The organism is Pseudomonas sp. BF-R-01, assembly GCF_019946615.1.
Taxonomy (GTDB): domain Bacteria; phylum Pseudomonadota; class Gammaproteobacteria; order Pseudomonadales; family Pseudomonadaceae; genus Aquipseudomonas; species Aquipseudomonas migulae.
Genome location: NZ_JAGYFX010000045.1, coordinates 1 through 50626, shown reverse-complemented (window position 1 = coordinate 50626; position 50626 = coordinate 1). Strand labels below are relative to the sequence as shown.

Sequence of the window (50626 nt, the reverse complement as noted above, 5' to 3'; positions counted from 1 at the left end):
GCAGAACCTGCGCTCGGCCTCTCGAGGGGGCGTGTACCTCAAGATCAAAAGCTGAAGGCGAGCTAACGCTCGGCCTGATGAGTGGTGAAAATCAAAAGCGTATGGGATTCCCTGTAGGAGCCGGCTTGCCGGCGAAAAACGTCTGGGCGACGCGTTCATTCAGACAGTACGCGTTATCGTTGACGTCCATCTCCAGCAAGCTGGCTCCTACAGGGTAAATGCAGATGTGTCTGGATAAATACGATCAACCGTAGGAGCCGGCTTGCTGGCGATAGCGTCCGTCCAGTCAATAAATGCGCCGACTGACCCACCGCCATCGCCAGCAAGCCGGCTCCTACACGGGATCGGTGTACATATCCGGAATGAGTGACCGCAGCAGTGAAGGCGAGCGCGTACGGTTATAGAGACAGGTCGGCTGGCAGGCCGCCTCGCTTTGGCTTTTGCTTGGTTTTTGATTTTGATCTGCCCCGTCGGAAGGCCGAGTGGAGGTTCTGCGTAGTGGGCAACCCGGCATGGATGCCGGGTTAGCCGCCCCCGGCCAGGGATGGCCGATGGCGGCGGGCCCACGGAGCAGGACCGGAGCGAGGGCATGGCGAGCCTTAGCGAGCCACCGTACGTCAGGGGCGCGGGCGCTTGGTTACTTGGCGCTTCTCCAAGTGACCCGCCGTAAGGGCGGAACCAATAGCCGCCGTTACCGCAGGAATGGATATACACCCAGTCAAAGACCTCCGGTCTGTACCACTCCAAGAGAATGCCCATGGATCGCCTGTCTACGTTGTTTTCGCAGTTCGGCGTACGCGCACACCTGTTTTACAACGGCAGGCTGTGCGGTATGGCGGCGTACGATGGCGCCGACCAGCGTGGTCATATTCACCTGCTGCAGGCCGGTACCATCACTTTGCGGGGCGGCGACCGTAAGGACGTGCTGCTGACGCAACCCAGTCTGATTTTTCTGCCACGCCCAAGCCGGCATCAACTGTTCGCCGGTGAGCCCGAGGGCGCTCAACTCCTGTGTGCGTCAATGGAGTTTGAGGGTGGGGTCGATAACCCATTGTCTGCCTCGCTACCCGATTGCCTGGTGCTGCCCCTGGAAGAGTTGCCGCAGCTGGCCGATACGCTGCGATGGATGTTCGTTGAGGCGGCAGCCGGACATTGCGGCAGGGAAGCGGCGCTGGATCGCTTGTTCGAATTACTGATCATCCTGCTGTTTCGACATCTGCTCGATCATCACCAACTGCGGACCGGCATGATGGCCGGGCTCGCGGATTCGCGACTGGCGCGCTCGCTGGTGCAAATGCACAACGCACCTCACCGTGCCTGGTCGGTGGCGGAACTGGCGAGCGAGTCGAACATGTCGCGCGCGGCCTATGCCGTGCACTTCCGGGCCGTTATAGGGCAGACACCGGCGGACTATCTGTTGAGCTGGCGTATCAGCCTGGCGCAGAAGCGTTTGCGTGAAGGGCGGCCGATTACGCTGATCGCCGCAGAAGTCGGTTATGAAAGTCCTTCGGCACTTGCTCGTGCGTTTCGTCGCAAGACGGGCTACAGCCCTCGGGACTGGCTGAAAGATTTGGCGGGAGAGGGGGACGGACTTTCTTGATGGGGCATGGCCTGAAAACATCGGATTGCTTCAGGCCATCCCAAGAGAAGGATCATCGATTCAGCGGTTTTCCAGCGCGGTTAATGAATGGCCGGCCACGAAGATGGACGCGGCAAGCAACCCGATGTCTTTCAGGAGAAACTGGCCCGGTGCAACCGAAATGGCCGGGAAACCGAGGCTGGGTTCGATCACTCCAGGTGTCGACAACATAAAGCTCAACGTCGTGAAAAACAGCCCGGCTGACAAGGCGCCACCGATCAATGAAAGCTTGGGTGACAGCAGTCGACCTGCAATAAGAGCGCCGATCGAGACTTCCAGGACGCCGAGTAAACTGGAGAAGGTATCGACGCTGAAAATGTTGTAGACCCAACCCAGGAAAGGGCTATTGCTCACCAGCGGAACCAGGCCTTGCGCTTCGTAGTGAGTGAATTTCATGCCACCGAACCAGAAGTAGATCACGGCGAGGGCAAAGTACGCTCCGTAAGTCCCAATCGCTGTGGTTTTGCTCCCGAGCGATGATTGTCCAGAGGCGGTATTGGTTTTGTAGTTCTCGATGCTTAAGGTTTTCATGAGTCAGGCTTCCAATAGTGGGGTGGCGATACCTTTCACACCCCAACGCGGTGTGCGTTGGGAGTGGAGACAGTGTTGCCTTTGATGCCGCGCTATTGGGTTCTGAACGTATTGAGTCCGATGCAGATCGTCTTGACTCATTGTTGGTGCTGAATGAGAAGGGCCTCGACGCTCATCCTCTCGCGGTGGAGGCCGGGCTTGTTTTACCATTCGGGCCCACCTGCTCAAGTGGCACGCGACCCGATGGTTGCGCGTCGTATTCAAATGGAAGGATCCCAGCGTCATGTCCGGTTCGTTGTTTCGCAAGCTCGCCTTGTCCAGCCTTCTCTTGCTCGCCGGTTGCGCTGCATCAACCCCGAATGCTCCGATTCCCGTCAAGTCCAAGGCCATTGAAGCTTTCACCGACATCTGCCTGAAGACTGCGCCATCGTTCGCTGGTTCGGCCGAAGCCGCCAAGCGTTACGGTATCGATGATCTGCAGGATATGGGTTTTACCCGTATCGGCTTCACGGCTGACAAAAACCTTGCGGTGCAGTTGTCTGCGAAAGAGTGCGTGGTCACGACTCCGAGCCAGTCCGACGATAGCCTGACCCGACAATTGCTGAGCGCTGTGCAGCCATATTCGCAGACAGCGGTGGCGGATCGTGTGCCGTCGAAGGTTAGCCTGCAGGGCGCAAACTTCATTCTTCAGCATGACCGTAATGGTGGTGAGGCTTACGTGCTGTTGCGCAATAACTGAGCTGCGGTTTTTTAGCCTGCGGCGGATTTGGGAATGGTGTACATATCCGTTGCTGCGGTAACGGCCGCTTATGGTTTCGCTTTTACAGCGAGTCACTTTGGAAAAGCCCCAAAGTAACCAAAGGGCTCTTGCCCCTTTCGTTCGGTGCCTCGCTAATGCTCGGCATGCCCTCGCTCCGGTCCTGCTCCGTGGGCCCGCCGCCATCGGCCATCCATGGCCGGGGGCGGCTACCGCGGCATCCTTGCCGCGGTGCCCACTGCGCAGAACCTCCACTCGGCCTCTCGAGGGGGCGACTACCGCCACAGCCGCCGAGGCGGCCTGAAAGCCGACCTGGCTCATTTGCGTACGCGTTCTGCTTCACTGCTGCGTTCACTCATTCCGGACATGAACACCGATCCCCTGTAGGAGCCGGCTTGCTGGCGATAGCGTCCGTCCAGTCAATACATACGTTGACTGACTCACCGCTATCGCCAGCAAGCCGGCTCCTACAGGGGATCGAGGACATACCGAAAACCAATGCATTTCCCTTGTAGGAGCCAGCTTGCTGGCGATGGACTTCAACGATAACGCGGGCTGTCTGAATCAACGCGGTGTCTGGGCGTTTTTCGCCGGCAAGCCGGCTCCTACAGGGAATCCCATACGCTTTTGATTTCCACCACTCATCAGGCCGAGCGTTAGCTCGCCTTCCGCTTTTGATCTTGAGGTACACGCCCCCTCGAGAGGCCGAGCGCAGGTTCTGCGCAGTGGGCAACCCGGCATGGATGCCGGGTTAGCCGCCCCCGGCCATGGATGGCCGATGGCGGCGGGCCCACGGAGCAGGACCGGAGCGAGGGCATGCCGAGCCTAGGCGAGGCACCGAACGAAAGGGGCAAGAGCCTTTTGGTTACTTTGGGGCTTTTCCAAAGTGACTCGCCGTAAGGGCGAAACCATAAGTGGCCGTTACCGCAGAAACGGATATACCCCCAAGCAAAGTGATCAGCACCACACTCACTCAGGCAACCCAGCCATCCGCAGCCCCTGCGCAAAACGAGCAAGATCCTCTGGCCGCTGAATAGGCAGCCATTCTTTCAAATTGGAAACACGCAATGCAGGATCCAGCTCGCGCAAGCGCTGCATCGCCTGCTTCGCCTTATTCATTTGTCCCCTCAGCGCATGACTGGCCGCCAGCAGCGCGACCGGAGGCAGCAGGGTGGGCAGGTTGCGCAATGCCTTATCCGCCCAGTCCGTCGCACAGTCATAGCGCCCGGCAACGAAGTGCGCGAGCGACATCCCCACCTGCATCCTGAACATCTCCGGGTCCAGCGGGCTCAAGCGCACGGCATGGGTCAAAAACTCGATGGCGGCGTCTGTTTCACCGCGCAGTGCACGCAAAATACCACCCAAAAACCAGGCAGGAGCGAGGTTCGGATTGAGCAAGCGCGCCCTGTCGAGCAGGGCAATGCCGCCATCGACATCGCCGGTGAGATGGGCCAGCGCATGCCCGCTTCGCGTCAACGCCACCGCATCGTCCCGACCGAGCGCCATGGCCAGTCGCGCCAGCCGCGCACCTTCGGCGATCTCTTGAGGTCGATCGGTCATCCAGCCATTCAACTTGCGCCAGAAATGACACCACGCCGCCATGCCATAGGCCGATGCAAACTCCGGGTCGAGTTCGATGGCCTTGTAGAACATCACCAGCGCCTCCTCGATGGCTTCCCGTGTACCGTTGTGCAGTTTCGCCATTCCCCGCAGGTAATAGTCGTAGGCACAAAGGCTTTCCGTCGGCTTGCGCTTGGCCCGTTCGATTTCTGCCCGTTCGAGCTGCGGCGCGATGGCACCGACGACGCTTTCAGTGATTTGATCCTGCAACTCGAAGATGTCGTCGAGCGTGCCTTCGAAGCGCTCCGCCCAGAGGTGCGTTCCGGTCGTCGCATCGATCAGTTGCCCGGTGATGCGCACCCTGTCACCGGACCTGCGCACGCTGCCTTCCAGCACGTAACGCACGCCGAGCTCCTGGCTGACACCCTTGACGTCCACGGAGCGGCCTTTGTACGTGAAGCTGGAATTGCGCGCGATCACGAACAGCCAACGGATCCGCGACAGGGCAGCGATGATGTCCTCAACCACGCCGTCGGCGAAATAATCCTGCTCCGGGTCGCCGCTCAGGTTCTGGAAGGGCAGGACAGTGATCGAGGGTTTGTCCGGCAGCACGAGGGGTTCATTCCGGTCGGTGGGCACGCCTGCGTCGATATCGTGTCCGTCAGGTTGCCGGGCCTCGGCGGTCTCGCCTGCCTCGACCTGGCCAATGAAGCGGTAACCCTTGCGCGGCACCGTGCGAACCAGGCGCTGTTCCTCACCGGTATCGCCGATGGCCTTGCGCACCGCATTGATGTGGCTGGTGATCGTCGATTCCGAAACCACCCGGCCGCTCCACACTGCCCTGAGCAAGTCATCCTTGCTGACGACGCGATCGCGCTGGCTGACGAGCTGCAGCAGTAAATCGAAGACCTGTGGCCCGATGCGCACGACTTGCCCGCGCAAGGTGAGTTCCCGACGCTCTTGATCGAGCACGTAGTCTTCAAACACGAATGGCAAGGTGAATATCCCCTGGTCGAGCGGGTAATGAGTACGAGCAGTCGATAATACGGCAGCGCGTAACCGGCTGCACCGCCGAGTCAGGATGACATTCAAACGGCGGTTTTTTTGGACGAAAAAACAAGCATGAGCGAAGGTAAATCCAAGGCCTGCGCAAGGACTTCACTTACGCACGGGGGCACTCTTTGCTCACACCGACAGCAATGGTTGCCGTCGTGAAGCGGAGAGAACCCATGAAGATCGTCGTCATTGGAGGCACTGGCCTCATCGGATCGAAACTTGTGAACAACCTCCGCGAGCGCGGCCATGACGTGCTCGCTGCCGCCCCTAGTACGGGCATAAACAGCATCACCCGCGAAGGCCTGGCCGAAGCGATGGATGGCGCTGATATCGTCGTCGACGTGGCGAACGCGCCGTCGTGGGAAGACCAGGCTGTCCTCGACTTCTTTGAAACCTCGAGCCGCAACCTGCTGGCGGCTGAAGCGGCCGCCGGCGTTCGTCATCACGTGGCCCTGTCAATCGTCGGTAGCGAACGGCTTCCCGAGAATGGCTATTTCCGGGCCAAGGTCGCCCAGGAAAACCTGATCAAGGCGTCCAGCATTCCTTACACCATTCTGCGGGCTACGCAGTTCTTCGAATTTGTCGGCGGTATCGCGCAATCGGCCGCCGTCGGTGAGGAGATTTGCCTTTCGCCCGCGCTGATCCAGCCACTGGCGTCCGACGACGTAGTGGCGGCGCTGACGGAGGTCACGCTGCAAACACCGGTCAACGGCACGCTCGAAGTCGCGGGGCCCGAGGCCATGCCGCTGGACGAACTGGTCAGGCGCTTTCTGCGGGCAACCGGGGACACCCGCAAAGTCGTACCGGACGTGCACGCACGCTACTTCGGCGCGGTGCTCGACGATCAATCGCTGACCCCCGGCAAGCACCCGCGCCTGGGCGCGATTCGTTTCGAGGACTGGCTCGCCCGGTCCTGACGCCGGGATTCGCCCTCATCAAACAGACGCATAAGGAGATTTGCCATGTTCACCCGATATCTTCTGGCCGCTGCTTTCGCAGCGCTCTCGATCACCGCGTCGGCCGACGACAAGCCCGCGGGCAAGGTGACGGTCGTGTTCGACCGGCCCATTCCCAATATCCCCGGCAAGAGCATGAAGGGCGTGGTTGTCGAGTATGGGCCGGGCGCCGCATCGCCGGCCCACACCCATCCGAAAACGGCCTTCATTTATGCGACGGTCCTGGAAGGCTCGTTTCGCATAAAAGTCAAAGGCGAGCCGGAAAAGATCTACAACGTCGGCGAAAACTTCGTAGAGGAGCCTGGCTCCGTGCACGAAGTCAGCGCCAACGCCAGCGATACCCAACCTGCGCGTTTGCTGGCGGTGTTCGTCCTCGATTCCGGGGAAAAGGAGCTCGTCACGCCCATCGGCAAGTGACTTCACACACGCGCTGATCGACGCGCGATAGCCGGGCGGCAGGCCACTGCCGCCCTTTGGCTGCTGTAGGTTTATTGGCATTGAACAGGTAATGAGAACAATGAACTCGCTCCAGGACAAGGCCGCCATAGCCGCCGGCGCAAACGCTGAAATCCCTGTCGCCGCGCCGCGTCGCAGCAAGAAAAAAACCATCGGCCGATTGCTGTGCGTCGCCGCCGTTCTGGTCCTGGCTACCGGAGGGGCCGTGGCTGTTTTCAGCGGCACGACCTCCACCGATAATGCTTATGTGCGCGGCGACGTGACCTCGCTCGCCGCCAAAGTGGCCGGGTACATCACGTCGGTAGAGGTCGAGGATAACCAGACCGTCCGGGCGGGTGATGTCCTGTTTCGCATTGATGATCGAGACTACCGCGCTCGGCTGGCGCAGGCCGTGGCGAATGTCAGTGCGGCCCAGGCTCGCCTGAGCCATGTCGATGCCCAGACCCAGCTTCAACGGGCCCTGATCCGCCAGGCCGAAGCCCAGAGGCGTTCAGCTTCCGCCGAGATGAATCTGGCGGCCAAGACCCATGATCGCAACCGCAAACTGATCGTCAGCAACGCGGTCAGCCATGCCCTTGTCGATGAAACCGCCGCCGCACAATCCAGAGCCGAGGCGACGGTATCGGCCGCCTCGGCATCGGTCGAGGCGCAACAGCAACACATCGCCGTGCTCGTTACCGAGCGCGAAGCAGCCGTTGCGGCGGTGAATCAGGCGCAGGCGGCGCGGGATCTCGCCCAGATCGATTTCGACAGCACCGTGGTCCGCGCGCCTGTCGATGGCGTTATCGGTAACCGCCAGGTCCGCGTCGGTCGGTATGTGACGACGGGCGTGTCGTTGCTCGATATCGTGCCGGTCCATGATGTGTGGGTCGTGGCGAACTTCAAGGAAACCCAACTCGAGCACATTCGCCCCGGTCAACGGGTGCGCATCACAGTTGACGGCTATCCGAACGAGGCACTTGAAGGCGTGGTCGACAGCTTTGCACCGGGCAGTGGTTCGGCGTTCAGTCTGCTGCCCACGGATAACGCGACCGGCAACTTTGTTCGTGTCGTCCAGCGGGTGCCGGTGAAAATCCTGTTGGCCCACAACCCGTTGCCGGGCCGCATCGTGCCGGGCCTGTCTGCGCGGGTCGAGGTTGCGCAAGGAAGTGGCTCATGAGCCCGGTGGCCACCGCCACGCCGGGCAATGCCAGCGTGACGAATGGCCTCCTGATCATGGCGGGCATCCTGCTTGCCGCGCTGACGGAAGCGCTCGCCGGCACCGTCCTGTCGCTTGGCCGCAGCGACATCATCGGCGATACCTATGCAACACCCGATGAGTTCGCCTGGCTGGACATTGGCTACACCGCGTTCAAGCTGATCGGATTCATGACCGCTCCTTGGTTGGTGAACCGCTTCGGGCCGCGTCAGGTCCTCATCAGCGCCACTTTGGTCATGGGCCTGGCGTGCGCCGTTGCCGCCATGACGGCTCGGCTGGATCTGCTGGTAGCGCTTCGAGTTATCCAGGGCTTCGCCGGCGGCACGCTGCTGGTCGGTGGGCAGGTGATCATCTTTCGCGCCTGGCCGCGATCACATCAACCCATCCTTCAGGCGCTGTTCGCCATGGGCGCGGTTGTCGCGCCCGCCACCCTCGCACCGGCCCTTCAAGGATGGTTGATCGATAGCCAGTCCTGGGCCTGGATTTTCTTCAGCGTTGTTCCGCTCGCCCTGGCGGCCAGTGGACTTTTGCTGACCGCCGACGCCCCGATGCCGACCAAGACACGGCATCGTCCGTTTGACGGGGTCGGCTTCTGCCTGATCTGCGTCACCTTGTTGTGTTTTACCTATGTGCTCAGCCAGGGCAGCCGATGGGACTGGTTCGAGGAACCGCGCATCCTGTGGCTGACCGTGATGGGGGCAGCCGCGTTGCTGGCTTTTCTTGGCCAGCAAGTGTTGACCCAAGGCCAGGGTGTGCTCGATTTCACCCTGTTCAAATCGAGCGATTTTACCTTCGCCTTTATCGTCAGTTTTGTCGCCGGTGCGGCCTTGTTCGGCAGTGCGTTCCTGATTCCGGCGTTTGCACTGTCAGTCCTCGCGTTCACACCCACCGATGCCGGCCAGCTGCTGTTGCCCAGTGGCGCCTTTTTTATCGGGGCGTTGCTGATTTCGGCCTGGCTCATGCAGGCCCGCCGCGTTCCGCCGTTCGCCACCGTGCCCTTCGGCATCCTGATGATCATGGTTGCGATGTGGATGCTGTCCGGTTCCACCCGTGAAAGCGGCGCCGACGACATGATGGCGGCCATCCTGTTGCGCGGGTTGGGTCTTGGTTTTCTGTTTCTGTCGATCACCCTGATCGCGTTCAGTGACCTCAACAGGCGCAACCTCGCCAGCGGCATAGGGCTTTTCAATACGGGGCGCCAGTTGGGTGGCCTGATGGGCGTCGCAGGGCTCCAGACGCTGATTGAGCATAACGTTGTCGCCAACTCGGTGGTCCTTGGCGCCAGCGTCACTCCGGGAGGGGGCGCGGTCATCGAGCGGCTGACCGCCACGACAGCGATGTTGTCGGCCAAGGGAATGGATGCAGTGGCTGCGGGTCGGGCGGCGATGAACCTTCTGGGTCGTACCGTCACAGGTCAGTCCACCGTGATTGCGTTCGACAGCGCATTTGTTGCAGTGACGCTGCTTTTCGCAGTCGCCGCGCCCATGCTGGTCGGCATCAAAATCGGGTTGGGGCGATACGCGAAGCGGCGTGCTGCGGCGTCACCTCAATGAAGGCCACTCATTTGTTTGACGCAAGAAAAAGCCCGACTGATTAGGCCGGGCTTCTCGTTGAGTACCGCGATAGAGCCATTCATTCATACAGCGCGGCTTTCGATCAGGCGGTCGGAACCACCTTCGGCAACGCGGTTTTCGATCAGACGGTCAGAACCACCTTCGGCCACGCGGTTTTCGATCAGACGGTCGGAACCACCTTCGGCGACGCGGTTTTCGATCAGGCGGTCGGAGCCACCTTCGGCAACGCGGTTTTCGATCAGACGGTCGGAGCCACCTTCGGCAACGCGGTTTTCGATCAGACGGTCGGAACCACCTTCGGCAACGCGGTTTTCGATCAGGCGATCAGAACCACCTTCGGCCACACGATTTTCGATCAAACGATCCGAACCACCCTCAGCCACACGGCTTTCAATCAACCGATCCGAGCCGCCTTCAGCGACAACCGGGTGAGCGGACGAAGCGGCAAAAGCGTTAACTGCAAAAACCGAGAAAGCGATGCTGAGGAAGAGTTGGCGTTTCATGGTGGTGTGCTCCGGGGTGTAGTTGTTTGGTATGGAGGCGATGTTACGCCGCACAATTTTTAAGAGAACTTCATTGAATTAATGGTGACCATTGACGAAACCAATACATGGAAGAAGGTCCATGTTGTCCCAGTGATGGCATCTGGCTACGCGTTGCTTGATTGGATCCACAGTGGCACCCTCAGCGCCCGTCGCACCAAGGAGCCAGGTGATCAAGGAATGAGTGGATACGTACCCAACCCCCCGAAAAACTTCCGATACGACGAAGCCAAACCCGTCGACATCCACGCCAGACGCTGGGCCGAGTACGAGAAATACGGCAAGGCACCGGCGGCAGCGAAGGAGAAAGTCCGCGTCGCATTGCGCATTGGCGTGTTCTTCGACGGGACGCTGAACAATGCGAGCAACTCGGCTTCAGGATTGCTGTGTGGCGCCCATCATCCGATTTTGCCTGCGGATGTAGATGCGAGCTGCAAGCCGTATATGGCGGATCCGGAGGGGAGTTATGGGAATGATGTGAGTAATGTTTCGAAACTGTTTGACCTCTATCCGGAATCGAAAGACGTACAGGGCGCAGGCTCGGTCAAACTAGCGCTGCGAAGCCTCTACGTTGATGGGATAGGCACAAGTGCCGGCACCGAAGACAGCCTCCTGAATGCAGCCAGTGGGCGGGGCGCAACGGGTGTAGCGAGTAAGGTGCAGCAAGCGTTCGCGGACCTGAAAACATTGGTCAAGCGAGTAATCGAGAGTAATCCTGACAGCGAAATCACCTCGCTCACCTTTGACACGTTTGGTTTCAGTAGAGGCGCCGCTGCGGCACGGCATTTTGCAAACGAAATCGTCCGTTGCAAACAAGGGCCATTGGGAGAAGTGCTTCGAAGTAACCCCAAGGGTTTCAGCTCCAGCTTTGGCAGCCGATACAACAGCGAAATCATCATGGGTTTTGTCGGCCTGTTTGATACTGTTCCCTCTGTCGCGGGCTTTACAAATATGGGCGATATCAAAAGCCCGGTGGCTCCTGGCATTAACCTGTACCTGGACCGAAAATACTTCACCGATGTCGTGCAACTGACGGCTCGTGATGAACATCGTGCGAATTTTGCGTTGAGTAGTGTCGTTCCTGCGCATCCGGAAATTCCCCTGCCCGGTGTGCATTCCGACATTGGTGGTGGTTATCGCGAGGAAGTGGAAGAGTGTGTATTGGTGAGCCCAATGCAGGCCCTCACAATCAGTAAAGGTGAAGACATCCGTACCACCTCCATTTATCGAGACGCCCTTCAAGAGAAAGCCAAGTGGATTGCCAGCGGCTGGCCAGATGCAATGCTGGAGGTTGTTACTCCCGCGCCATCTGAGTTACCGGTGGCGGAGCAGGATCGTTTGGGGGGCAAAAAAGTCCGAGCCTATGCGGGCTTGCAACTAAAAAGATCGGTGAGTGGAAAGTTGTCGGTGGTATCTCTGCGCTTGATGCACAAGTTGGCGAAGGAGAAAGGCGTCCAGTTTGATGATGTTCCGCAAACTCCTGAGTACGCTGTCCCGGCAGAGCTTCAATCGTTCTGTGACAACGTCCTCGCAGGTCAGTACAAACCATCACCTGAAGAAGAAAGGTTGCTTAGGCTTAAGTACATCCACATGTCTGCTAACTGGAACAACCCGATTGGCGGCAGCCGTGAACGTGGGATGAAAATCCGCTACACCAATGCTCCAACGGATGACGGAGTCCGTGTTCGCCACCCACATATTGCTGACCCAAGCTGGAGATTATTTTGATGCGAGCAATCGTCATTTTGTTGTGCGCATTGCTGGCGACAGGTTGTCAGGCAACCGAGCCATTGTCGGGCAAGGACGATCCGAAAAATCCTTGGTGGAGTCTCAGTTTCAACGAGCCGTTCTACATGAAGGTTTGGGTAGAGGACAGCGCTGTTGAAGACATCAATGGCAAGCTGTTCAACCGCACGGGCGGAGGTCGTGCATCGGGGGGAGAACCCGAGAATGGAACCGAAGCGGCGCGTGGATGGGGTGAGCATATCGGCGGCAGTATTCGGGGAGTGGTCGGCGCTGACTTGCCAAAGCGCATATACGTACGTTGGCAGTCCATCGTCGAGCCACAAACCTATCATGCGTGGGTGGATATCCCCGAAGAGGCGCGTCAAATCATGCACGCCTCTGTGAACGAGCGTTGCGCGACAAGACCGCAGGAGGCTGCCAATTACCGGGCGGCGATGTATGTCGGATTGGCTCCCGGCGGCATTGTGCAAGTGTGGGTAGAGGATAAATGCCTGAAAACGATCAAGGTCGCACGGGCCCAGGCTGAGATAGAACCGTTAGGACCGAGTCAGGGAAAGAGTGAAGGAAAGTATGCCTATCCAGTCAGTGAAAAGGCGAAGCGCTACATCGAACAATTCGGCATCCCGTACGGCAGTTGGTAACCCCCCCCACACAAACAAAAACGGGCGCCTATCAAGGCGCCCGTTTTCATTTCGGCATAACGCATTCAAGCCTCACTAATCTGACTGACACTCGTCACCTGCCCATTCCAGACCATCTCGTAATGCGCCGCCTGAATCACCGATAAAACCGGTTTTGGCGTCATCAGCGCCCAGCAATCACTGCCGTGCATTCGCACCGAGTGGTAACGAAGCCCGGGACAACCTGCCTCTTTGACTGACTTCCCCAAACGACGGGAGTGCGTGTAATCGTCTGGATCATAAACAGGGTCCGTCATCGAAAGGGATGTCGCATCTTTCATCCCGGCCTCCACAAAAGAGCAGGACAACCCGCGGAAGACGAACCGCTCGTAGTTGAGGCTCGGGACGTTCGACCAGTACAGGCTCTGATGATGCTTCACTTCAGCCAGTGCCGTTTCCAGGGTGTCCGCCAGATACAACACTCCAAAACTGCCATCGCTGAACCGCGAGCCTGCCGGGTTGACGTGGGTAAAGGGGGCCGTCGCATAAGAGCAGCCCGGAATGCCGAACGGGATTTCACTGCGGCGAATCAGCTCAAGGCGACCCACTTCATTTTTCAGCCTCGGGTTGGTGAGTTCCTGGATCTGATACAGCACCTCAAACTCGTCCGCGTCCGCCACGTCATCAAACAAGGCCACCGGGGGGAACTTGGAATTGACCAGTCGATAGGCCTGCAATGGCTCGCCGGCAAGTGCTGCCAGTTCGCTCAGCCTCACCATTGCGCGCCCCGCAGCACGTCGATGCGCCGGAAGGTCTCATACAAGGAAATCATATCGCCCTGAGCCATGATCTCGAGCGGGGAGCGGCCGTTGAAGAATTCGTTGTCGTTGGCCATCGACGGGAAGCCGTAGACGTTTTCCGGGTTGTCGAACACCAGGCGCAGCGCCGCGTGGATGTTGAGCACGAAACTGATGCGCTGCATCTGGTCCGCGTCCAGCGCCACCGCCCACTCGGGATCGCGTTGGCGGGCGCGGGTGTAGGTGCTGCGGGAGATGCGCAGGATTCGGCAGGCCTGATCGCTGGAGGCGCGCCATTTATCGAGAATGCCGACAGCGGCGCGCAGGCCGGTTACGCACTGGCTTTTGGTGAAGGCTTGTTGCTGGAGGGCAACGGCCATGTTCATGACCTCAAATTGAATCTATAGATTCAAAATTAGGTAAAAAGCATCTGTGGAGCAAGTTCGTTGCGACCAGTGGTGGCTGCTATCGTAATAAGCCTTCCGGTTGCACGAATTCAGAGGAGGCGCACCATGGACTCTTTTACCGGCGGTTGCCTGTGCGGCAACGTGCGAATTGTGGCATCCGGGCGGCCATACCGGGTCGGCCTCTGTCACTGTCTCGACTGCCGCAAGCATCATGGCGCGCTGTTTCACGCCTCCGCGATATTCCCCGAGCGTGCGGTGACGATCACCGGCGAAACCCGCGACTATGCCGGGCGTTTTTTTTGTCCGCGCTGTGGCTCCTCGGTTTTCGCCCGCACCGACGACGAAGTCGAAGTGAACCTGGGATCGCTGGATGCCCCTGACCAACTGACGCCCACCTATGAAAGCTGGATCATTCGCCGCGAGCAGTGGTTGCCGCCGTTTCCATTGACCCGCCGATACAAGCACGACCGCGAAGGCACGGGACGTTTTGAAGGGTAGCCCCCAAACCTGTAGGAGCCGGCTTGCTGGCGATGGCGGCCTCAAGGGCTGCGCAAAAGTCCGGATTGCTTCGCCAGCAAGCCGGCTCCTACAGGGGGTGTGTTCTTCCAGCGGCATCAGCGTTGTGAATGCCACCGACCAGGCACCCCGGAACCTGTAGGAGCTGGCTTGCCAGCGATGAGGCCCACGCAATCAACGCAATGTTCAAGGCCCAATCGCCAGCAAGCCGGCTCCTACAGGGGTTGTGTTCTACCAGCGGCATCAGCGTTGTGAATGCCACCGACCAGGCACCCCGGAACCTGTAGGAGCTGGCTTGCCAGCGATGAGGCCCTCGCAATCAACGCAATATTCAAGGCCTAATCGCCGGCAAGCTGGCTCCTACAGGATCGGCGGTGTCACGAAACCAGGGATTGCAGCTTTTTCATGATCCCGACGCTCGGATCTGTGTTTTTGGCTGAGCTGGATTTTTCGCTGTCAGATCCGTCCGTCACGATACCCGCGAGGATTTCAGCCAGGTTGTGGAAATGCCCGGTCTTCTTCTCGGCGGGGTCCAGGCTCGAGCTCTGATTAAGCGCCGCTTCCAGCGACAAATGCTGGGACAGCCACTCAGGCTTGGCTTTCTCTTCGGGGCTCATGTTGTCCATGAAATCCAGGGCGGCGCGGGCCCGGCCGTAAGGGTCGTTGATAAACGGGTCTTTCCAGTTTTTTTGCTGGTCCGCCGGGCCACTGTAGTAACCGGTGGCGAGGCGCGCCTGTTGGCGCATCAAGGCTTGTGCCGAGGCTTGTTCCTCTGCGGTGAAGGTCCCGCCCTGATTGGTGGCGACGGCGTTCAGCGAGCGTCGATCCAGATCGCCCATCAGTGCATTCCGGTCTTCATCGCTGCTGGTGTACGGTTTGCCGCTGGCTTTCATCAGCGCGTATTTTTCATCCATGCGCTTGCGGGCATCGGTGGCCACTTCGGCAAACGTCTTGTCCTTGGAACTGGAGACCGCGCCAGGCTTGGAGGCACCGAGGACGAGGGCGTCGGCGTTCATGCCCGAACGCACCGGGAAGAACGGCGCGTTGCCGGTGATCGAATTGCTGTAGGCGGTGGAGGTGCTGGACAGGCTCACCGAATCGTCGTTCGGTGTCTTGGCCGGATCATCCTGAGTCACGCGTTGCTGTTGCGCAGCCGCCGCAGCCTTCGCCTCGGCGGCAGAGGTGTAGGCCGACATCGCCGCATTCGTTGAAGTCGAAGTTGAAGCAGTGATCATTGTTCTTCCTTGACGAGAGAGGCTCGCAAATGGCCGCGTTGGATCGCTTTGTATCGGACAAGATACGCAGTATTTGTGAACCTATCACTCATGCATGCGTATCAACACAACTGGCGAGTCAGCGGGTAGGTGACAGCTCGTCGCTGGCCAGGGTCCGATCCACCAGGCGCAGGCTGTTGCGTCCGCCGCGCTTGGATTCGTAAAGCGCGGCGTCGCCTTGCTCGATCAGGGCGGCCAGGCTCGACGGCGGCTGGTCGAACAGGTTGGCGCCGATGCTCAAGGTGACCGGTTCAGGCGTGGTGAATGCCTGTGCGGCGGCCTGGTGAAACCGGTCCCGCAGCGCGTTGCCCAACCCGACGACTCGCTCACTCGATGCGTCATTCAGCAGGATGACAAATTCGTCACCGCCCAGCCGGGCCGCCAGTGCACCGCCGGGCAAAACCGCGCGAATCATCTCGCTCAGCGAAACCAGCAATCGATCGCCGGCCGTGTGGCCGTAGAGGTCGTTGACCAGTTTGAAGTTGTCGATGTCGATCAGCAGCAGCGCGCCCGGTCGCGTGCCCGAGACGTTCTCCAGCAGGCGCGGTGCCCGTACTTCGAGGGCGCGGCGGTTGTACAGGGCGGTCAACGGATCGCGTGCCGCCAGTCGTTCAATCTGTTTCTCCCGCCGGTAGCGCTCGGTGCCGGTCATCGAGAGTGCGATCAGCATGATCGCCATCGCGCCCTCAGCCAGCGAAATCTGGATGATCTCGCCACGAAAGGCCGCCAGATCGATCAGCGTGCCTGGCACGACCACCGATATCGCCTTGGCCAGATAGAACAGCCCGTGGGTCAGCAGCACATAACGCAGTTGCACCGCGCCCACGCTCAAAGACTTGCCATGAGGACGCAGGAGGAAGCTGGCCCTGAGCGTCGGCAGGGCGACCAGCAGCGAATTGGCCACCAGCATGAGCTTCGACCACGACGCTTCGTCCGGCAGCAACAGCATGGCAAACCAGGCTGCAAAAATCAGGTACCAGGCGCGAGACAGGCGCACCTGCGTAAAACGCGCGACGCCCAACAGGAACAGGAAGTGCGCCGTCACCAACAGGCCGTTGGCGAACCAGATACCGATCAGCAACAGGCCGCTGATGCGCAGCAAGGCGAGGGTCGAACCCACGGTGATCGTGGCAAATCCTGCGCTCCAGAACAGCAGCGAGGGTTCGCGAATGCTGCGCCACTCGATCGCCAGATACAGCGCGGCGGCTGCTGCGAGGGCGATAGAGAGTGTCAACATCGTTGGAGGGTCGAGCGCCATAGCCGGACGGGTCTGCCTGATCTGCGGGAGAGGGCTGTGATTGTAGCGTTCAAGACTGTTTTTCGCAGGGCTCGTCATCCGTATATCGCACTGTCGATTTCCCGGCGTCTCGTTCGACTACGGTTAAGGAATGCGCCTGATCGTCGGTGTTTCCTGCAAGAGCGCTGTCACGAAGACCAACCGGGAGAAGACCATGCGCACGCTCACCGTTGCCGCTTTCATCAGTCTTGATGGCGTTATTCAAGCACCCGGCGGGCCCGAAGAGGATCCCGACGGCGATTTCCGTTTCGGTGGCTGGATCGTGCCTTACGCCGACGAAGCCTCCGGCCAGGCCATCAACGAACTGTTCTCGCAGCCGTTCGAGTTACTGCTGGGGCGCCGCACCTACGACATTTTTGCGGCGTATTGGCCCGACAAAAACGACCATCCCATCGGCGACCTGTTCAACCGCGTGGCCAAGCACGTCGCCACGCATCGACCCGATACGCTCGGCTGGCAGAACAGCCATGCACTGAAAGGCAACCTTGCCGACGCGATACGCGTGCTCAAACAGCAGGACGGCCCCCGTTTGTTGACCCAGGGCAGCAGTGATCTGGTGCGCCAATTGCTGGCCGCCGGGTTGGTCGACGAGCTGCGGCTGATGACGTTTCCCGTGGTCCTGGGGCGCGGCAAGCGCCTGTTCGGCGACGATGCTCTGGCGTCGGCGTTCACCCTGGCGCACTCGATCACCACGCCAGCGGGTGTATTGATCAGCCGCTACGAACGCAGCGGCGAAGTACGTACGGGAACGTTCGAAGACGTTGACTAGGAAAAACCGCCACATTCTTTTGGAGAACAAAAATGGTCAGCAAAAACACGATTTGCCTGTGGTATGACGGCGCCGCGCTGGACGCCGCGACGTTCTACGCCGAAACATTTCCGGACAGTGCGGTGAACGCTGTCCACCGCGCCCCCGGCGACTATCCGGCGGGCAAGAAGGGCGACGTCCTGACGGTGGAGTTCACGGTGATGGGCATCCCGTGTCTCGGGCTCAATGGCGGGCCGTCGATCAAGCACAACGAGGCCTTCTCGTTTCAGGTGGCGACCGACGATCAGGCCGAGACGGACCGCTTGTGGAACGCGATAGTAGGGAACGGCGGCGAAGAAAACGTCTGCGGCTGGTGCCGGGACAAGTGGGGTTTGTTCTGGCAGATCACCCCTCGGGTGCTGACGGCGGCGATCACTGATCCCGATCCCGCCGCGGCCAAGCGTGCATTTGAGGCGATGATGCAGATGGGCAAGATCGACGTCGCGGCGATTGAAGCGGCGCTCAGGGGTTAGCCGGGTTAAACAAACCACGAGGGTGAGTTTCACCCTCGTGCCACCGCTGGCACCTCTGTTGGCTTCTCACCTGATGAAACATCGTGCAGGGAGATCTTCGAAGTCTCCGGCAACGCCAGGCCGCCAACCAACGCCAACACTGCAATGGCAATCAAGTAGAACGCTGGCGAGAGATTGCTGCCGGTGGTACTGATCAGCCAGGTCGCCATCAGCGGCGCGGTGCCGCCGAACAGGGTGTAGGCCATGTTGTAGGTGATCGCCGATGCGGTGTAGCGAGTGCGCGTCGGGAAGGTTTCCGAGAGCAGGGCGGCGGTCACCACGTTACACAACACGGCGCCAATCGCCAGGAGCATGACGCCAACGATGGAGGCTGCGAACGAGCCGGAACTGGCCATCATGAACGATGGATACACCGCCACGATTAACAGCGCGCAGGCCGTCATCACCGTCATGCGCCGCCCGACCCGGTCCGAAAACAAACCGGCCAACGGGCACATCAGTGCGGCGAAGATCAGTGCAATCAGCGACACCAGTAACGCCGTTGCGCGACTCAGGCCGCCCGCGACCTGCAAGTAAGTCGCGAAGTAGGTGGTGAACATGTAGAACGACAGGGCCGTCAACGAGATGAACGCACCCAGGCAGCAGATGGCCGAGCCATGGTTGCGCAGGGTCTCCTTGAGCGGGGAGTGCGCGACGGCATGTTGTTGGGTGACGGCCTGGAACGCCGGGGTTTCATCCATCTTCCAGCGCAGGTAAAGACCGACCAGGCCCAGTGGCGCCGCAATCAGGAACGGCAGGCGCCAGCCCCAGTTGCCCATGGCTTCGGCCGACAGTGACGCCTCGAGTGCGTAAGCCACCACGGCTGCCGATGCAAAGGCTGCAAAGGTCGACACCGGAATGAAACTGCCATACCAGGCCCTTTTATCGCTGGGGGCATGTTCCATCAGATAGGCGCAGGCACCGGCATATTCGCCCCCGGCGGAAAAACCCTGGGCGCAGCGGATCAAGCTCAGAAGCACCGGTGCCGTGACACCGATCGCGGCGTAGGTCGGCAACAAACCGATCAGGGTCGTCGCGCCCGCCATCAGCAGGATGGTCATCGCCAGGGTACGCTTGCGACCGATCCGGTCACCGAGCATGCCGAAGAAAATCCCGCCCAGGGGCCGAAACGCAAAGGCCACGGCGAATACCGCAAAGGTTTTCAGCAGCGCAGCGCTGGCATCGCCGCTGGGGAAAAACTGCTGAGCGATGGTCGTCGCCAGAAAGCCGTAGACGGCAAAGTCAAACCACTCGACGAAATTGCCGATGCCGGCGGCGACAATCACTTTTCTCAGGGTTTGCGGGCTGACCTGCTCTGTCGCGGCGCTTGTCATGCTGAACCTCGATGTCTCATGGGTTTAGCGTTCGATTATCGCGGCAGCCGCTGAAACGTCTCAGCTCAAAAGTGTCGTCGGCATAGTCAGGACCGACTCAAAAGCATGCCCAGGCCTCAGCGCAAACTCCACGACACCCCGACATACGCCGCCATACCTTCGCCCGGCGTCGACCGTGCTGCGTCCAGACCTTTGTCGTCGTAGCCCGGCGTGACGGTGGCGGCGTAGTGCTTGTTGGTCAAGTTGCGCAGGTCCAGCCAGGTCTGCCAGTCGCCCTTGGGCGCGTTGTAGCCCACAGTCGCGCCGAACAGTGCGTAAGGATCGGCGTAATAGCTGTTGGCGTAATCGACCGCAGTTTTCGACACCCACTGCGTATTGAGCCCGGCGAAGAAACCCTGGGGCCAGTCGTAGCGCAGTTCGCCCTGGTAGTAGTGCATCGGCAAGCCCGGCAGGCGGTTGTCGCCGAAGCGGTCGTCGTCGCGGTAGTGGAAGTCGCTGAAGGTGTAGCTCTGGCGCAAGCTCAGTTGGCCGCCATCGCCGGACGACCACAGGTTGCTTTGCAGGCTGGCTTCCACACCTTGGTGCACGGTCGGGCTGGCGTTGAGTTCGTAAGGCGTCACGGCATTGGCATCCGGCAACACCGAAAGCAATTCGTGCTGCACCTGAGCGTAGTACCAGGCCAGGCTCCATTGCCCCATCGTGCTGTCGCCGCGGCCGCCGAGTTCGAGGGTGGTCGCGGTCTGGTTCTGCAGTTTGATCGGGTCGCGCTGGGCGCCTGTGGCGACACCGCTGCCTGCCGGGAAGCGAATGTTGGAGCTGTAGATCAGCGACCACGGGTGCGGCGCTTCGACCGAGCGGCTGAGATTGCCGAACAGCTGCAAGTCCGGTGTGAGTTGATAGCGCAGGCCCACGCGTGGTGCGTAGTCCCAGTCGTTGAGGCTGGTTTTGCCGCCACCTTCCGGGAAGGTCACGGCGCTTTCGCGGCGGGTGTAAATGGCTGCGAGGCCGGTGGTCAGCCACAGGTCGTCGGCGATCTCCAGGTCATTGCCCATATGCAAGACCGTGTCTGAACCCTGGTAGGTGAAGTTGCGAATGGGCGTGCCCGGCGCATAGCCGGCGGTGTTGCCGGTGGGGATGCGCACTGATTCGCTGGCGCCGGCATTGGGCAGGTGCTTCGTCACGCGCAGGCCCAGCGTGCTATGGCTTTCCAGGCCCCAGAGGGTGTCGCGACGCTTATAGTCGAAGGTGCCGCTGACGTCCGTGTACGCCACCTTCAAGCGGTTGGGACCCTCACGCAAATCCATCGGGTAGTCGTGGTAGACAAGGCCGGTCTGGATACTCGAATCGTCATCGATGTAGTAGGTGGTCTTGTTGCCGAAGAAGGTGCTGCCCGGTTGTTCGCGACGGTCGTCCCGCGCCACGTAAGCGGGGTTGGCCGCCCGTGGGTCGTGCTCGATGGAGTGCTTGGTCACCCGGCCGGCGAGGTCGTTATCGGTCTGGCGATAGCGTAGGTAGAAACGCGTTTCCAGCTTCGGGTTGAAGCGATAGCCGAAGTTGGCGATGACGCCCTGGCTCTCGCTGGCCGTGTGATCCTGATAGCCGTCGGCGCGCGCATCGGTCGTGGACACGTAGTAGTCGAAATCCCCCAGCACCTGCCCGGAACTGACCTGACGCTGCTGATAACCGTGGCTGCCCATGGCGTAGCGCACCTGCAACAGCGGTGCGTCGTAGCCGGTGTGGCTGATGTAATCGATGGCTCCGCCCAAGGCCAGGGCGCCCTTGTCGAAACCGTTGGCGCCGCGCAGCACTTCCACATGATCGAGCCACAGCGGCTCCAGCAACTCGTAGGGCGTGCCGCCCGGGCCGGTCAGCGGCAGACCATCGAGCATGGCGTACAGCCCCGAGGCATGGGCGCCCGGTGCACGGTTGATCCCCGAGCCACGGATCGAAATCTTCACCCCTTCATTGCCCGCAGACTGGGCATAGACCCCCGGCTGATAGGCCAGCACATCCTGGTTGCTGGCCACGCGGCCCTGAAGGGGGCGGCGCATATCGACCACATTGGTGCCGCCGGGCACCTGGGCAAGCCGGGCCTCGGCGTCCTCGATTGTCTGGTCTTCGCCGCGCTGCTCCTCAGCCTGAATCAGCACCTGTCCCAGCTCCAGGCCTTGGGCTTCCTCGGCCATGGCCGGACAGGCAAGCGCCAGCCCCAGCAGCGTAGCGGGCAGGGATTTGGGCGAGGGCATGAGAGAACTCCAGACAGATAGAAACGGGCAGTGAGAACTGCGACGTATGAACTAACGAGTGGAACACATGGCAATTTTGCTTTTTTGCCAGCTCAACGTTCATCCGCTTCGGTGCAGCCATCCTGACCCTGCGCCGACAGGCTGCCGCACAAGAGACGTGCGCCTATCCACGAATGCCCGCTGCGGTGGCTTTCCTGTTCGTGATCACGTCACTTTTGCTCGGCGATCAATCCTGAAAGAACTTCAGCTGAGGTGGTGGTGTGCCGAAAATGGTGGGTCCAGAGGCTGATACCCAGTTGCCCGGAGCGGTCCAGGGATGAACCCACCGTGAGGTCGGTGACAAGCGTTGGATAAAGGCCGGCGTCAAACAGTGCAAAGCCTGCGGCCAGGACACAGGTGTCCGTCTGGATACCGCAAACCAGGACACGGTCCGGCTTCAGGCGCTTCAAATAGTCCATGGTCTCAGGCGAAGGTGCATAGCCGTGCTTGACGAAAACCTGCTCTGTTTTTACCGCGCTGCTGTCGAGCGCCGCAGGGTGCCAGCCGAGCTGTTGATGGAACGGCGTGCGCTGCTCGTCATGCAGCTCGACGGTCGCCACCGCCGGGACAACGTCCGCGATTTTTTGAATACCCTTCACGAGCCATTCAGGCGGCGAGAAGGTGGATTGAACATCCACAACGAGAAGAACTTGGCGCATGGTCTGGATTCTCCATTCGGCGCGCTACATTATCACCCCGTGCACTCAGCGCCAGTGCACAGCAGGTGTCTGATTGACAGGACTGCTACTCATATCAAGGAGACACCAAGATGGTCGAAGAGATTTTGAAATCGAAGCTGGTCAATTTTCTGGTGCCCGACGCCCGAGTGGACTACGACACCGTGAGCGATCTGTACGACGAGGCGGGGAGTGTTGGCGCGGGGCAAAAGCGCTGTGCAATGCTGGCCTTGTCACTGGCTTAACCCAACAGCTGCTCGCCGAGCAAAACGACCGCGATGATGATCATGGCCGTTCCGGAGAAACGACTGACACACCGGGCCGCGGCGGGGCGTGCTTGCAGTACGGCCTGTGAGCCGAATCCCACGAGCAAATAAATCACGCCACAACTGACCGTGTGGATGAGCCCCAGCGCAATCATTTGCATCGGCACAGGCCAGGCCGCTGCCGCGTCGGTGAATTGCGGCAACAGCGCCAAAAACAGCAAAAACACTTTCGGATTCAGCCCGCTCACACAAAGCCCCTTGATCGCCCAACGCTGCCAGGAGCCCGGCGCCTGAGCATCATCTGAGTGCGGCGTAGCGGGGCGGGCGAGCATGTTGATGCCCAACCACAGCAGATAACCGGCCCCGGCAACGGTCAGCACCGACAAGACAACGGGGTGGTTGGCCACCAGCGTGCCGACGCCCGCGGCAACGATCATCGTGGCAATCAAATGACCGGACAACAGCCCACCCACGGCGGGTATCACGACCCGGCCCTTCAACCCCGCCGAAATCGCGTAGGCCCAATCCGCCCCCGGCGTGATGACGAACAGAATCGACACCGCCCAAAAAGCCACGAAAACACTCAAGGTCATGGCGCTAACCACTTCTGCTGCTGATACACCGTGCTCTGCATCGTCCCGCTCCGAAAAATATGGATGCGAGGAAGAATAAGGAAATCTTGTTAGAATTTACTTTCAAAGATGATCATCAGAATGCGCAGAGTTGGGAGAAAATTCGAAATGGACAGGATTGATCGCAAGATTCTTTCTGAGCTGCAAAAGGACGGTCGCCTGTCGGTCACCGAACTCGCCGAGCGCGTGGGCCTGAGCCTTTCCCCTTGCCATCGACGCGTCCGGGCATTGGAGGAGTCGGGTGTGTTGCTCGGCTACAGAGCCCAATTGGACCCAAGCGCCTTGGGCCTTAACTTTTCCGCGATGGTGTTTGCCACGTTGCGTGAGGGCGACCGCAAAGCGGTCGAGGCATTCGAGACGGCGCTTGTCGACATCCCGCAGGTGGTCGATGCCCAGCGGTTGTTCGGCGAACCGGATTATCTGCTGCACGTCATCACTCAGGATTTGCCGGCCTTTCAACGGCTTTACGATGAAAGCCTTTCGACCTTGCCCAACGTGCAGCGGCTGACGTCGACGCTGGTCATGAAACGGGTGGTGCAGGACAGGCCTTTGCCCCTGTGATGTGAGAGGCGGGCAATGGAAAGCACACGATCCCGCGTGGATTTCAGGATGGTCGATTAACACGTAATGCTGGCTTAATTCATGTCCGGTGTTATCGCCTGCGTCGAAACCTGATGACGGGTTGCTGACGACTCAAGCCCATCGTAAGAGCCATTTGCAGCGACTACACTCCACCCCATGAAACGCTATCTGCGGTTTTGCATCATTTTCATGATCAGCCTGGCGCTTCCCCTCAGCGGGATGGCGGGCGTTCAGGCACCGACAGAACCGTGCCCCATGAAGACGATGGGCATGGCGATGATGGACGGCATGGGAATGGACTGCTGCAACGACATGAAAAGCCCCACCGAGCATGGCAAGCCTTGCAAACCAGGCCAGGAATGCAAGACGGGCGGCATGCTGCAAGTCTCGATTATCAAGCCTCCCATAACCGCATTCAGCCCCGTAGCGCTTTCCTTCTTTAGCGATTCCCTGCCCGTGAAAACCCCGTCCGGGGTATGGCGACCGCCCCGCGTTTGATTCCTGTCCCACATCGAACCTCATTCCGCATTAGCGGGATGACCTGGCTGTGCGCATGTCTTTTGACGCGCGCAGTTGATGATCACAGGAATCGTAGACATGAACTCCAAGTGCTATTGCACAGGCTGGCCCCTCGTGGTCGGCCTGGCGGCAAGCGTACTGGCATTGCCGAGCTTCGCTGCCGCACTGACACTCGATGAAGCGTTGCGGCTGGCCGAAAACAATGCGCCGTCACTGACCGCACAAGACGCCAGGATTCAGGCTGCCAGCAGCGCAGCCATCCCGGCGGGTGAACTACCTGATCCCAAGTTGCTTCTGGGAGTGCAGAACTACCCCATAGGCGGTCCGGATCGCTGGAGCCTCGACCAGGATTTCATGACCATGCAAATGGTCGGGGTCCGGCAGGAGATGCCGAACAGCGACAAGCGCAAAGCCCGTATCGAGGTCGCCGATGCGGCTGTTGATCGCGCCGCCGCCGAGCGTCGGGTCGAACGTCTGAAGGTCCGCCAGTCCACCGCACTGGCCTGGATCAGCAGCTATTCCATCGAGCGTAAAGATGCGTTGTTCCAGGACTTCTACAAAGAAAACCGCCTGCTGAGCGATACCGTCCGGGCCCGGATTGCTGGCGGCCGCGCCCAGCCCGCCGATGCGGTGACACCCAAGCAGGAAGCCGCTCAGTTGGCAGAGCAGCAGGACGATCTGATTCTGCAGCGAGCCCAGGCCCGAGCCGCCCTCAAACGCTGGATTGGCTCAGCCGCCAACGACAAGCCTGTGGGCAGCCTGCCTGAATGGCCCGTCGATACCTCAAGCTACTCCCATCAACTGCAACACCATCCGGAGCTGGCAGCGTTTGCGCCGATGACCCGCGAAGCGCAAGCCAGGGTTCGTGAAGCCGAGTCGGAGAAGCAATCGGATTGGAGTTGGGAGCTTGACTATCAGCATCGTGGCCGACAGTTCGGCGACATGGTCAGCGTGCAGTTTTCCTGGGATCTGCCGTTGTTTCCTGACACTCGCCAAAACCCGAAAATCGCCGCCAGACACGCTGAACTCAACCAGCTTGAGGCCGAGCGCGAAGCCTTGTCACGCGAGCACACCCAGCAACTGGAAAACCAACTGGCTGACTACGAGCGCCTGAATCGTGCCGTGCACCGAAACCAGGAAAGCCTGTTGCCGCTGGCCAAGGAAAAGGTCGAACTCAGCATGGCCAGCTACCGGGCCGGCAAAGGCGATTTAGACACCGTTGTGACCGCCCGACGTGAACTCATCGAAGCCCGGCTCAAACAGATCGACGTGGAAGAGCAGCGCGCGCTGACCAGTGCGCGTTTGTATTTTGCTTATGGGGAGGCCAGCCAATGAAACTTGAAAAATGGAACGGGGCATTGCTGGTTAGCCTTTCGCTGGCATTAGGTGTTGCCGGTGGTTATGGGGTCGCGCACCAGCGTATGAGCGCAGCGCCAAATGCGGTGGCGGAGCAAGACATCAATGCTGTGCCCGAACGCAAAGCCCTGTATTGGTACGACCCGATGTACCCGCAGCAAAAGTTCGACAAACCGGGCAAGTCCCCCTTCATGGACATGCAACTGGTTCCCCAATACGCCAGCGGCGCAGGAGACCGGGCGACTGTCAGTATCGACCCGGGGCTGACCCAGAATCTCGGGCTGCGTTTTGCGACTGTCACCCGTGGAACCTTTCATTCCAGTCTCGACGTGACAGGTGTCCTGGCGCTCAACGAACGTGATGTTGCGGTGATTCAGGCACGCACCGCTGGCTTTGTGGAGCGAGTCTATGCCCATGCTCCCGGAGATGTGCTGAACGCCAACGCAGCGTTGGCGGATATTCTGGTGCCGGAATGGGCTGCGGCTCAGACAGAGTTCCTTGCCCTGAAGCGTAGCGGCGACGCTGAGCTGTTGGCTGCAGCCCGCCAGCGACTGCAGCTCACCGGAATACCGGCAGCGCTGATCACTCAGATCGAGCGTAGCGGTAAGGTTCAGCCATACCTGACGCTGACCAGTCCCATCGCCGGTGTGCTGCAAGCCTTGAACGTACGCACGGGCATGACCGTGGCGACGGGCGACACGCTGGCACGCGTCAATGGCTTGAGCAGTGTCTGGCTGGCCGTGGCCGTTCCAGAGTCGCAGACCGGATCGATCACAGTGGGGCAGACGGTCGAAGCACGGCTGCCAGCCTTCCCGGGGACCGTGCTCAACGGCGAGGTCAGCGCTATTTTGCCCGAGACCAGTGCGGACAGTCGCACCCTGCGTGTGCGGGTGGAACTGCCCAATCCGGACGGCCGCCTCAGGCCGGGTTTGACGGCGCAGGTGCGCCTGAACCGTTCGAGCGAACACAGTGTGTTGTGGGTGCCGAGCGAGGCGGTTATTCGCACGGGGCGACGGGCCTTGGTGATGCTCGCCGAAGACACTGGCCACTACCGCCCGGTAGAGGTGCAACCCGGACAGGAAAGTGATGGCAGGACGGCCATTTTGAAAGGACTGGAAGAAGGCTGGAAGGTGGTTACGTCTGGCCAGTTCCTGCTGGACTCGGAGGCCAGTCTCAAGGGCATTGTCGCCAGCACTGAGGACGAGTCGCCACCCAGCGCAGCAGCCTCCGGTATTCATGAGGCGGATGGGGACAAATCGGGGAGCCAGCCATGATTGCGGCCCTGATTCGTTGGTCAGTCGCCAACCGGTTCCTGGTGTTACTGGCGACACTGTTCGTCACGGCGTGGGGCATATGGTCAGTGCAGAGCACACCCATCGATGCGCTGCCGGATCTCTCGGATGTTCAGGTGATTATCCGCACTCCCTTTGCGGGGCAAGCGCAGCAGATTGTCGAGAACCAGGTGACCTATCCGTTGGCCACCACCATGCTCTCAGTGCCAGGAGCGAAGACGGTGCGTGGTTATTCCTTCTTCGGTGACAGCTTCGTTTACGTGCTGTTCGAAGACGGCACTGACGTGTACTGGGCCCGTTCGCGGGTGCTGGAATATCTGAGTCAGATACAAAGCCGGTTGCCGGCCAGCGCCAAACCGGCGTTGGGACCCGATGCGACGGGGGTGGGCTGGATCTATCAGTACGCACTGGTGGATCGCAGCGGTGGACACGACCTGGCGCAACTGCGCGCGCTTCAAGACTGGTTCCTCAAGTTCGAACTCAAGACCCTGCCCAACGTCGCGGAAGTGGCCACGGTGGGGGGCATGGTCAAGCAATACCAGGTGCAACTCGATCCGCTGAAACTGGCCAGCCTCGGCATCACTCAGACAGAGGTGACCGAGGCTATCGGCAAGGCCAATCAGGAAACGGGTGGCGCGGTACTGGAGATGGCGGAGACCGAGTTCATCGTGCGCGCTTCCGGTTATCTGAAAACGCTCAACGACTTCCGGGCGATCCCGCTCAAGTTGGGGGCGGATGGTGTGCCGGTGACCCTTGGCGATGTCGCCACTATTCAGTTGGGGCCGGAAATGCGGCGGGGCATTACCGAACTCGACGGCGAGGGCGAAACCGTCGGTGGCGTGGTGATTTTGCGCAGCGGCAAGAACGCTCGCGAGACCATTGCGGCGGTCAAGACCAAGCTCGACGAACTGAAAAGCAGTTTGCCGGCCGGAGTGGAAATCGTCACCACCTACGACCGCAGCAAACTGATCGACCGCGCGGTGGAAAACCTCAGCCATAAGTTGATCGAAGAGTTCATTGTCGTCGCGCTGGTTTGCGGGATCTTCCTTTGGCACTTGCGCTCATCACTGGTGGCGATCATCTCCCTGCCGGTGGGCGTGCTGATGGCCTTCATCATCATGCGTTACCAAGGGATCAACGCCAACATCATGTCCTTGGGCGGGATTGCCATCGCCATCGGCGCCATGGTCGATGCTGCCGTGGTGATGATCGAGAATGCCCACAAGAAGATTGAGGCCTGGCACGCGGCCAATCCGGGGGAGGAACTGAAGGGCGAGCGTCATTGGCACGTCATGACCGAAGCAGCGGCAGAGGTCGGCCCGGCGCTGTTCTTCTGTTTGTTGATCATCACGTTATCGTTCATTCCGGTGTTCACCCTGGAAGCTCAGGAGGGGCGACTGTTCGGCCCGTTGGCGTTCACCAAAACCTATGCGATGGCCGCGGCGGCGGGGTTGTCGGTGACCTTGGTGCCCGTGCTGATGGGGTACTGGATTCGCGGGCGAATTCCCGGTGAGCAACAAAACCCGTTGAACCGCTGGTTGATCAGGATCTACCAGCCGGCCCTGGAGGCGGTGCTGCGCCGTCCCAAAGTCACCCTGCTGGTGGCACTGGTGGTGTTTGTCAGTGCGCTATGGCCAATGTCGCGCCTGGGCGGTGAGTTTCTCCCGCCTTTGGACGAAGGTGATCTGCTCTATATGCCTTCCGCTCTCCCGGGGTTGTCGGCACAGAAAGCTGCGCAGCTGCTGCAACAGACCGACCGCCTGATCAAGACGGTGCCCGAAGTCGAGCACGTGTTCGGCAAAGCGGGGCGTGCCGAAACTGCCACCGACCCGGCACCGCTGGAAATGTTCGAGACCACCATTCAATTCAAGCCACACGAGCAATGGCGGCCAGGCATGACTCAGGAAAAACTGGTGGAAGAACTGGATCGCGTGGTTCGGGTTCCAGGGCTGACCAATATCTGGATACCGCCGATTCGCAACCGTATCGACATGCTTGCCACCGGCATCAAAAGTCCGATCGGAGTGAAAGTCGCCGGCACCCAATTGACGGACATCGATGCTGTCACCCAGGCGGTCGAGCGGGTGGCCAAAGGCGTACCCGGTGTCAGTTCAGCGCTGGCCGAACGCTTGACCGGCGGCCGCTATATCGACGTGGATATCGACCGCAAGGCCGCCGCTCGCTACGGGCTGAATATCGCTGATGTGCAGTCCATCGTGGCCGGCGCTATCGGTGGTGAAAATGTCGGGGAGACTATTGAAGGGCTCGCACGTTTTCCGATCAACGTACGTTACCCGCGGGAGTGGCGTGACTCGCTCGGTGCCCTGGAGCAATTGCCGATCTACACGCCGTCAGGCATCCAGATCACCCTGGGGACAGTGGCCAACGTCAAAATCAGCGACGGCCCGGCGATGCTCAAAAGTGAAAACGCCAGGCCTTCAGGCTGGGTCTATATCGATGTGCGTGGCCGGGACATTGCCTCGGTGGTCGCTGATTTGCGCCATGCCGTAAACGAGCAGGTCAAGTTGCAGCCTGGCATGAGCCTGAGCTACTCAGGGCAGTTCGAGTTTCTCGACAGAGCCAATGCACGACTCAAACTGGTGGTGCCAGCCACGCTGTTGATCATCTTCGTGCTGCTCTACCTGACGTTTGCGCGCTTCGATGAGGCGTTGCTGATCATGGCCACGCTGCCATTCGCGCTGACTGGCGGGGCATGGTTCATCTATCTGTTGGGATTCAATCTGTCGGTCGCCACTGGTGTCGGCTTTATCGCCCTGGCCGGTGTTTCCGCCGAGTTTGGCGTGATCATGCTGCTCTATCTGAAAAACGCCTGGGCAGAACGTGAAGACCTCGGCGACAGCACTGAGCGCGGGCTGGTTGCGGCGATTCGTGAAGGCGCTGTGCAGCGTGTTCGCCCCAAGGCCATGACCGTGGCCGTGATCATTGCCGGCCTGTTACCCATCCTGTTGGGCAGCGGAACCGGCAGTGAAGTGATGAGCCGCATTGCCGCGCCCATGGTCGGCGGCATGATCACGGCTCCCTTGCTTTCCCTTTTTGTCATTCCGGCAACCTATCGCCTGATGCGCCGCCGACATCTCGTCATTGAATCCACTCACCTTAAAGGAAACGTCGTATGAAACTGACCCATATTGCAGTGGCAGGAACCTTGGTTGCGTTGTCTTTCCTGGCTCGTGCAGAGGACATGCCGGGTATGAAAATGGACGGTATGGAGGGCATGCAGACAAAAGAGACAACGCAGGCGCCCGTCGCTAATGCCAACGGAACGATCAAGGCTATCGATGCTGCCAGACACACGGTGACCATCTCCCACGGCGCAGTACCCGCCGTGCAATGGCCGCCGATGACCATGGCCTTTTCCGTGACGGATGATCAGCTCGCCGGGCTGTCGGCCGGAGACCGTGTCTCGTTTGCTTTCCGGGTCGAGGGTGGCAGCGCGACGATTGTTTCAATCAAAAAATAGGGCAGCGGTGGTGCAAGTGGCCGGCACATTTTGTGTGCCGGTCGTAAGGACAGCTGACTTCAAGACGTGCGCGACTCACGTGTTGCGCTGCTCAAACCCATAGCCGTTACACCGATGCGCGAGAACACCAGCCACACAAACAACAGCACACTGCAACCAACAAGAATGGAAGCGACGCCAATCAACGGCTCGATGGCAGCAAAGCCCTTGAGCCGCAGCGTCAGTGCGCCAAGCATTACCGGGACGCCAATGTTGTACATCCAGAACTGTGCGGTAGCCGCGCGCCCTTCGGTGATTGACGGGTACGCTGTGCCGATGATGCCGAACAGGGCCATCGACACCCATCCCAACAGATTGACATGAGCATGTACCGCGAAAAGCGAGTGGTCGCCGGAAGCGCCCATCGCCACGCCCAGCATCACGCCAATGGCGAAGTAGAGGGCAGCGAGCCGAAACCAGGTCCGTGAACGGGGGTTGTGATTCATGGCATTCACCTCATGCGCCCAGTGGCGCGCTCAGTTGCTGAAATATAACGGGCGACCTCTTGTCGGTTGATTGTTGCGTGCCTATTATGAGACTCAAGTCTAATGAATAGACAGAGTCTCATATATTCCATGTCGATCCCGAAGTCAACCCCGTCTGAACCCGGCGGCGATCCGCAAGGCCGCGCCAACCAGAAGCTGCGAACGCGTCAGGCGCTGATCGATGCCGCCATCGCCTTGCGCGACGAGGGCCAAAACCCGACGGTGGCGCAAGTGGCAGAGCGCGCGATGGTCTCGCGCGCCACGGCCTATCGCTACTTTCCCTCGACCGAGGCATTGATCAGCGAGACGGCGGCGGATCGTGAAATGAAGCCGCTGGAGAGCTTCTGGCGACCGGGAGACGACCCGGTCAAGGGCATTGGCCTGGCCGCGAACGCGTTGAACAAACTCTTGATCGACGACGAGATCGGCCTGCACGTGATGGAGCGTTCGTTCATGTCGGTGTGGCTCGACAGCGAGACCCACGAGCCCCTGCGACCAGGCCGCCGGATGAGCTACATCGAACCGATCGTCGACTCGCTGAAGGACGTGCTCTCGCCCCGCGCACGCAAACGACTGAAGCAGGCGCTGTCGATCGTTATCGGCACCGAGGCGTTGATCGCCGTGCGCGATATCAGTGGCGCGAGCGTCGAAGAATCACTCGACACCGCCGCGTGGGCGGCGAGGGCGCTGGTTCGTCAGGCGTTGGCGGAGAATGAAGAGGCTCGGCGCAAGCGCAATTCCATATAGGTCGGGTTGCGGGATTCTTCTGCGCGACACTGAATTGCCTATGCTTGCTCAGGTAATGTGGGTGGCGGCTTTTGGCCGATAACAGGCAAGAGTCATGCCGCAGAATAGCGATGTCAGATCTTTTTATAGTTGAAAAAAAACGGGCGCCTTCAGCGCCCGCTTTCATTCACTCCTTCGTCTGCGCCCGCAATCGCCGACCAATCACATCCATCAAGTCACAACCGTCGCGCAACGGAATGGCCAGCAGTTTGGAGAAGTCCGACAACACCACCGTGTCGCAACCAATCTCGGCACGAAAGGCGATGTTCTCCAGCACCTGAGTAACTGCGCGAATTCGGTAGTCAGCGGCGGCTTGCAATACGTCGAGTGGAGCTTCGGTGTCGATGAGCAGGGAAGCCGGAACCAGGTCGATTCCGGTGAGGGGCATGTATCGATTCATTTGAAGATCTCTGTTTGATTGGCTCAAAGGCCGTCACTCAGTCGTCGCCAAACGATTGGGTGGCAGCTGTGCGCAGGTTGGCGAACCGGCACAGAGAACACCGGCAGACCCGAAGGCCTCCCGCGCACAGCCGCCATTACAGCGGCCTTGCGGGTGCGGCGACCCCTGCAACAAAGCGTAGAGCCCTCGCATGTCGCCAAACACGAATCGCCATTTTGGGCGACGGGGCGGACTATAAGCTTCATCGGAACGGCGGGCAAGGTGAGGCGTTCCGAGGTTTGTGTAGGAATTTTTATAGCGTCCTGGGAGCGTTATGCCTCTTTCGTGGGCGAGTGTTATCGGCCAACAGCTGACTGTCGATTTCGTCTGAGGAGCATGCATGTGCATAGCATTTGACCAACTGCTTATTAGGATTAAAGTCTAAGGGAAAGATCGACCCCGTCAGTCTTTGATCCGCAACGGCTATCGCCACGCAGGTTCCTCAATGGCAGGTACAGAAACGGAGTATTGCTCATGATCAAATACCTTCGAATGATGGCAATGATTTCAATCCTCGCGATCACGGCGGGCTGCCAAATGGGTCAATCAACTTCCGCCTCTGATGTGATGGCTGCTAACGCGGAAATAGACCGCGAGGCGAAAGCGGCGTTACAGAGTTTGTATACCAAAACGCCGCAAGCGCGCGCCCTCGCGCAGCGAGCCAAGGGTATCCTCGTTTTCCCTGATGTGCTGAAAGCGGGCCTCATCGCCGGCGCACACCATGGCGAAGGCGAATTGATTGAGAACGGAAAAGTGACGGGATACTACGCGACCACAGCAGCCTCATACGGCCTTCAGGCGGGCGTGCAGCGGTTTGGATACGTGATGTTTTTCATGACCTATTCAGCGATGAATGATCTGAAAAATGTTAATGGATTTGAGGTCGGCGTGGGCCCAAGCATCGTGGTCGTAGATTCAGGCATGGCCAAATCGATAACTACCTCAACGGCTCAATCCGATGTCTATGCGTTCATCTTTGATCAAAAGGGCTTAATGGCCGGGCTGGGATTGCAGGGTTCAAAAATTACCAGGCTCAATCGCTGAGGCCGTCTGCATGTCGCTTACACAGAATTTAGTTGTGTTGCATCGACCTGCTGAATTCACAATCCCTAGCTGCCCTTGGCGGAGGGCAGCAATGGGTCGTTTTCAACCAGTCGCCATAGGCAGAAAACGGCCAATAGGGGTCAGTCGGGTCGGCGACCGACGCCTTCAACCTATCGCCAAAAAGCCCCCCAAGGACAATCATTACCTTGCCTTTTTCCTCCTGTTTCGACTCTCGTATTGACATATCGATAAATCTCGATATCCTAGACTCATGGAATTACTTGAAATATTCAAAGCCCTCTCCAACCCTACACGCCTTGAAATCCTGAAAGGCCTGAAGGACCCCGTTAAGAACTTCCCTCCGCAGGATGAAGGAGACGTTCTCACGGTGGGGGTCTGCGTAAGTAGTATTCAAGAAGGCATCGGGCTGTCGCAGTCAACGGTGTCTGGTTATCTTGCAACGCTGCAACGAGTGGGCCTGGTCGAGGTCAGGCGCATCGGTCAGTGGACCTACTACAAGCGCAATGAAGCCACTATCAGTGCGCTTGCCGAGATCATAGGGACAGATCTCTAATTTTTTTACCGCATGATATCGAGATATCTCGATATCCCTTTTTATCGATACTAGGATTCACAATGAAAGCGTTGATGCTTAAGTCATTTGGCGGCCCGGAATCGTTCGAACTCTGCGACGTGCCCAAGCCAGTGCCGGGTGCGGGACAAGTCCTGGTGCGGGTACACGCAACCTCCATCAATCCCTTGGATTATCAGGTTCGACGTGGCGACTATTCCGACCTGGTGCAACTACCGGCCATTACCGGACACGACGTTTCGGGGGTTGTCGAGGACGTCGGGCCGGGGGTGACGTCCTTCGCTCCGGGAGACGAAGTCTGGTACACCCCGCAGATATTTGAAGGGCCAGGCAGTTATGCCGAATACCACGTTGCGGCCGAAAGCATTATCGGGAAGAAGCCGCCATCGCTGAGCCATCTCGAAGCGGCAAGTCTGACTCTGGTTGGCGGGACGGTTTGGGAAGCACTGACCGGGCGTGCAGCGCTCAGAGTGGGAGAAAGCATCCTGATCCACGGCGGCGCGGGAGGCGTAGGTCATATCGCGATCCAGGTGGCTAAGGCCATTGGAGCGCGGGTCTTCACGACCGTGCGCGAAGCACACTTCGAGTTCGCACGAGGCATGGGGGCCGATGTGGTCATCGACTACGAAAAGGAGGATTACGTCGACGTCATCAATCGGGAAACGGATGGCCGCGGAGTCGATGTGGTGTTCGACACCATCGGCGGCAACACGTTGACGCGCAGCCCCGACGTGCTCGCTCAACTCGGCCGCGTGGTCTCGATTGTGGACATTGCCCAGCCGCAGAACCTTGTTCAGGCCTGGGGCAAGAACGCGAGTTATCACTTCGTTTTCACCAGACAGAACCGCGGCAAACTTGATGAGCTGAGCGCATTGGTAGAGCGCGGTCAGCTACGGCCACACGTTGGCGCTGTCTATTCGCTTGCCGACATGGCGCTCGCCCATGCCCGGCTGGAAAGCCCCAACAACGGAATTCAAGGAAAAATCGCGATTGCAGTCGAGCCATCGCTCATCTCGTAAGTGCGCACTTTTAACCGCTTAAGTCATATCAGAGGAACGCCATGATTTACGAGATCGCTCTGCTACCCGTCCACAAAGAATGCATTGAAAGTTTCAGACGTGCATTTGCCGAGGTCGCTCCATTGCTCACCCGCGCGAAGGGTTACGGCGGACACTTGCTCGCGCAAGGGATTGAAAGCCCCGAGCGGTTCAACCTTATAGTTCGCTGGGCTTCACTTGAAGATCACACGCCGGGCTTCGAAGAGAGTGATGACCATCGGATATTCATGATGGGCCTGGAGGGATACTTTTCGGAAGAACCGAGGGTCTACCACATTGAAGGGGCTGCTTTTTCTGCTGGCGAACAAGTAGTTGCCGATATCGTAGACTAGAGCGACTGACTGCTTTTGGCCGACAGGCTTCTGTCGTGAGCGTCCGCTATGGGTCGAATGCAGCCCTTCGCGACAGGCAGAAAACGGCCAGGAGCAGTCACTCAGTGCGCTTACAAAAGGAGGGACGATTCAATTTCCCATTCAGCTGACCTTGCTGCGATACCAGACGGCAGTACGTTCATTATCAGCCTGGAATTTTCGTATTTCGAACTGCATTGATTCGTGCAGGACATGCCTCCAGCTGCTGCAGCCGTAGCGCTTGGGCGTCTGCGCTGGATAGGTACCACCAATCCAGCGAATGGATGCTTCCAATCGAGTCCAGCCAGCTTCGGCAAGCTTGGTTTCTGCTTCACGTAAGCAGCAGCAAATCCCACTATCAGGCCAATCAACTGAGCCATCCACTCGGATACCGTCGAGCGCATCTTCAAATGCTTGGCTTTGTATAAACGAAGCCATTTTAGCTCGTGCCTCAATCATGTTTTTGGCCCAACGTTGCAGACTCAGGCAATGCCGATTGATGGTTTCGTAGCTTTCCTCCAGAAAACCATCCGCCGCCTGGCAGCCCGATTCAGACCAGAGATCGAAACGCTCAATGAAGTGGTGGACCAGGTTATTTCGCAGGTCAACCAGCTCCTTGAGGTCGGCCTTCATTGCCTCATAGTCCTCGGCTGTCATTTCCAACTGGTATTGATGCCTGAACCAGATCTGGTCACCGACATAGGCTTCGGTCTGTGACTCTTCTTCATTTGGGTGCGGCGGGGTCAGAAAGCTTTCGGTCAACATCCCGATCAATGTACCCATCGTCTTTTTCTTTGCACATGCGACCTTCTGGTCGCGGATGCTAGACAGCTGATCTGCAGGACCGGTCAGTTCGTAATGCGCGACAATGGCTTTCAGCTGCCGTTCGTATTGTTGCACGCGCATCAGACAGCGTCCGAGCTTGCGCTGCACGATGTGTTGAGTAGCAGGTACATCATCCGAGGGCACGGTAGTGACTTCATCCATGATTAACGACTCAGGCATAAGTGGTAGGGCTGGAGCGTTCACCGCATTACGCTTGCCCTGCCAGGAAGGCTTGCAACGCGTAAATCGGACGCCTATCAAGCTCAGTGTAGGTTGAGTCAATCCGCTCGGACTTTTTCAAAAGAATTAGTCGATAGCTGCGTCTGTGCAGGCTTTCATCGAAAAAAAACCGGGACGTCTATGCGTGACGACTCGCAGCGTCGGGCCTGGCTTGTGTGACAGTCGGTGCGCTTTAGCGGATGACTGAACTGAGCCCGCAAGGAGGAAGAAATACGTCATGAACGCCTTACTGGAATTACACGGTGCGCCCACAGGCAATTGCATCCGGGCAGCCATCGCCCTCGAAGAAGCGGGGCTGGCGTACACGGTTCGACTGGTGGATCTTTCAAAAGGCCAGCAAACAGGGGCGGATCATCGCTCCCTGAATCCGGCCGGAAAAGTCCCGGTATTGGTCGAACGAAAGGGCGATGAGCCTGCCTTTGTACTCACTCAGTCGAACGCGATCATTTTCTACGCTGCCGAAAAGGCTCCAGAACGGCTCTTGCCCAGTGCCGCTGGCCACAGAGCTACGGTGTATGAGCGATTCTTCTTCTTTTTGACCGATGTCATCGCACCGGGCCATTCGGCGTTCTTCCTTCGCGGCCAAGGGCTCAACGATGGCTCTGCGCGGCTGGTCGAGCGCATGCTTTCGTCAGTTGAGTTGGCTGAACAGTTCGTCAGTGCTGATGCTTATATGGCGGGAAGCTGTTTCTCCATCGCGGATATCGCGGCCTACAGCATCATGTCGTCAGTGGAGGCAGACATCCCGTGGGGGCGTTTGCCCAAGCTTCGCCGCTGGTATGAAAGGGTGGGTGTTCGACCCAGCGTGGTCAGGGGATTTCAGGCATTCAGCTCGCGGTGAACTGTTGGCGTCCGGAAGTTTTAGAGGTTTTTGCTCAACGCATGCTTCAGTCCAGATATTCGTTTGTTGAACTCGGGCTGACAGCACCTATCTAAAAATGTGGGGTAACGTCCCACACAAAGATGCTGACTGGCTCTCAGGGATCGTGCGGAAACCGCAGTTGCTGGTTAATGCTGCAGATTTATGGCCGTGCCGGTTGGCTGGCCGCTCCAATGGGCGGCCGGGAACTCACTGGATATTGCGTTCGATAGGGACATGACTGCGCAACTCCAAGCGGAGGTGCATCATGCTGATCAAGAAATGTTTGTTGGCCCTGGCAATTGGCGGGGTCCTGTCGGCATCGACTGTTCTAGTGCCCGATTACATCAGTAGTTTCTCCAGCGTGTATGCCAAAGATGGCAGCGGTGGTGGCGGCGGTAACAGCGGAGGCGGTGGTGGTCACGGTGGTGGCGGCGGTGGTTCCGGTAGTGGAGGCTCCGGAGGCAGTGGTCACGGTGGCAGCGGCCATGGAGATGGTGGTGGTCATGGTGCATCAGGCCATGACGGTGACGGTCATGGTGGTGTTGCCGGGAACAGAGGCTCAGGCAACGCGCATGACAACGATGCCGCAGATGCAGCCAGGGACGCTGCCAGAAACGATGCAAATGCAGCCAGAGATGCTGCCAGAGCTGATGCAGATGCAGCCCGGGATGCTGCAAGGGCTACTGCAAATGCAGCCAGAGACGCCGCCAGAGCCGAGGCGGATGCAGCCAGGGACGCTGCAAAAGCTGCTGGCATACCGGGCGCAGATGCAGCCAGAGATGCTGCCCGGGCCGCTGCCGACGCAGCCAGGGACGCTGCCAAAGCAGAAGCCGATGCGGCCAGAGATGCCGCCCGTGCTGCTGCAGATGCGGCCAGGGACGCTGCCAAGGCTGAGGCAAACGCAGCCAGAGAGGCTGCCAAAGTCGAGGCGAGGGCCGCCAGAGAGGATGTGGCGGACGCCCCGGACGCACCAGACGCGCCGGATGTCGACGCGGTTGAGGTACAAAACTAGGCCTGCACGTTTCGCAATGAACACGGCAGGCATTCCCGTAGCAAACGTCCGAGAGTTTGAAGGACGTATTGGCAATAAGTCGCAAGCCCCGAAGCGTCATGGGGTTTGCGACTTCTTTTGGCCGATTTCTACCGGCCTTCATCGGTAGCATTGGGTCGAAAACTGCCTCTGGCTCACATGCCTGAGTGGGCGCCCGTACTTTATAAATACCCGTCAGCGACAAAGAGTATCTGCCAATCCTCTGGCCTGTTGAGTCGCAGCCTCACGCGCATCAAGATCAACGTCTTCCCCCAGGATGGTCTTTTCCACAATCACCGAATGCACATCGGTCACGCCGATGAATTGCAGCCAGGCTTCCACGTAGGGCTTCTGGAAGTCGAAGCGTTCCGCCGGCGTGATCGACTGCGCCGAAAAATCCAGGCCTCGGGCGTACGCCACTACGGCGATTTTGTTGTGCAACATGCCTTCCAGGCCGCGTTCCGGATCGAAGCTGAACAGGATGTCTTTCTGCGATACCAGGTCGATGAAATGCTTGAGCTTGTACGGGATGCTGAAATTCCAAAGCGGTACGGACATCACGAGTACATCCGCGCGATGCAGGTGCGCAGCCAGGTCCTTCAAGGTGTTCCAGGCCTCTTGTTGCGCCGGGGTCAAGGCAGTGCCGCTGAGTCCTGCGTATTTGGCTTCCATTGCCAGGTCATCGAATTCCGGCAACGCCATGTTCCAGAGGTCGAGAGTGATGATGTCGGTGTCCGGGGTGTTTTCTCGATAACGCGCAATGAAGCTGCGGGCGACTTCAAGGGACGCCGAGCGCTGCTTGCGTGGGGAGCATTCGATATGGAGCAGGGTAGTCATGGCACGCCTCGAGTGGTGGGGTAGGGAGGCATTGCAACATAGTTATATTTGAAATATAAATCGTAAATTACCAGTCGATTAATCACGTATAAAACTATGTTCGATTCGCTGCTACTCAAAACATTTGTCGCTGTGGTCGACGAAGAAGGCTTCAGCCGTGCAGCGCAAAAGCTGCACCTGACTCAGTCTGCGGTCAGCGGCCATGTGCGGCGATTGGAAGAACAGATTGGTAAACCCCTGTTGACGCGTACCACCCGTTCCCAGCAATTGACGCCCGATGGCGAGCGCTTGCTTTCTTATGCGCGCACGATCCTTGTGCTGAACCGTGATGCCTGGGCGGAACTGACGCGTACGCCATTTCACGGGCGACTGCGGATCGGGGTGTCCGAGGACTTTGTCGAATCTCGACTACTGCGCGCTTTTCAGGATTTCGCGGCGCAGTACCCTGGGATGGAGATCGACGTGCAGGTGAGCATTCCCGGCACGTTGCTGGCGCTGATGAAGCAAGGGCATCTGGAGTTGGTCATCGGCTCACTGTGCGAAACCAGCGATGCGGGGAAGTTGTTGTGGCAAGAGCCGCTGGTGTGGGCCTGGTCGGCGCAACCCGTCACCCGGTTACCGACGCCGTTGCCGCTGGCCCTGTTCCCCGAGCCGTGCCCTTATCGCGAGGTTGCGTTGAAGCGACTGGCTCAGGCGGGGATCGCCCAACGCACCGCGATGTTATGCAGCAGCACCGCCGGGTTGCGGGCTGCGGCGCTTGCAGGCTTCGCGGTTGCGCCCATGACACTCAGTCAGTTGGGGCAAGGGCTGGTGGTTCTTGGGGCTGAACAAGGGTTGCCGGAGTTGCCGGATGCAGAGTTTCGGCTGTTTACTTCGCCTGAAGCGGATCAGGCGATGGTGGCGGCGGTTACTCAGCTCATCGTGGAGTATTGCTCCACGCGCAGGGCTTAACGGTCATTTCAAAGGCCAGACATTGAATGCGCCTGGTCGATGACCTTCATTGGTTGCGGACGCTCAGACTTCGTTTGGGAAGCACTGAGCGAACATCCGATTCGTACTTCGTCGAGGTTTTCAGCCTGATTTCTACAGCCAGGTGTTACAGGCGGATTTAGCGACGATAGTAGCGGCGATCGTCCTCGTAGCGGTGCCGCATGGACCGATCCTGGTGACGCTCCCAATAACGATGGCGTTCGGCATCCCGGCGGGCTTGCTCTCTACGCCACTGTTCTCTACGCCAGTCGTCTCGGCGCCAATTGTCTCTACGATCATGCCAACGGTCGTCATGCCAGTATCGGTCATCATGGGCAAGCAACGGCCCTGGCTGGTTGCCGGCCATACTGGCCACGGTCGGCCAAGGGCTGCCCGCAGCCTGGGCCGGCGCCTGAACGGCCGCCACTTCAGGTGCGAAAACAGGGGTTGAGGTCTTCATCTGTGTTGCTGATGCCGAGCCCACTGCCGCGAACGCGAACAGGCCGAAGAGCACCATCCGTAGGTCATGGAATTTCATGAGCGAAGACAACCTCTGAATTGACATGTTGATGTGTAGCCATCTGGCTGCGGGAAGCCTGCGAGTTAGCGCTTACCGAGCGAATGTGCCTGTCCACATAGACCTGTAAATAGGGAAAAGTTCTAGGGCGGCGCTGTTTAAATAGCTAACGGCCTGAGTGTTCGGCCCCTTTGAGGTTTGCCTGTGCCCACGTTCGTAATCAGTACAGAGCGTATCCATTACAATTTTTTGAGTGTATTGGTTGTTTGGTTTTACGATGGACCACAAGATTTCTCTGGTATGAGGCTCAAATGCATATCGCTATCCTTACCTTTGAAGGCTTTCACGAACTTGATTCGCTCATCTCGTTCGGCATCCTCAACCGGGTTCAACAGCCTGGTTGGCGAGTGTCTATCGCCAGCCCCACAGACAAAGTGCTGTCGATGAACGGCCTGATGATCGAGGCGCAGATGTCGTTGGAGGACGCATGCGGTGCGGACGCCGTGCTGGTGGGCAGTGGGAGAATGACCCGGGACGTCGTCGCGAATGCCGTGCTGATGTCTCGCCTGAAGCTTGATCCTGCGCGCCAACTCCTGGGCGCCCAGTGCTCGGGCACGCTCATACTTGCAAAACTGGGCCTGCTGGACGACGTTCCGGCCTGCACGGATCTGATCACAAAGCCATGGGTTGAAGAGGCCGGTGTGGCGGTACTCAATCAACCGTTCGTGGCCAAGGGCAATGTCGCAACGGCTGGCGGGTGCTTGTCGTCGCAGTATCTTGCCGCTTGGTTCATCTCACGTCTTGCAGGTGAGGAGGCCGCACGCAGTGCACTTCATTATGTTGCTCCCGTGGGGGAGAAGGACATTTACATAACGCGTGCGATGGCGAATATTTCGCAGTTTATTTAAGGCGGGCAATGGCCGCTAATGGCGATAGCAACCAGTCGTTCGTAACCGTAGGTTCTCTCTCATAACCCTCTGCCGGGCATACACGGATCAACTCCCGGGATAGCGAAAGTCCCCCTCCCTTTATTCAAGGCAGACTCCCGACGCTACGGGCAAGCTATCGAGAAAGGCGCGAATCTGCCGGTAACCGCGCAAGTGCACCACAGGAATGCCCGGTCGAGCTTCTCTGTACAACCTACTGCAAGGTCAGGGCGAGGGTAGATTTGCCGCTACCGGCATTGCCCAGAATGACAATCCGTTGCATGGGGGAGACTTCCTGTCGCGAAAAAAGCCGACAAGTGTGCAGGTTTTGGATGGCGCAGTAAAAGGCGGCCTCGGCGAGTGAGACAACTATTGAGCGATTTCGATGCGACCGCTTCAGGCTGTCCGGTTCAGCACCAGCAAACGTACCGCCAGCGCCGTCATTACGACAGCGAAGCCATAAGCACCCAGGCGGCTGGAGATTTTGCCCCCACGCAGGCGCCCATGTAGCTGCCCGGCACAGACGCTGAGCAGGGAATGAAAGATCAAAGCGATCAGCGCAAGCAACACACCTAATACCATCAGTTGCACCGTGACGCTGCTGGTTCCCAGGGTGACGAATTGCGGCAGGAATACCATGAAGAACAACAGCGCCTTGGGATTCAACAGGCTGTTGAGGGTCGCCCGGATGAAGATCTTGCGCCGCGATGCCAATGCAGGTTGAGCATCCGCGTCCGCTGGTGGAGTGCTCAATGCCTTCCACGCCAGCCACATCAGATAGCAAGCCCCGGCCCACCGCAGCAAATCAAATGCCGGCGCCCAACTCATCACCAGCGCACCGAGCCCCGCGCTGACCATGGCGGTCATCAGCACGTCGGCCAGGGTTATTCCCAATGCGGCGGCGAAACCGGCACGCCAGCCATGGGCAACGGCATGGCTGGTGACGATGGCCATGTTCGGGCCAGGCACGATCAGCAACAGCAGGGCGGCGACAGTGAACAGGTAAAGGTTGGTGGCGTCCGGCATAGCGCAAACTCCCCTGGATGAGAAACAAGGCTAACCGTAGTCATTGGGTTGAAGCAGATACAGTGGAGGTGGATTTGATAGCAACAGTCAGGTGTATGGCGCCCGGTTGGCTTGAGCCGCAAGCGGGTGCATCGAGCGCCCTGTGCTGCATCAGTCTCGTCAGTCGGTTTTAGTGCTCGCTAAAAAGTACGCAACCAACGCGTTGGCATGGCCATGGCCCATGCCGTGTTCAGTTTTGAGCAACGCAACCATCTCCATATGCTTCTTGCCGTTGACTGTCTTGAGCAGGGTTAGCCAGTGGGTGATTGGCTGCCCATACTTTTTTTCAATAGAGGGAAAGTACGACGCGGGTCCTTTTACTTTTGGATCGTCGGTCATGACGCAAACTCCTTTTTTGCTTGAGAACTATCGGGAGACATTACCCAGAGAGAACCACGACTACGATGACGGCAAATCCTGCGTCTTTCCGGATTCGACAGCAGTATAGAAAGTCATTCGATGGATGCCGATCCGCCGGTCGAGGCGTGCGGCGCTAAAGCCACGTATTCACCACCCGCCGATCCAGCTCCTCCCAGTCCGCCATGCCCAGCACCCGCGTGGTGTTCAACCCGCGTAAATAACCGCGCAACTGATTGGCGGTGGCCCGCACAAGTTCCGGGTCGGGCGCGTGTTCGCCCAACAATACGGTTTCGTATTGGACCAGGTACTCGGCCACCCGGTCGCGGAAGTCGGGCAAAACGGCATCGCGGATCAGGTCAAAAGTTCTCAAGGATAGATCCTCATCAATTTTTTTAGTGGTGATTCAGAGTGTGTACCCATCTGCACGGCGCGCAACTATTGCTAGAGGTAATAGTGACCATTACGAAACACAAGTTCTGCTTTGTTGGTTATAGGCGGAAAATCACCTCCAACGAACACGCACCGTGACGCAGTCCCGCTGCTGGATGAACCGAAGCTTTTATTTTCTGGATAAGACCGATGCGCTCTTTATTTGTACCCGCCATGGCGATTGGCTCTTTGTTGCTGGCCGGTTGCGCCTCCGCGCCGAACGACCCGACCCTGACCTTGCAGACCAGCAAGACCCCAGCCCAATACGCCGATTGCGTCGTACCGAAATTGCAGAGCCATGCGTTGAACCCGACCGTCTCGCAAACCCAGCGCAGCTACCGGATCGTGGTGCCGAGCAAAGTCTCGGCAGACAACGTGCTGGAAGCCTACAAGGCCGGGAATGGCGGCAAGGTGTTCATCTACGAGCGGCACTTGCTGGCTTCGAACCTGCTGCCTTCAAGTTTTGAACGCGCCGCACAGGACTGCATCTGACCCCGGCCCGTAACGCTTTCTACAGAGCTCCTTTGGTTGGCCGCAACCAACCAATTTTTTACCCCGCAGCCCATTTGGTTGCGGGGCTTTTTTTGTTCTACACGAAATCCCGGGGACAGAAACAAGAACGGCGAAATACTAGTTCCCGCAAATTCGACGTCGTTTAGCTGAACTGGATTTGGGATAAGCGCAAAACCTGTAGGAGCCGGCTTGCTGGCGATGGTCGTTAACGATAACGCGTAAGAGTTGGTTAAACGCGGGGTACTTGAGTCCATCGCCGGCAAGCCGGCTCCTACAGGGGAACGCATACACCCTCAAACAACGAGGTCGAGCGTTAGCTCGCCTTGCGGCCTGAATCTTGAGACGTTTTCGGGACTTTTATTGACCCATCATTCACTCGTCTGAATCGAAAGGCCAAACCGATACTTCTGGTTTGCCCCTGCTTGCAGAGATGTCTGTTCAATTACAAAGCCACAGCGTTCGAGCACTTTTGCCGAGCCGATATTGTCGACGTAAACGTTGGCAACCAGTTGATTAAGGTCCCAACGTAACTGCGCTTGCTCGATCAAATGCCTAACCGCCCGCGTCGCCAGTCCTTTTGCGCAAGCACTTTGAGCGATCCGATAGCCGACTTCTGCCGACCGGGCGGACATGTCGATGTCTTTGAGGTTCGCCCGGCCCACTATTTCCCCCCCAGCGTTTACGATGACAAAGGGGTGCGAGGTGCCGGCGGCATAATCAGATAAATAGGCTGCAATGTGCTCGGTGACACCCTGCACCGAATAGAAAGCAGCACCGCGTGGCTCAATGTGGCGCTCGAACCACTCGCGATTGTCCCTTTCAAACGTCAGCAATGCCTCAGCATCAGTGTTTTGCAGGGTACGAATTGTGACGGTCTCCATAAGGACGCTCCTTTTCCTGGTGGAACTACTTGGATAAGGGTGCAGAGGCACACTTGTCAGTCGTTTGCCGAGTTGGCGCCCGTAAAGAATGACCTGTTGAGCAAGCAACTCACAATTCGAAAAAACCTATTGAATAAAAACTCTATAAACGGGAAGCTCACTGGCGCATTGCTAGTAACCAGTAAGTGAGTATCGCCAGTTTCTGGCTCAGGGAGCGTTGATGAGTTTTCGTCCTTTGACCGACTTCCCGCGGCAATCGAACGATTGCGATATTGTCGCCTCTGAGCTTAAAGGGAATTCGGATACTGTCGGCATGACCTGCGCTGGCAACGAGTATACGATCGAACACTTACTGAACTCGGCGCGCAACTGGACGCACACCACCGCGTGGGTCGTTTACCGTGCCGGTGAACAGATGCATTTGGTCGGGCAGGGCGACCCACAGGCGCAATGGCCGTCAAGTGTTGCGAATGAACAGTTCGATGCCTTTTGCCAGACCCGGCACTTGCACCGCTGGCCGACCGGCAGCGGCGAAAGTGTGCTGGGTTGGCTGCTTGCGCCAATCGCCGAGGCCGAAGAACCGGCGCTCGCCGGTTTTGCCCAGCGCCTGGGCCTTCAGGTGCAGACCAATACCCTGGCCCGCGCGCAGATTACTCAGCGTGTGCTGTATGAAATTACCTACCTGGCCAGTTCGACCCGCGACCGGTCAGTGTTCCTGGTGGGAGTTCACCAGTTACTGGCGAGCCTGATCGACGCCGAGAACTTCTATCTCGCGCTGTATGACCCGCACAGCGGCAAGATCGACTACCCGTATTACGTCGACATCATTGACGTTGATGCCGTGGAGTCCTCGCATTACGAATACCTTGACCCTTCGCATCTTTCGTTGACCGGCCAGGTATTGACCAGCGGCCAGCCGTTGCTGATCGACGCCGCCGGCATTCTCGCGGCTCAGGCCGAAGACCGTTTTTACTGCGTGGGTGATCGTCCCGAATTCTGGATGGGCGCCCCGTTGAAAAATGCCTCGGACGAGGTGTTTGGCATGCTGGCGATGCAGGTCTACGACGTTTCTCGTACCTACAGCGCCGAGGACCGCGCGTTGTTTCTGGTGGTGGCCCGCCACGTGGCCATGGCGCTGGACCGGATTCTGCACCGCGAGGATCTGGAAGCGACGGTGATGCGTCGTACCCTGGAGCTCTCGGCGCTCAACGACGCCTTGAGGCAGGAAGTGGCAGAGCGAGAGCGCGCCGAACATCTGCAGAGCGCGCTGTTCCAGATCGCTGAACTCTCCAGTCGGCCTGGCGACATGGCTGAATTGTTTCAAACCTTGCATGGCATCGTCGGTGATCTGCTGTTCGCGCGGAACTTCTATATTGCGCTGTTCGACGACGCGACCACTGAAGTGACCTTTCCGTATTATGTCGATGAGCGGCAGACGGCCTGCCCAGCGGCCCGGCGAGGGCGCCGGGGCTTGACCGAGTACGTTATCCGTCAGCGTCGACCTTGCCTGATTGATGCCGACGAAGCTGAGCGATTGTCTGCGCACGGCGACATCGAACTGGCCGAAGCGTACTTCCGATCTTACTCCTGGCTGGGCATTCCATTGTTCGATGGCGATGTGGTGCGTGGCGTACTCGCGGTGCAAAGCTATACCTCGCAAGTGCGCTATACCCTGCGCGACCAGGAACTGCTGACGTTCGTGTCCCGGCACATCGATACAGCCTTGTCGCGCCGCACGGCCGCCGAAGCGATCCATGCCGCCAACCTCAAGCTGGAAGCCCGGGTGCAGAACCGCACCCGCGAGCTCGATCACGCCAATGCCAAGTTGCAACACGAAAACTCCCACGATGCGCTGACCGGGCTACCGAATCGTACCTACCTGCAACAGCGCCTCAATCTGGCCTGGTCGCAGTTCGGCAGCGAAGGCGGGCACCTGGCAGTGATGTTCATCGACCTCGACCGTTTCAAGATGGTCAATGACAGCCTCGGCCACCATTTTGGCGACCTGCTATTGATGCAGGCCGCCCACCGTTTGCGTGGTTGTCTGCGCGACAGCGACATGCTCGCGCGCCTGGGGGGCGATGAGTTTTCCGTGCTGGCTCCCGAGGCGCCGCTGGAGGTGGTAATCGACATCGCCGAACGGATTCTGGTGGCGTTCGACTTGCCGTTCCTGATCAATGGCTATGAAGTGTTTTCGTCCTGCAGTATCGGAATTGTCAGCGCCGACAGTCAGTTCCATCAGGAACCCGCCGACTTGCTGCGCGATGCCGATGCGGCGATGTACCGGGTCAAGAGCGCCGGGCGCGACAGCTACGCAGTGTTCAATCAGGAAGTGCGCCGTGAAGTCTCGGACCAGGTTGAGCGGGAAGGGGCCTTGCGCAACGCGCTCAAACGCACCGACGAACTGTTGCCGTATTTCCAGCCGATAGTCAGTGTCGAAAGCGGCGAACTGTTGGCCCTTGAAGCACTGATCCGCTGGCATCAGCCGGGCGGCCGGGTGATCGCGCCGGGCGAGTTTCTGCCGGATGTCGAGGGTCTGCGCCTGATTGGCCGACTGGACCTGTACATGCTGACCAGCATCGCCGCGATCCTCGCCCAACCCGAACACGCCAATTGGCCGGCGGTGCACGTCAATTGCTCCAGCTACAGCATGACGCGCCCGGACTTTGCCAATGATGTGCTTGCGCTGTTGGCGCGATACGGGGTCGAGCCCTCGCGGATCTGCCTGGAGTTGACCGAGGGTGCACTGGTGGCGGAGCCGGCGATTGCCCGGCTGACCATGCAGCAATTGGCCGACAACGGCATGTCGGTGGTGCTCGATGACTTCGGTGCCGGGTTTTCATCCCTGAGCTACGTGCATCAGTACCGCTTCAGCGGTTTGAAGATCGACAAATCGTTCATCCTCGAACTGACCACCAGCCCTCGCAGTCGCGCGATCGTCCGGGCGATTGTGCGGATGGCCGAATCGCTGGACCTCAGCGTTGTGGCCGAAGGTGTCGAGGATGAAGCGACGCTGGTCTTGCTACGCGAAATGGGCGCAGGGCAGGCTCAGGGTTATTACTTTGCGAAGCCGATGGGGTTGGAGGCGTTGTTGGCGAGTTCGTTGATGGTTCGTTAGGGGCTGGATCAGCCCTCAGAGGGCGTGATTGCGTCTTGAGCGGATTCAGCGGCCAGTTTCAATCGGTCAGCTTTGCTGATGTATTTAGACTTGTTTTGCGGTGCCAGTTTGGCACTGGCCTTTTTGGCGTGAGCCTTTAATAGCTGCTTTATTTTTTTCTGACGATTCATGTATTTCTACTCGGCTTGTGAATGCTTGAATGATGGCAGAGGTTTGCACACGAAGCCTAGGGGTGAGACACGGGCTTACACCGCAATCAAACCCAATCTGATGGTTTGCGGACGATCACATTTGCGCCAGACAAGCATACAAAACCTGCGACAGCGACGGTGTCGCGAGATCAATCGCAAGGGCGCGTTACTTGATCTGCACGATAACCGGACCTTCCGTTACGATCGGCGGGGACGCGTGGATACTTGATGCATTTTTCTTGATCCACTCGCTTGCGACTTTCAAGCTCGCATCGCTGCCGGCCTTGTCCGTGCAAACCGTTACCGACGTACCACCATCACCCGTATTCAGCAGCGTGTAGCTTACGAGGCCCGGCACTGTCCGCAGGGTCGCTTCAACGTCGGTCTTGCGCTCTTCCAAAAGCTCGAAAAGCTGTTTTGCTCCAGTACCCAAGTAGGTTCTTATCACCGCATACATAGTCGTCTCCTATGGGGCGCCGTCTTGATGCCTGTCCAGATTCGCTGATGGCCGCTATCTCTCAGGTTTCAATTCACCCCGATTAATTAAGCTTAGCCACACGCCGGCTACTGGCGAAGTGCAACGACCACCGGCCGCTTCTGGCTGATTGCTGCGCCGCGGTCAGGATATTTCCGTGAAACTCAATCGAGTCAATTGGCAGGTGCCCCATGATCACAGGGCGCTGGCATCGTTTTCGTGTTCGTCTGCAAATGTCATGAGCACCTCCAGATCGAGCACATCCAGTTTTATCTGGGCAATAAAAGCGGAGAAGGCCAGGTTGGCGGCGAGCAGACGTAAATCGCAGGCCCAGGCCGGTAGATGGGTGGGGCCCTGGAGCCAGCCAGATTCAAATAGAGGCGCCAGGCGTACGGTATCGGCCAGACTGAGGCGTCCGGCAAACAAATGACCCACCAGTTCCGGTCGATTGTCGCGGATCGCGATGCGCAACAGGGTATGGACGCCCAGCAATCCCGTCAGGTAAGCGGCATCCTTGGTAAACGCCGAGCCACCACGCAGGTCGGCGCCACGGAAGACCCGTTGGGTTGAGCGGAAGGACTCCTCTTGTGACTGGCCTGCGGCGAGAAACCCCTCGAATACCTGTATGAAATCGGCGCCGTCCAGCGCCTGCTGGACCGCAAGCACGCGCAGGGCCAGGCGGCGCAGGCGGTTGATGTCCATGCTGCCAGTGAACAGTTCTGCCAGGGTGGCAATGCCTTCCTGGGTTTGGGTCGTGCGTGGAGCCCCCAAACCCAGGCTTTTGAGGTTGGGCTGGAGCGCGCCATTTTGTGCGGTAGCAACATGCACGAAGGCCTCATGCTGCAATAACTGATTCTTGTCCAGTTCAGAGAACAGGGCACCGGTACGCAGGCGTATACGGCTTGCCCCGGCGATCGCCTTGGCAGCCAGCGTCGGGTCGAGCACGACCGTGACCCGGCCCTCGCCGAAGAAACGGTCCAGCTCCGGCTGCATCCAGGCGGCGAAGACCTCGGCCGGGATCTCAGCCTGAGTCGGTGGAATCCGGGCGCCACCCAATAGGGCGTCGGTGGTGGTGAGAAAAAAATTGGCCGCGTCCAGCATGCTGAGTTTCTGGCTCGGATAATAGAAATCCGGGCGTCGGTACAGCGCGGATGAGTATTGAGTGAAGGCGGGAGTGCCAATCGCCCCCAGCATGCGTCCGGCCGTGGCATAACTGCGCGCAGTCATGGCGAGATAGTGCCCGGCTGGGTGCCCCTGATCGCAGCGTCCTATAAAGGCTTCCAGAGCGGCGATGTCGGCGCTGTGGTCGCGGGGGCGCAATTCGACTCTGGGCAATTCGGCTTTCCCGTTACGCCAATGCGCCAGGAAAACGTCCTCGACGCCATCCGGCCAGGACAGGGCATTCAGTACGCGGATCTTGCGAGCCAGACCGGGTAGAGCGGCATCGAGTTCAGACAGGGGGGCGCTGCTCATGGAGTCACCCTTGAAAGACGAGGTTCATTCGAAAAAGCTTAGTCGTTCCGATGCGGTGCGTTGTAACCGATCAGGAGGCCCCCTGTTGTTCACGGGTGACTGAACCTTCCTGCTTCTTATATAAGACGATTATCGGGCCAGGGCTGACGGTGGCAGCCAGGGATCTTTGGTGTGGAAAAAGAATTTCCACTCAGGGGTTGACCACGTATTTTAATACTGTACTATTCGCCTCCCGCTAACGAGCAGTTCGCTGCTGGTTCTGGTTTAAGTTGTTGATTTAGTTAAGAAAAATCATCAACTTTTAAGGTTGCAGTTTGATGAAAGGCGCTGTAGAATGCGCGCCTCGGTTGAGACGAAAGATCTTAACCAACCGCTCTTTAACAACTGAATCAAGCAATTCGTGTGGGTGCTTGTGGAGTCAGACTGATAGTCAACAAGATTATCAGCATCAC

General features: G+C 58.9%; 52 protein-coding genes. 29 read left to right on the top strand and 23 right to left on the bottom strand.

Annotated features, from left to right (window positions below; genetic code table 11):
- The first annotated feature begins 757 nt into the window (after positions 1-757).
- On the top strand, positions 758-1600 hold the full coding sequence (locus KGB27_RS17815) for a helix-turn-helix transcriptional regulator (protein ID WP_032832844.1): 843 nt from the start codon (positions 758-760) through the stop codon (positions 1598-1600).
- A 60-nt stretch (positions 1601-1660) separates the two neighbouring features.
- Here KGB27_RS17815 and KGB27_RS17810 read toward each other — a convergent pair whose 3' ends face one another.
- Positions 1661-2170: a YkgB family protein gene (locus tag KGB27_RS17810; RefSeq protein WP_008043932.1), complete on the bottom strand. Its 510-nt coding sequence runs from the start codon at positions 2168-2170 to the stop codon at positions 1661-1663.
- Positions 2171-2453: 283 nt separating this feature from the next.
- Between KGB27_RS17810 and KGB27_RS17805 the strand changes: the two genes are divergently transcribed.
- Entirely contained in the window at positions 2454-2909 is a 456-nt protein-coding gene (locus tag KGB27_RS17805) for a hypothetical protein (RefSeq protein ID WP_223555555.1), read from the top strand.
- Positions 2910-3896: 987 nt separating this feature from the next.
- On the opposite strand, the gene KGB27_RS17800 is transcribed toward KGB27_RS17805, so the two are convergent.
- Positions 3897-5483: a winged helix-turn-helix domain-containing protein gene (locus KGB27_RS17800; protein WP_223555552.1), complete on the bottom strand. Its 1587-nt coding sequence runs from the start codon at positions 5481-5483 to the stop codon at positions 3897-3899.
- A gap of 233 nt (positions 5484-5716) precedes the next feature.
- Here KGB27_RS17800 and KGB27_RS17795 point away from each other — a divergent pair, with 233 nt between their 5' ends.
- The 4 genes from KGB27_RS17795 (at position 5717) to KGB27_RS17780 (ending at position 9706) form a co-directional block, all read left to right on the top strand.
- Complete coding sequence (locus KGB27_RS17795; RefSeq protein WP_223555550.1) at positions 5717-6460, top strand: SDR family oxidoreductase; 744 nt, start codon at positions 5717-5719, stop codon at positions 6458-6460.
- 45 nt (positions 6461-6505) lie between these two features.
- On the top strand, positions 6506-6916 hold the full coding sequence (locus KGB27_RS17790) for a cupin domain-containing protein (protein ID WP_207286579.1): 411 nt from the start codon (positions 6506-6508) through the stop codon (positions 6914-6916).
- Between the two features lie 100 nt (positions 6917-7016).
- The gene (locus KGB27_RS17785; RefSeq protein WP_223555548.1) at positions 7017-8114 is read left to right on the top strand and encodes an HlyD family secretion protein; all 1098 of its coding nucleotides are present in this window, start codon (positions 7017-7019) and stop codon (positions 8112-8114) included.
- A complete protein-coding gene (locus tag KGB27_RS17780; RefSeq protein ID WP_223555546.1) occupies positions 8111-9706 on the top strand; it encodes a DHA2 family efflux MFS transporter permease subunit in 1596 nt (531 codons plus the stop codon). The genes KGB27_RS17785 and KGB27_RS17780 overlap by 4 nt, the downstream gene beginning before the upstream one ends.
- A gap of 83 nt (positions 9707-9789) precedes the next feature.
- Here KGB27_RS17780 and KGB27_RS17775 read toward each other — a convergent pair whose 3' ends face one another.
- Entirely contained in the window at positions 9790-10230 is a 441-nt protein-coding gene (locus KGB27_RS17775) for a phage infection protein (protein WP_145316151.1), read from the bottom strand.
- 219 nt (positions 10231-10449) lie between these two features.
- On the opposite strand from KGB27_RS17775, the gene KGB27_RS17770 reads away from it, so the two are divergent.
- Entirely contained in the window at positions 10450-11997 is a 1548-nt protein-coding gene (locus KGB27_RS17770) for a T6SS phospholipase effector Tle1-like catalytic domain-containing protein (protein WP_223555557.1), read from the top strand.
- Entirely contained in the window at positions 11997-12656 is a 660-nt protein-coding gene (locus KGB27_RS17765; protein WP_223480966.1) for a DUF2931 family protein, read from the top strand. Before KGB27_RS17770 ends, KGB27_RS17765 begins: the two co-directional genes overlap by 1 nt.
- A gap of 65 nt (positions 12657-12721) precedes the next feature.
- Here the strand turns inward: KGB27_RS17765 and KGB27_RS17760 are convergent, their stop codons facing one another.
- Entirely contained in the window at positions 12722-13414 is a 693-nt protein-coding gene (locus KGB27_RS17760) for an RES family NAD+ phosphorylase (RefSeq protein WP_192228799.1), read from the bottom strand.
- The gene (locus KGB27_RS17755) at positions 13408-13812 is read right to left on the bottom strand and encodes an antitoxin Xre-like helix-turn-helix domain-containing protein (RefSeq protein ID WP_192228800.1); all 405 of its coding nucleotides are present in this window, start codon (positions 13810-13812) and stop codon (positions 13408-13410) included. The genes KGB27_RS17760 and KGB27_RS17755 overlap by 7 nt, the downstream gene beginning before the upstream one ends.
- 132 nt (positions 13813-13944) lie before the next feature.
- Here KGB27_RS17755 and KGB27_RS17750 point away from each other — a divergent pair, with 132 nt between their 5' ends.
- On the top strand, positions 13945-14337 hold the full coding sequence (locus tag KGB27_RS17750; protein ID WP_008024674.1) for a GFA family protein: 393 nt from the start codon (positions 13945-13947) through the stop codon (positions 14335-14337).
- 395 nt (positions 14338-14732) lie between these two features.
- On the opposite strand, the gene KGB27_RS17745 is transcribed toward KGB27_RS17750, so the two are convergent.
- Positions 14733-15590: a hypothetical protein gene (locus KGB27_RS17745; RefSeq protein ID WP_223555544.1), complete on the bottom strand. Its 858-nt coding sequence runs from the start codon at positions 15588-15590 to the stop codon at positions 14733-14735.
- A 118-nt stretch (positions 15591-15708) separates the two neighbouring features.
- Positions 15709-16887, bottom strand: a complete 1179-nt coding sequence (locus KGB27_RS17740) for a GGDEF domain-containing protein (protein ID WP_223555542.1) — start codon at positions 16885-16887, stop codon at positions 15709-15711.
- Positions 16888-17080: 193 nt separating this feature from the next.
- Between KGB27_RS17740 and KGB27_RS17735 the strand changes: the two genes are divergently transcribed.
- Together KGB27_RS17735 and KGB27_RS17730 are read left to right on the top strand one after the other, a co-directional pair.
- Positions 17081-17695 carry a dihydrofolate reductase family protein gene (locus KGB27_RS17735; protein WP_223555540.1) on the top strand — a complete coding sequence of 205 codons (615 nt, stop codon included), beginning with the start codon at positions 17081-17083 and terminating at the stop codon, positions 17693-17695.
- 32 nt (positions 17696-17727) lie between these two features.
- The gene (locus KGB27_RS17730) at positions 17728-18207 is read left to right on the top strand and encodes a VOC family protein (protein WP_223415373.1); all 480 of its coding nucleotides are present in this window, start codon (positions 17728-17730) and stop codon (positions 18205-18207) included.
- 29 nt (positions 18208-18236) lie between these two features.
- Here KGB27_RS17730 and KGB27_RS17725 read toward each other — a convergent pair whose 3' ends face one another.
- From KGB27_RS17725 to KGB27_RS17715, 3 genes are all read right to left on the bottom strand, one after another.
- The gene (locus KGB27_RS17725) at positions 18237-19580 is read right to left on the bottom strand and encodes an MFS transporter (protein ID WP_223555538.1); all 1344 of its coding nucleotides are present in this window, start codon (positions 19578-19580) and stop codon (positions 18237-18239) included.
- 116 nt (positions 19581-19696) lie between these two features.
- On the bottom strand, positions 19697-21826 hold the full coding sequence (locus KGB27_RS17720; RefSeq protein WP_223555536.1) for a TonB-dependent receptor family protein: 2130 nt from the start codon (positions 21824-21826) through the stop codon (positions 19697-19699).
- 209 nt (positions 21827-22035) lie between these two features.
- Positions 22036-22524, bottom strand: coding sequence for an isochorismatase family protein (locus KGB27_RS17715; protein WP_223451910.1), 489 nt, complete (start codon positions 22522-22524; stop codon positions 22036-22038).
- 110 nt (positions 22525-22634) lie between these two features.
- Between KGB27_RS17715 and KGB27_RS17710 the strand changes: the two genes are divergently transcribed.
- Positions 22635-22787, top strand: coding sequence for a hypothetical protein (locus KGB27_RS17710; protein WP_223555534.1), 153 nt, complete (start codon positions 22635-22637; stop codon positions 22785-22787).
- Here KGB27_RS17710 and KGB27_RS17705 read toward each other — a convergent pair.
- Positions 22784-23401 carry a LysE family translocator gene (locus KGB27_RS17705; protein ID WP_223555532.1) on the bottom strand — a complete coding sequence of 206 codons (618 nt, stop codon included), beginning with the start codon at positions 23399-23401 and terminating at the stop codon, positions 22784-22786. The two genes, KGB27_RS17710 and KGB27_RS17705, sit on opposite strands and share 4 nt — an antisense overlap.
- Positions 23402-23548: 147 nt before the next feature.
- Between KGB27_RS17705 and KGB27_RS17700 the strand changes: the two genes are divergently transcribed.
- From KGB27_RS17700 to KGB27_RS17675, 6 genes are all read left to right on the top strand, one after another.
- Complete coding sequence (locus tag KGB27_RS17700) at positions 23549-24001, top strand: Lrp/AsnC family transcriptional regulator (protein ID WP_008035574.1); 453 nt, start codon at positions 23549-23551, stop codon at positions 23999-24001.
- 177 nt (positions 24002-24178) lie between these two features.
- Entirely contained in the window at positions 24179-24520 is a 342-nt protein-coding gene (locus tag KGB27_RS17695; RefSeq protein WP_207286569.1) for a hypothetical protein, read from the top strand.
- Positions 24521-24619: 99 nt separating this feature from the next.
- Entirely contained in the window at positions 24620-25876 is a 1257-nt protein-coding gene (locus KGB27_RS17690; RefSeq protein WP_223555530.1) for a TolC family protein, read from the top strand.
- On the top strand, positions 25873-27171 hold the full coding sequence (locus KGB27_RS17685) for an efflux RND transporter periplasmic adaptor subunit (protein ID WP_223555528.1): 1299 nt from the start codon (positions 25873-25875) through the stop codon (positions 27169-27171). Before KGB27_RS17690 ends, KGB27_RS17685 begins: the two co-directional genes overlap by 4 nt.
- The gene (locus KGB27_RS17680) at positions 27168-30326 is read left to right on the top strand and encodes an efflux RND transporter permease subunit (RefSeq protein ID WP_223555526.1); all 3159 of its coding nucleotides are present in this window, start codon (positions 27168-27170) and stop codon (positions 30324-30326) included. Before KGB27_RS17685 ends, KGB27_RS17680 begins: the two co-directional genes overlap by 4 nt.
- Positions 30323-30670, top strand: a complete 348-nt coding sequence (locus KGB27_RS17675; RefSeq protein WP_223555524.1) for a copper-binding protein — start codon at positions 30323-30325, stop codon at positions 30668-30670. The genes KGB27_RS17680 and KGB27_RS17675 overlap by 4 nt, the downstream gene beginning before the upstream one ends.
- Positions 30671-30729: 59 nt before the next feature.
- Here the strand turns inward: KGB27_RS17675 and KGB27_RS17670 are convergent, their stop codons facing one another.
- Positions 30730-31155, bottom strand: a complete 426-nt coding sequence (locus KGB27_RS17670) for a hypothetical protein (RefSeq protein ID WP_223555522.1) — start codon at positions 31153-31155, stop codon at positions 30730-30732.
- A gap of 129 nt (positions 31156-31284) precedes the next feature.
- Between KGB27_RS17670 and KGB27_RS17665 the strand changes: the two genes are divergently transcribed.
- Positions 31285-31941, top strand: a complete 657-nt coding sequence (locus KGB27_RS17665) for a TetR/AcrR family transcriptional regulator (protein ID WP_032832406.1) — start codon at positions 31285-31287, stop codon at positions 31939-31941.
- A gap of 166 nt (positions 31942-32107) precedes the next feature.
- On the opposite strand, the gene KGB27_RS17660 is transcribed toward KGB27_RS17665, so the two are convergent.
- A complete protein-coding gene (locus tag KGB27_RS17660) occupies positions 32108-32380 on the bottom strand; it encodes a hypothetical protein (protein ID WP_223451898.1) in 273 nt (90 codons plus the stop codon).
- A 513-nt stretch (positions 32381-32893) separates the two neighbouring features.
- Between KGB27_RS17660 and KGB27_RS17655 the strand changes: the two genes are divergently transcribed.
- From KGB27_RS17655 to KGB27_RS17640, 4 genes are all read left to right on the top strand, one after another.
- On the top strand, positions 32894-33463 hold the full coding sequence (locus KGB27_RS17655) for a YSC84-related protein (RefSeq protein ID WP_223555520.1): 570 nt from the start codon (positions 32894-32896) through the stop codon (positions 33461-33463).
- A gap of 271 nt (positions 33464-33734) precedes the next feature.
- On the top strand, positions 33735-34037 hold the full coding sequence (locus KGB27_RS17650) for an ArsR/SmtB family transcription factor (protein WP_168232933.1): 303 nt from the start codon (positions 33735-33737) through the stop codon (positions 34035-34037).
- A gap of 62 nt (positions 34038-34099) precedes the next feature.
- Positions 34100-35074, top strand: a complete 975-nt coding sequence (locus KGB27_RS17645) for a zinc-dependent alcohol dehydrogenase family protein (RefSeq protein ID WP_223555518.1) — start codon at positions 34100-34102, stop codon at positions 35072-35074.
- Positions 35075-35115: 41 nt separating this feature from the next.
- Entirely contained in the window at positions 35116-35445 is a 330-nt protein-coding gene (locus KGB27_RS17640; protein ID WP_223555515.1) for an antibiotic biosynthesis monooxygenase family protein, read from the top strand.
- A gap of 141 nt (positions 35446-35586) precedes the next feature.
- On the opposite strand, the gene KGB27_RS17635 is transcribed toward KGB27_RS17640, so the two are convergent.
- Complete coding sequence (locus KGB27_RS17635) at positions 35587-36450, bottom strand: OST-HTH/LOTUS domain-containing protein (protein ID WP_223555513.1); 864 nt, start codon at positions 36448-36450, stop codon at positions 35587-35589.
- Positions 36451-36745: 295 nt separating this feature from the next.
- Here KGB27_RS17635 and KGB27_RS17630 point away from each other — a divergent pair, with 295 nt between their 5' ends.
- Complete coding sequence (locus KGB27_RS17630; RefSeq protein WP_223555511.1) at positions 36746-37369, top strand: glutathione S-transferase family protein; 624 nt, start codon at positions 36746-36748, stop codon at positions 37367-37369.
- Between the two features lie 386 nt (positions 37370-37755).
- Entirely contained in the window at positions 37756-38550 is a 795-nt protein-coding gene (locus KGB27_RS17625) for a hypothetical protein (protein WP_317850719.1), read from the top strand.
- 65 nt (positions 38551-38615) lie between these two features.
- Here the strand turns inward: KGB27_RS17625 and KGB27_RS17620 are convergent, their stop codons facing one another.
- Positions 38616-39257: an FMN-dependent NADH-azoreductase gene (locus KGB27_RS17620; protein ID WP_223452698.1), complete on the bottom strand. Its 642-nt coding sequence runs from the start codon at positions 39255-39257 to the stop codon at positions 38616-38618.
- A 96-nt stretch (positions 39258-39353) separates the two neighbouring features.
- Here KGB27_RS17620 and KGB27_RS17615 point away from each other — a divergent pair, with 96 nt between their 5' ends.
- Positions 39354-40208, top strand: coding sequence for a LysR family transcriptional regulator (locus KGB27_RS17615; protein ID WP_223437792.1), 855 nt, complete (start codon positions 39354-39356; stop codon positions 40206-40208).
- Positions 40209-40365: 157 nt separating this feature from the next.
- Here KGB27_RS17615 and KGB27_RS17610 read toward each other — a convergent pair whose 3' ends face one another.
- Positions 40366-40764 (bottom strand): hypothetical protein, encoded by a 399-nt coding sequence (locus KGB27_RS17610; protein ID WP_223555507.1) that lies wholly within the window; start codon positions 40762-40764, stop codon positions 40366-40368.
- A gap of 290 nt (positions 40765-41054) precedes the next feature.
- Here KGB27_RS17610 and KGB27_RS17605 point away from each other — a divergent pair, with 290 nt between their 5' ends.
- Positions 41055-41651: a DJ-1/PfpI family protein gene (locus tag KGB27_RS17605; protein ID WP_223555505.1), complete on the top strand. Its 597-nt coding sequence runs from the start codon at positions 41055-41057 to the stop codon at positions 41649-41651.
- Positions 41652-42065: 414 nt separating this feature from the next.
- Here the strand turns inward: KGB27_RS17605 and KGB27_RS17595 are convergent, their stop codons facing one another.
- The 3 genes from KGB27_RS17595 to KGB27_RS17585 form a co-directional block, all read right to left on the bottom strand.
- Positions 42066-42695, bottom strand: coding sequence for a LysE family translocator (locus KGB27_RS17595; protein WP_192420910.1), 630 nt, complete (start codon positions 42693-42695; stop codon positions 42066-42068).
- Between the two features lie 159 nt (positions 42696-42854).
- Positions 42855-43073, bottom strand: a complete 219-nt coding sequence (locus KGB27_RS17590) for a DUF4287 domain-containing protein (RefSeq protein WP_192228828.1) — start codon at positions 43071-43073, stop codon at positions 42855-42857.
- A 154-nt stretch (positions 43074-43227) separates the two neighbouring features.
- Positions 43228-43464: a hypothetical protein gene (locus tag KGB27_RS17585; RefSeq protein WP_192228829.1), complete on the bottom strand. Its 237-nt coding sequence runs from the start codon at positions 43462-43464 to the stop codon at positions 43228-43230.
- Positions 43465-43673: 209 nt separating this feature from the next.
- Here KGB27_RS17585 and KGB27_RS17580 point away from each other — a divergent pair, with 209 nt between their 5' ends.
- Positions 43674-44015, top strand: coding sequence for a hypothetical protein (locus tag KGB27_RS17580; protein WP_008037788.1), 342 nt, complete (start codon positions 43674-43676; stop codon positions 44013-44015).
- A 389-nt stretch (positions 44016-44404) separates the two neighbouring features.
- Here the strand turns inward: KGB27_RS17580 and KGB27_RS17575 are convergent, their stop codons facing one another.
- On the bottom strand, positions 44405-44917 hold the full coding sequence (locus tag KGB27_RS17575) for a GNAT family N-acetyltransferase (RefSeq protein WP_223555503.1): 513 nt from the start codon (positions 44915-44917) through the stop codon (positions 44405-44407).
- 220 nt (positions 44918-45137) lie between these two features.
- Between KGB27_RS17575 and KGB27_RS17570 the strand changes: the two genes are divergently transcribed.
- Complete coding sequence (locus tag KGB27_RS17570) at positions 45138-48035, top strand: EAL domain-containing protein (protein WP_223555501.1); 2898 nt, start codon at positions 45138-45140, stop codon at positions 48033-48035.
- An 8-nt stretch (positions 48036-48043) separates the two neighbouring features.
- On the opposite strand, the gene KGB27_RS17565 is transcribed toward KGB27_RS17570, so the two are convergent.
- From KGB27_RS17565 to KGB27_RS17555, 3 genes are all read right to left on the bottom strand, one after another.
- Positions 48044-48205: a DUF2986 domain-containing protein gene (locus KGB27_RS17565; protein WP_008037782.1), complete on the bottom strand. Its 162-nt coding sequence runs from the start codon at positions 48203-48205 to the stop codon at positions 48044-48046.
- Between the two features lie 187 nt (positions 48206-48392).
- Complete coding sequence (locus KGB27_RS17560; RefSeq protein ID WP_008035503.1) at positions 48393-48683, bottom strand: hypothetical protein; 291 nt, start codon at positions 48681-48683, stop codon at positions 48393-48395.
- 213 nt (positions 48684-48896) lie between these two features.
- The gene (locus tag KGB27_RS17555; protein ID WP_008037779.1) at positions 48897-50174 is read right to left on the bottom strand and encodes a flavohemoglobin expression-modulating QEGLA motif protein; all 1278 of its coding nucleotides are present in this window, start codon (positions 50172-50174) and stop codon (positions 48897-48899) included.
- Between the last annotated feature and the right edge of the window lie 452 nt (positions 50175-50626).

Excerpts from the sequence above, each read along its gene's own strand:
- KGB27_RS17815 (WP_032832844.1), top strand. The coding sequence starts at position 758 with ATGGATCGCCTGTCTACGTTGTTTTCGCAGTTCGGCGTACGCGCACAC.
- KGB27_RS17810 (WP_008043932.1), bottom strand. The coding sequence starts at position 2,170 with ATGAAAACCTTAAGCATCGAGAACTACAAAACCAATACCGCCTCTGGA.
- KGB27_RS17805 (WP_223555555.1), top strand. The coding sequence starts at position 2,454 with ATGTCCGGTTCGTTGTTTCGCAAGCTCGCCTTGTCCAGCCTTCTCTTG.
- KGB27_RS17795 (WP_223555550.1), top strand. The coding sequence starts at position 5,717 with ATGAAGATCGTCGTCATTGGAGGCACTGGCCTCATCGGATCGAAACTT.
- KGB27_RS17790 (WP_207286579.1), top strand. The coding sequence starts at position 6,506 with ATGTTCACCCGATATCTTCTGGCCGCTGCTTTCGCAGCGCTCTCGATC.
- KGB27_RS17785 (WP_223555548.1), top strand. The coding sequence starts at position 7,017 with ATGAACTCGCTCCAGGACAAGGCCGCCATAGCCGCCGGCGCAAACGCT.
- KGB27_RS17780 (WP_223555546.1), top strand. The coding sequence starts at position 8,111 with ATGAGCCCGGTGGCCACCGCCACGCCGGGCAATGCCAGCGTGACGAAT.
- KGB27_RS17775 (WP_145316151.1), bottom strand. The coding sequence starts at position 10,230 with ATGAAACGCCAACTCTTCCTCAGCATCGCTTTCTCGGTTTTTGCAGTT.
- KGB27_RS17770 (WP_223555557.1), top strand. The coding sequence starts at position 10,450 with ATGAGTGGATACGTACCCAACCCCCCGAAAAACTTCCGATACGACGAA.
- KGB27_RS17765 (WP_223480966.1), top strand. The coding sequence starts at position 11,997 with ATGCGAGCAATCGTCATTTTGTTGTGCGCATTGCTGGCGACAGGTTGT.
- KGB27_RS17760 (WP_192228799.1), bottom strand. The coding sequence starts at position 13,414 with ATGGTGAGGCTGAGCGAACTGGCAGCACTTGCCGGCGAGCCATTGCAG.
- KGB27_RS17755 (WP_192228800.1), bottom strand. The coding sequence starts at position 13,812 with ATGGCCGTTGCCCTCCAGCAACAAGCCTTCACCAAAAGCCAGTGCGTA.
- KGB27_RS17750 (WP_008024674.1), top strand. The coding sequence starts at position 13,945 with ATGGACTCTTTTACCGGCGGTTGCCTGTGCGGCAACGTGCGAATTGTG.
- KGB27_RS17745 (WP_223555544.1), bottom strand. The coding sequence starts at position 15,590 with ATGATCACTGCTTCAACTTCGACTTCAACGAATGCGGCGATGTCGGCC.
- KGB27_RS17740 (WP_223555542.1), bottom strand. The coding sequence starts at position 16,887 with ATGGCGCTCGACCCTCCAACGATGTTGACACTCTCTATCGCCCTCGCA.
- KGB27_RS17735 (WP_223555540.1), top strand. The coding sequence starts at position 17,081 with ATGCGCACGCTCACCGTTGCCGCTTTCATCAGTCTTGATGGCGTTATT.
- KGB27_RS17730 (WP_223415373.1), top strand. The coding sequence starts at position 17,728 with ATGGTCAGCAAAAACACGATTTGCCTGTGGTATGACGGCGCCGCGCTG.
- KGB27_RS17725 (WP_223555538.1), bottom strand. The coding sequence starts at position 19,580 with ATGACAAGCGCCGCGACAGAGCAGGTCAGCCCGCAAACCCTGAGAAAA.
- KGB27_RS17720 (WP_223555536.1), bottom strand. The coding sequence starts at position 21,826 with ATGCCCTCGCCCAAATCCCTGCCCGCTACGCTGCTGGGGCTGGCGCTT.
- KGB27_RS17715 (WP_223451910.1), bottom strand. The coding sequence starts at position 22,524 with ATGCGCCAAGTTCTTCTCGTTGTGGATGTTCAATCCACCTTCTCGCCG.
- KGB27_RS17710 (WP_223555534.1), top strand. The coding sequence starts at position 22,635 with ATGGTCGAAGAGATTTTGAAATCGAAGCTGGTCAATTTTCTGGTGCCC.
- KGB27_RS17705 (WP_223555532.1), bottom strand. The coding sequence starts at position 23,401 with ATGACCTTGAGTGTTTTCGTGGCTTTTTGGGCGGTGTCGATTCTGTTC.
- KGB27_RS17700 (WP_008035574.1), top strand. The coding sequence starts at position 23,549 with ATGGACAGGATTGATCGCAAGATTCTTTCTGAGCTGCAAAAGGACGGT.
- KGB27_RS17695 (WP_207286569.1), top strand. The coding sequence starts at position 24,179 with ATGAAACGCTATCTGCGGTTTTGCATCATTTTCATGATCAGCCTGGCG.
- KGB27_RS17690 (WP_223555530.1), top strand. The coding sequence starts at position 24,620 with ATGAACTCCAAGTGCTATTGCACAGGCTGGCCCCTCGTGGTCGGCCTG.
- KGB27_RS17685 (WP_223555528.1), top strand. The coding sequence starts at position 25,873 with ATGAAACTTGAAAAATGGAACGGGGCATTGCTGGTTAGCCTTTCGCTG.
- KGB27_RS17680 (WP_223555526.1), top strand. The coding sequence starts at position 27,168 with ATGATTGCGGCCCTGATTCGTTGGTCAGTCGCCAACCGGTTCCTGGTG.
- KGB27_RS17675 (WP_223555524.1), top strand. The coding sequence starts at position 30,323 with ATGAAACTGACCCATATTGCAGTGGCAGGAACCTTGGTTGCGTTGTCT.
- KGB27_RS17670 (WP_223555522.1), bottom strand. The coding sequence starts at position 31,155 with ATGAATCACAACCCCCGTTCACGGACCTGGTTTCGGCTCGCTGCCCTC.
- KGB27_RS17665 (WP_032832406.1), top strand. The coding sequence starts at position 31,285 with ATGTCGATCCCGAAGTCAACCCCGTCTGAACCCGGCGGCGATCCGCAA.
- KGB27_RS17660 (WP_223451898.1), bottom strand. The coding sequence starts at position 32,380 with ATGAATCGATACATGCCCCTCACCGGAATCGACCTGGTTCCGGCTTCC.
- KGB27_RS17655 (WP_223555520.1), top strand. The coding sequence starts at position 32,894 with ATGATCAAATACCTTCGAATGATGGCAATGATTTCAATCCTCGCGATC.
- KGB27_RS17650 (WP_168232933.1), top strand. The coding sequence starts at position 33,735 with ATGGAATTACTTGAAATATTCAAAGCCCTCTCCAACCCTACACGCCTT.
- KGB27_RS17645 (WP_223555518.1), top strand. The coding sequence starts at position 34,100 with ATGAAAGCGTTGATGCTTAAGTCATTTGGCGGCCCGGAATCGTTCGAA.
- KGB27_RS17640 (WP_223555515.1), top strand. The coding sequence starts at position 35,116 with ATGATTTACGAGATCGCTCTGCTACCCGTCCACAAAGAATGCATTGAA.
- KGB27_RS17635 (WP_223555513.1), bottom strand. The coding sequence starts at position 36,450 with ATGGATGAAGTCACTACCGTGCCCTCGGATGATGTACCTGCTACTCAA.
- KGB27_RS17630 (WP_223555511.1), top strand. The coding sequence starts at position 36,746 with ATGAACGCCTTACTGGAATTACACGGTGCGCCCACAGGCAATTGCATC.
- KGB27_RS17625 (WP_317850719.1), top strand. The coding sequence starts at position 37,756 with ATGCCAAAGATGGCAGCGGTGGTGGCGGCGGTAACAGCGGAGGCGGTG.
- KGB27_RS17620 (WP_223452698.1), bottom strand. The coding sequence starts at position 39,257 with ATGACTACCCTGCTCCATATCGAATGCTCCCCACGCAAGCAGCGCTCG.
- KGB27_RS17615 (WP_223437792.1), top strand. The coding sequence starts at position 39,354 with ATGTTCGATTCGCTGCTACTCAAAACATTTGTCGCTGTGGTCGACGAA.
- KGB27_RS17610 (WP_223555507.1), bottom strand. The coding sequence starts at position 40,764 with ATGAAATTCCATGACCTACGGATGGTGCTCTTCGGCCTGTTCGCGTTC.
- KGB27_RS17605 (WP_223555505.1), top strand. The coding sequence starts at position 41,055 with ATGCATATCGCTATCCTTACCTTTGAAGGCTTTCACGAACTTGATTCG.
- KGB27_RS17595 (WP_192420910.1), bottom strand. The coding sequence starts at position 42,695 with ATGCCGGACGCCACCAACCTTTACCTGTTCACTGTCGCCGCCCTGCTG.
- KGB27_RS17590 (WP_192228828.1), bottom strand. The coding sequence starts at position 43,073 with ATGACCGACGATCCAAAAGTAAAAGGACCCGCGTCGTACTTTCCCTCT.
- KGB27_RS17580 (WP_008037788.1), top strand. The coding sequence starts at position 43,674 with ATGCGCTCTTTATTTGTACCCGCCATGGCGATTGGCTCTTTGTTGCTG.
- KGB27_RS17575 (WP_223555503.1), bottom strand. The coding sequence starts at position 44,917 with ATGGAGACCGTCACAATTCGTACCCTGCAAAACACTGATGCTGAGGCA.
- KGB27_RS17570 (WP_223555501.1), top strand. The coding sequence starts at position 45,138 with ATGAGTTTTCGTCCTTTGACCGACTTCCCGCGGCAATCGAACGATTGC.
- KGB27_RS17565 (WP_008037782.1), bottom strand. The coding sequence starts at position 48,205 with ATGAATCGTCAGAAAAAAATAAAGCAGCTATTAAAGGCTCACGCCAAA.
- KGB27_RS17560 (WP_008035503.1), bottom strand. The coding sequence starts at position 48,683 with ATGTATGCGGTGATAAGAACCTACTTGGGTACTGGAGCAAAACAGCTT.
- KGB27_RS17555 (WP_008037779.1), bottom strand. The coding sequence starts at position 50,174 with ATGAGCAGCGCCCCCCTGTCTGAACTCGATGCCGCTCTACCCGGTCTG.